At 44.1% G+C, this 57,671-nt stretch carries 52 protein-coding genes, 2 pseudogenes and 1 riboswitch (1 of these 55 running past the window's edge); of the genes and pseudogenes, 31 read left to right on the top strand and 23 right to left on the bottom strand.

What is annotated here, in order from left to right:
• Positions 1-839, bottom strand: the 5' portion of a protein-coding gene (locus tag GTW09_RS13015) for an ExeM/NucH family extracellular endonuclease (protein ID WP_163112237.1). Its footprint begins 1,765 nt before the window's first position; the window shows 839 of its 2,604 coding nt (coding positions 1-839); the start codon lies at positions 837-839; the stop codon falls past the left edge of the window.
• Between the two features lie 216 nt (positions 840-1,055).
• Complete coding sequence (yaaA, locus tag GTW09_RS13010; RefSeq protein ID WP_163112236.1) at positions 1,056-1,832, bottom strand: peroxide stress protein YaaA; 777 nt, start codon at positions 1,830-1,832, stop codon at positions 1,056-1,058.
• A gap of 317 nt (positions 1,833-2,149) precedes the next feature.
• On the opposite strand from yaaA, the gene tal reads away from it, so the two are divergent.
• The 3 genes from tal (at position 2,150) to GTW09_RS12995 (ending at position 5,263) form a co-directional block, all read left to right on the top strand.
• On the top strand, positions 2,150-3,109 hold the full coding sequence (tal, locus tag GTW09_RS13005; protein ID WP_163112235.1) for a transaldolase: 960 nt from the start codon (positions 2,150-2,152) through the stop codon (positions 3,107-3,109).
• Between the two features lie 13 nt (positions 3,110-3,122).
• Complete coding sequence (gene pgi, locus GTW09_RS13000) at positions 3,123-4,772, top strand: glucose-6-phosphate isomerase (protein ID WP_163112234.1); 1,650 nt, start codon at positions 3,123-3,125, stop codon at positions 4,770-4,772.
• Between the two features lie 314 nt (positions 4,773-5,086).
• Positions 5,087-5,263: a DUF3545 family protein gene (locus tag GTW09_RS12995; RefSeq protein ID WP_012519516.1), complete on the top strand. Its 177-nt coding sequence runs from the start codon at positions 5,087-5,089 to the stop codon at positions 5,261-5,263.
• Between the two features lie 55 nt (positions 5,264-5,318).
• Here the strand turns inward: GTW09_RS12995 and ung are convergent, their stop codons facing one another.
• The 5 genes from ung to GTW09_RS12970 all read right to left on the bottom strand — a co-directional run bounded on the left by ung (position 5,319) and on the right by GTW09_RS12970 (position 11,970).
• Positions 5,319-5,978 (bottom strand): uracil-DNA glycosylase, encoded by a 660-nt coding sequence (ung, locus tag GTW09_RS12990; protein WP_163112233.1) that lies wholly within the window; start codon positions 5,976-5,978, stop codon positions 5,319-5,321.
• Positions 5,975-7,261 carry a threonine synthase gene (gene thrC, locus GTW09_RS12985; RefSeq protein WP_163112232.1) on the bottom strand — a complete coding sequence of 429 codons (1,287 nt, stop codon included), beginning with the start codon at positions 7,259-7,261 and terminating at the stop codon, positions 5,975-5,977. The genes ung and thrC overlap by 4 nt, the downstream gene beginning before the upstream one ends.
• A 61-nt stretch (positions 7,262-7,322) precedes the next feature.
• The gene (gene thrB, locus GTW09_RS12980) at positions 7,323-8,273 is read right to left on the bottom strand and encodes a homoserine kinase (RefSeq protein WP_163112231.1); all 951 of its coding nucleotides are present in this window, start codon (positions 8,271-8,273) and stop codon (positions 7,323-7,325) included.
• A 62-nt stretch (positions 8,274-8,335) separates the two neighbouring features.
• A complete protein-coding gene (gene thrA, locus GTW09_RS12975) occupies positions 8,336-10,801 on the bottom strand; it encodes a bifunctional aspartate kinase/homoserine dehydrogenase I (RefSeq protein WP_163112230.1) in 2,466 nt (821 codons plus the stop codon).
• 290 nt (positions 10,802-11,091) lie between these two features.
• Complete coding sequence (locus tag GTW09_RS12970) at positions 11,092-11,970, bottom strand: LysR family transcriptional regulator (protein WP_163112229.1); 879 nt, start codon at positions 11,968-11,970, stop codon at positions 11,092-11,094.
• Positions 11,971-12,156: 186 nt separating this feature from the next.
• Between GTW09_RS12970 and GTW09_RS12965 the strand changes: the two genes are divergently transcribed.
• The 6 genes from GTW09_RS12965 (at position 12,157) to arsB (ending at position 17,112) form a co-directional block, all read left to right on the top strand.
• On the top strand, positions 12,157-13,314 hold the full coding sequence (locus tag GTW09_RS12965) for an S-(hydroxymethyl)glutathione dehydrogenase/class III alcohol dehydrogenase (RefSeq protein ID WP_071980426.1): 1,158 nt from the start codon (positions 12,157-12,159) through the stop codon (positions 13,312-13,314).
• Between the two features lie 187 nt (positions 13,315-13,501).
• Positions 13,502-14,164: a protein-tyrosine phosphatase family protein gene (locus GTW09_RS12960; RefSeq protein ID WP_239059389.1), complete on the top strand. Its 663-nt coding sequence runs from the start codon at positions 13,502-13,504 to the stop codon at positions 14,162-14,164.
• A 277-nt stretch (positions 14,165-14,441) separates the two neighbouring features.
• Positions 14,442-14,765 carry a metalloregulator ArsR/SmtB family transcription factor gene (locus GTW09_RS12955; protein WP_163112228.1) on the top strand — a complete coding sequence of 108 codons (324 nt, stop codon included), beginning with the start codon at positions 14,442-14,444 and terminating at the stop codon, positions 14,763-14,765.
• Positions 14,766-14,840: 75 nt separating this feature from the next.
• A complete protein-coding gene (locus GTW09_RS12950) occupies positions 14,841-15,308 on the top strand; it encodes an arsenate reductase ArsC (RefSeq protein WP_163112227.1) in 468 nt (155 codons plus the stop codon).
• Positions 15,308-16,036 (top strand): arsenical resistance protein ArsH, encoded by a 729-nt coding sequence (gene arsH / locus GTW09_RS12945; RefSeq protein WP_163112226.1) that lies wholly within the window; start codon positions 15,308-15,310, stop codon positions 16,034-16,036. The genes GTW09_RS12950 and arsH overlap by 1 nt, the downstream gene beginning before the upstream one ends.
• Positions 16,037-16,086: 50 nt before the next feature.
• Positions 16,087-17,112 carry an ACR3 family arsenite efflux transporter gene (gene arsB, locus GTW09_RS12940; RefSeq protein ID WP_163112225.1) on the top strand — a complete coding sequence of 342 codons (1,026 nt, stop codon included), beginning with the start codon at positions 16,087-16,089 and terminating at the stop codon, positions 17,110-17,112.
• A 45-nt stretch (positions 17,113-17,157) separates the two neighbouring features.
• Here the strand turns inward: arsB and GTW09_RS12935 are convergent, their stop codons facing one another.
• Positions 17,158-17,556 carry a response regulator gene (locus tag GTW09_RS12935; RefSeq protein ID WP_071980432.1) on the bottom strand — a complete coding sequence of 133 codons (399 nt, stop codon included), beginning with the start codon at positions 17,554-17,556 and terminating at the stop codon, positions 17,158-17,160.
• Positions 17,557-17,756: 200 nt separating this feature from the next.
• Between GTW09_RS12935 and aceK the strand changes: the two genes are divergently transcribed.
• The 3 genes from aceK to GTW09_RS12920 all read left to right on the top strand — a co-directional run bounded on the left by aceK (position 17,757) and on the right by GTW09_RS12920 (position 21,725).
• Positions 17,757-19,487, top strand: a complete 1,731-nt coding sequence (gene aceK / locus GTW09_RS12930; RefSeq protein ID WP_163112224.1) for a bifunctional isocitrate dehydrogenase kinase/phosphatase — start codon at positions 17,757-17,759, stop codon at positions 19,485-19,487.
• Between the two features lie 136 nt (positions 19,488-19,623).
• A complete protein-coding gene (locus tag GTW09_RS12925; protein WP_071980434.1) occupies positions 19,624-20,304 on the top strand; it encodes a response regulator transcription factor in 681 nt (226 codons plus the stop codon).
• Positions 20,301-21,725 carry a sensor histidine kinase gene (locus GTW09_RS12920; RefSeq protein WP_163112223.1) on the top strand — a complete coding sequence of 475 codons (1,425 nt, stop codon included), beginning with the start codon at positions 20,301-20,303 and terminating at the stop codon, positions 21,723-21,725. Before GTW09_RS12925 ends, GTW09_RS12920 begins: the two co-directional genes overlap by 4 nt.
• A gap of 230 nt (positions 21,726-21,955) precedes the next feature.
• Here the strand turns inward: GTW09_RS12920 and GTW09_RS12915 are convergent, their stop codons facing one another.
• The 3 genes from GTW09_RS12915 to GTW09_RS12905 all read right to left on the bottom strand — a co-directional run bounded on the left by GTW09_RS12915 (position 21,956) and on the right by GTW09_RS12905 (position 23,941).
• A complete protein-coding gene (locus tag GTW09_RS12915; RefSeq protein WP_163112222.1) occupies positions 21,956-22,516 on the bottom strand; it encodes a manganese efflux pump MntP in 561 nt (186 codons plus the stop codon).
• A 41-nt stretch (positions 22,517-22,557) separates the two neighbouring features.
• Positions 22,558-22,704, bottom strand: a riboswitch (yybP-ykoY riboswitch).
• A 38-nt stretch (positions 22,705-22,742) separates the two neighbouring features.
• The gene (locus tag GTW09_RS12910; RefSeq protein ID WP_163112221.1) at positions 22,743-23,294 is read right to left on the bottom strand and encodes a DUF3833 domain-containing protein; all 552 of its coding nucleotides are present in this window, start codon (positions 23,292-23,294) and stop codon (positions 22,743-22,745) included.
• A gap of 86 nt (positions 23,295-23,380) precedes the next feature.
• Positions 23,381-23,941 (bottom strand): chalcone isomerase family protein, encoded by a 561-nt coding sequence (locus GTW09_RS12905; RefSeq protein ID WP_239059388.1) that lies wholly within the window; start codon positions 23,939-23,941, stop codon positions 23,381-23,383.
• A 180-nt stretch (positions 23,942-24,121) separates the two neighbouring features.
• Here GTW09_RS12905 and GTW09_RS12900 point away from each other — a divergent pair, with 180 nt between their 5' ends.
• From GTW09_RS12900 to nspC, 4 genes are all read left to right on the top strand, one after another.
• On the top strand, positions 24,122-25,069 hold the full coding sequence (locus GTW09_RS12900; protein ID WP_163112220.1) for a pyridoxal-phosphate dependent enzyme: 948 nt from the start codon (positions 24,122-24,124) through the stop codon (positions 25,067-25,069).
• Between the two features lie 246 nt (positions 25,070-25,315).
• Positions 25,316-25,726 carry a hypothetical protein gene (locus tag GTW09_RS12895; protein ID WP_071980438.1) on the top strand — a complete coding sequence of 137 codons (411 nt, stop codon included), beginning with the start codon at positions 25,316-25,318 and terminating at the stop codon, positions 25,724-25,726.
• A 233-nt stretch (positions 25,727-25,959) separates the two neighbouring features.
• Positions 25,960-27,162, top strand: coding sequence for a saccharopine dehydrogenase family protein (locus tag GTW09_RS12890; RefSeq protein ID WP_071980439.1), 1,203 nt, complete (start codon positions 25,960-25,962; stop codon positions 27,160-27,162).
• 64 nt (positions 27,163-27,226) lie between these two features.
• Positions 27,227-28,378 (top strand): carboxynorspermidine decarboxylase, encoded by a 1,152-nt coding sequence (gene nspC, locus GTW09_RS12885; protein WP_163112326.1) that lies wholly within the window; start codon positions 27,227-27,229, stop codon positions 28,376-28,378.
• Between the two features lie 166 nt (positions 28,379-28,544).
• Here the strand turns inward: nspC and GTW09_RS12880 are convergent, their stop codons facing one another.
• Both GTW09_RS12880 and rsmI read right to left on the bottom strand, forming a co-directional pair.
• Positions 28,545-28,808, bottom strand: coding sequence for a hypothetical protein (locus GTW09_RS12880; protein ID WP_163112219.1), 264 nt, complete (start codon positions 28,806-28,808; stop codon positions 28,545-28,547).
• Between the two features lie 143 nt (positions 28,809-28,951).
• Complete coding sequence (rsmI, locus tag GTW09_RS12875; protein WP_163112218.1) at positions 28,952-29,788, bottom strand: 16S rRNA (cytidine(1402)-2'-O)-methyltransferase; 837 nt, start codon at positions 29,786-29,788, stop codon at positions 28,952-28,954.
• Positions 29,789-29,929: 141 nt separating this feature from the next.
• Between rsmI and GTW09_RS12870 the strand changes: the two genes are divergently transcribed.
• The 8 genes from GTW09_RS12870 (at position 29,930) to GTW09_RS12835 (ending at position 38,197) form a co-directional block, all read left to right on the top strand.
• Complete coding sequence (locus GTW09_RS12870) at positions 29,930-31,984, top strand: penicillin-binding protein activator (RefSeq protein WP_163112217.1); 2,055 nt, start codon at positions 29,930-29,932, stop codon at positions 31,982-31,984.
• Between the two features lie 9 nt (positions 31,985-31,993).
• The gene (locus tag GTW09_RS12865) at positions 31,994-32,335 is read left to right on the top strand and encodes a YraN family protein (protein WP_071980442.1); all 342 of its coding nucleotides are present in this window, start codon (positions 31,994-31,996) and stop codon (positions 32,333-32,335) included.
• Positions 32,336-32,440: 105 nt separating this feature from the next.
• Positions 32,441-33,037 (top strand): phosphoheptose isomerase, encoded by a 597-nt coding sequence (locus tag GTW09_RS12860; RefSeq protein WP_071980443.1) that lies wholly within the window; start codon positions 32,441-32,443, stop codon positions 33,035-33,037.
• 10 nt (positions 33,038-33,047) lie between these two features.
• A complete protein-coding gene (locus tag GTW09_RS12855) occupies positions 33,048-33,629 on the top strand; it encodes a BON domain-containing protein (protein ID WP_163112216.1) in 582 nt (193 codons plus the stop codon).
• 40 nt (positions 33,630-33,669) lie between these two features.
• Positions 33,670-35,025, top strand: coding sequence for an MFS transporter (locus GTW09_RS12850; protein ID WP_163112325.1), 1,356 nt, complete (start codon positions 33,670-33,672; stop codon positions 35,023-35,025).
• A 212-nt stretch (positions 35,026-35,237) separates the two neighbouring features.
• Positions 35,238-36,974 (top strand): serine hydrolase, encoded by a 1,737-nt coding sequence (locus GTW09_RS12845; RefSeq protein ID WP_163112215.1) that lies wholly within the window; start codon positions 35,238-35,240, stop codon positions 36,972-36,974.
• A gap of 106 nt (positions 36,975-37,080) precedes the next feature.
• Positions 37,081-37,239: a hypothetical protein gene (locus GTW09_RS12840; RefSeq protein ID WP_163112214.1), complete on the top strand. Its 159-nt coding sequence runs from the start codon at positions 37,081-37,083 to the stop codon at positions 37,237-37,239.
• Positions 37,240-37,537: 298 nt separating this feature from the next.
• Positions 37,538-38,197 (top strand): PEP-CTERM sorting domain-containing protein, encoded by a 660-nt coding sequence (locus GTW09_RS12835; RefSeq protein WP_163112213.1) that lies wholly within the window; start codon positions 37,538-37,540, stop codon positions 38,195-38,197.
• Positions 38,198-38,487: 290 nt separating this feature from the next.
• On the opposite strand, the gene GTW09_RS12830 is transcribed toward GTW09_RS12835, so the two are convergent.
• The 6 genes from GTW09_RS12830 to GTW09_RS12805 all read right to left on the bottom strand — a co-directional run bounded on the left by GTW09_RS12830 (position 38,488) and on the right by GTW09_RS12805 (position 44,415).
• A complete protein-coding gene (locus GTW09_RS12830) occupies positions 38,488-38,877 on the bottom strand; it encodes a Na+/H+ antiporter subunit G (RefSeq protein ID WP_163112212.1) in 390 nt (129 codons plus the stop codon).
• 91 nt (positions 38,878-38,968) lie between these two features.
• Positions 38,969-39,238, bottom strand: a complete 270-nt coding sequence (locus GTW09_RS12825; protein WP_163112211.1) for a K+/H+ antiporter subunit F — start codon at positions 39,236-39,238, stop codon at positions 38,969-38,971.
• The gene (locus GTW09_RS12820) at positions 39,232-39,732 is read right to left on the bottom strand and encodes a Na+/H+ antiporter subunit E (protein WP_163112210.1); all 501 of its coding nucleotides are present in this window, start codon (positions 39,730-39,732) and stop codon (positions 39,232-39,234) included. The genes GTW09_RS12825 and GTW09_RS12820 overlap by 7 nt, the downstream gene beginning before the upstream one ends.
• Positions 39,729-41,255: a monovalent cation/H+ antiporter subunit D gene (locus tag GTW09_RS12815; protein ID WP_163112209.1), complete on the bottom strand. Its 1,527-nt coding sequence runs from the start codon at positions 41,253-41,255 to the stop codon at positions 39,729-39,731. Before GTW09_RS12815 ends, GTW09_RS12820 begins: the two co-directional genes overlap by 4 nt.
• Entirely contained in the window at positions 41,252-41,620 is a 369-nt protein-coding gene (locus GTW09_RS12810) for a Na+/H+ antiporter subunit C (protein WP_032097389.1), read from the bottom strand. Before GTW09_RS12810 ends, GTW09_RS12815 begins: the two co-directional genes overlap by 4 nt.
• On the bottom strand, positions 41,620-44,415 hold the full coding sequence (locus tag GTW09_RS12805) for a monovalent cation/H+ antiporter subunit A (RefSeq protein WP_163112208.1): 2,796 nt from the start codon (positions 44,413-44,415) through the stop codon (positions 41,620-41,622). The genes GTW09_RS12810 and GTW09_RS12805 overlap by 1 nt, the downstream gene beginning before the upstream one ends.
• A gap of 241 nt (positions 44,416-44,656) precedes the next feature.
• Between GTW09_RS12805 and GTW09_RS12800 the strand changes: the two genes are divergently transcribed.
• On the top strand, positions 44,657-44,821 hold the full coding sequence (locus GTW09_RS12800; RefSeq protein ID WP_163112207.1) for a hypothetical protein: 165 nt from the start codon (positions 44,657-44,659) through the stop codon (positions 44,819-44,821).
• Between the two features lie 131 nt (positions 44,822-44,952).
• Here GTW09_RS12800 and GTW09_RS12795 read toward each other — a convergent pair whose 3' ends face one another.
• Both GTW09_RS12795 and GTW09_RS12790 read right to left on the bottom strand, forming a co-directional pair.
• A complete protein-coding gene (locus GTW09_RS12795) occupies positions 44,953-45,309 on the bottom strand; it encodes a hypothetical protein (RefSeq protein WP_338024958.1) in 357 nt (118 codons plus the stop codon).
• A gap of 266 nt (positions 45,310-45,575) precedes the next feature.
• Entirely contained in the window at positions 45,576-47,849 is a 2,274-nt protein-coding gene (locus GTW09_RS12790) for a TonB-dependent receptor (RefSeq protein WP_163112206.1), read from the bottom strand.
• 684 nt (positions 47,850-48,533) lie between these two features.
• Between GTW09_RS12790 and GTW09_RS12785 the strand changes: the two genes are divergently transcribed.
• From GTW09_RS12785 to GTW09_RS12760, 6 genes are all read left to right on the top strand, one after another.
• Positions 48,534-49,229, top strand: a complete 696-nt coding sequence (locus GTW09_RS12785; RefSeq protein WP_203565756.1) for a GntR family transcriptional regulator — start codon at positions 48,534-48,536, stop codon at positions 49,227-49,229.
• 65 nt (positions 49,230-49,294) lie between these two features.
• The gene (gene prpB / locus GTW09_RS12780; protein ID WP_071980456.1) at positions 49,295-50,170 is read left to right on the top strand and encodes a methylisocitrate lyase; all 876 of its coding nucleotides are present in this window, start codon (positions 49,295-49,297) and stop codon (positions 50,168-50,170) included.
• 273 nt (positions 50,171-50,443) lie between these two features.
• Positions 50,444-51,568: a bifunctional 2-methylcitrate synthase/citrate synthase gene (gene prpC / locus GTW09_RS12775; RefSeq protein ID WP_163112205.1), complete on the top strand. Its 1,125-nt coding sequence runs from the start codon at positions 50,444-50,446 to the stop codon at positions 51,566-51,568.
• Between the two features lie 11 nt (positions 51,569-51,579).
• Positions 51,580-54,171, top strand: a complete 2,592-nt coding sequence (gene acnD / locus GTW09_RS12770) for a Fe/S-dependent 2-methylisocitrate dehydratase AcnD (RefSeq protein ID WP_163112204.1) — start codon at positions 51,580-51,582, stop codon at positions 54,169-54,171.
• Between the two features lie 577 nt (positions 54,172-54,748).
• On the top strand, positions 54,749-55,930 hold the full coding sequence (gene prpF / locus GTW09_RS12765) for a 2-methylaconitate cis-trans isomerase PrpF (RefSeq protein ID WP_163112203.1): 1,182 nt from the start codon (positions 54,749-54,751) through the stop codon (positions 55,928-55,930).
• A 116-nt stretch (positions 55,931-56,046) separates the two neighbouring features.
• Positions 56,047-57,297: a diguanylate cyclase domain-containing protein gene (locus GTW09_RS12760; protein ID WP_163112202.1), complete on the top strand. Its 1,251-nt coding sequence runs from the start codon at positions 56,047-56,049 to the stop codon at positions 57,295-57,297.
• 15 nt (positions 57,298-57,312) lie between these two features.
• Here GTW09_RS12760 and GTW09_RS17775 read toward each other — a convergent pair.
• Both GTW09_RS17775 and GTW09_RS17820 read right to left on the bottom strand, forming a co-directional pair.
• Positions 57,313-57,543: pseudogene (locus GTW09_RS17775) on the bottom strand (MarR family transcriptional regulator); the annotation flags it as partial.
• A gap of 6 nt (positions 57,544-57,549) precedes the next feature.
• Positions 57,550-57,671, bottom strand: a pseudogene (locus GTW09_RS17820) (IS3 family transposase); the annotation flags it as partial.

The raw sequence follows: 57,671 nt of genomic DNA, 5'->3' as shown, positions 1-57,671 counted from the left end.
TGGTAATCCCCGACAACGATACCTTCAACAACGACTTCCTCACCGCTCAACTCTGTTGAAAAGCCAGTGCCTTGAATATCCGCTATGGAAACAAGCTCTGGACCGGTAGGCTCGCTTTCTTCGAACCCACTAATAATTGATAAGTTTTGAAACGCAAACGCTTCACTGCCGCCATTAGATGATGCAGTAAGCGTCACCTGCAAAGTTCCTCCCGTGCCCTCAATTGCTGCTCGAATAGTCTTTAATTTGTTAGAAAGCTGTGTATCGTTGGCAAATAAAGGGTCGTCTAATTCAAATGAGCTACCACCTGCCAAGGTGTAAGACGCGCTTCCAGATTCATCAACAGAACTAGCAATTAAAACCTGCTCGACGCCTCCATCAATTGAGGCTGTAATAGTGAAAAAATCTGAATTTTCAAAATCCCCCATCGCACCAATATCTATCGATAACCCTAACTGGGGAGCTCCACTAATATCAAATACCCATTGCGCGCTTACAGGCTCGCTGTTATCTGGGTTTACTGTGTCGGTTACGCCGAAAAATTCATCACTGTTGTTATCATCAATGATGCCCAAGCTGTCGCCGGTAAAAGTAGAAAGGCTGTCGTCTAACACGGCAAAAGGTATACTTTCAGATACTCCTCGTTGATACTTTTGGAATCCATCAGCAGTTGATGAAAAAGCGTCTCGCTGAGTATTTTGATAACTAATTAGATTAGTCGAAGAACTTTGATTCATATCGCCGGCTATGGCGATTTCCGCTGCCGACGCCTCTATTACTGGGTTGGAAGTGAGTATCGCGCCTACTGAAATTGCTAATGTCGTCTTTATTATTTTCATTAAACTTTCCTGTTTATTTATAGAAACTGTCTTTTAGGACAGGGGGAAAAACAAACAATAAAGGTATAAACAACATACTACAAGAAAATGACAGCGCTAAAAAAAGCCCTTTTACTGGGAAAGCAAAAGGGCTATTCAATTCTCGTGTTTGATAAAGAGAAGTCTATCAGCAGCAAAACTTCGCACTTGTTAAGATCTGAGCAGACCCAGTTATTACTATGCCTCTTGATTACGCAAAAATACTAACTCGGTAGAGGAGCTTTGCTCTTCACTGAAGCTATATCCATCAGTATCGAAGGCTTTTAATCCGTCCACGTCAGCTACTTTGTTCTCAATAATATAGCGCGCCATAAGGCCTCGCGCTTTTTTGGCGAAAAAGCTAATGATCTTATATTGACCATTTTTGCAGTCTTTGAACGTAGGCGTAATCACCATGCCGTCTAATTCTTTTTTCTTTACTGCTTTGAAATATTCATTAGACGCCAAATTAATAAGCACATTGTCACCTTGAGCACTAAGGGCTTCATTGAGTACTTTCGTAATGCGGTCGCCCCAAAATGCGTACAGGTCTTTTCCCTCTGGGTTAGACAGTTTCGTCCCCATTTCCAAGCGGTAGGCTTGCATTAGATCAAGCGGACGTAAAAGACCATACAGCCCAGATAAGATTCTTAAGTGATCTTGTGCAAACGCTACAGACTCGTCATCTAACGAATATGCATCAAGCCCTGTGTAAACGTCGCCATTAAACGCATACATAGCTTGCCGTGCATTGTTTGTATTGAAGGGAGTGGAAAATTCAGCAAACCGATTTGCATTTAATGTTGCTAGCTTATCGCTGATTTTCATCAGTGACGATAAATCTGCAGGCGACAATGTGCGGCACACTTCCATTAAGCGCGTGGTATCGTCCATCATACTTGGCTGAGTATATGTGCTGACCGGCACTTCTGTATCAAAATCAAGATTTTTTGCTGGGGAAACTACAACTAACATGAAAACTCCTTCGGTTTTTGCAGTCAATGCTTATCGGCATTTGCTGAACAACATGGCGCAAGTATATCACCACCGTCATGGGAAAAAATAATGGCAGAGAACAAAGACACCAATTGGGCTAACAGAGAAATCCGATTAGCCGTAAATTAGCGCTGATACGCTATAAATATTCATGCGATTTTGATATAACTGTGCATAATTATAAATTAATTGACGTTATCAAACGTCAGCGCCCTACATACGCAAAAACGAACCGTTTTAGTCAACTTGCTCTTCTGGCAAGTTGTGCAAATTTTGAATGACTATTAGAGAGAATTATGAGCAATCAGCTAGCATCGTTACGTGATATCACTACCGTTGTTGCCGACACCGGTGACATTGACGCTATTAAAAAGTACCAGCCCGTAGACGCTACAACAAATCCGTCTTTGTTATTAAAAGCAGCTGGCCTACCGCAATATGCAAGCTTGATTGACGACGCAGTGGCATGGGCAAAATTACAGTCTAGTGACGCAGAGCAACAGCTCGTTGATGCGTCGGACAAACTTGCCGTAGCCATCGGTAAAGAAATTTCAGGAACGATTCCAGGGCGAATTTCTACCGAAGTTGATGCTCGCTTATCGTTTGATACCGCTGCCACTATCGAAAAAGCAGAGCGTTTGGTTCAGCTATACAAAGACGCTGGTATTGATAAGTCTCGTATTCTCATCAAAATTGCATCTACATGGGAAGGCATTCAAGCTGCAGAAGCGTTAGAGAAAAAAGGCATTCAGTGTAACCTTACCTTGTTATTCAGCTTCGCTCAGGCACGAGCATGTGCTGAAGCGGGCGCATACCTAATTTCCCCTTTTGTTGGCCGTATTTTAGATTGGTATAAAAAGTCTACCGGTAAAGAGTCATACTCTGCCAGTGAAGACCCAGGGGTAGTATCAGTAACAAGCATTTATAACTACTACAAAGAACACGGCTACAAAACAGTTGTTATGGGCGCAAGCTTCCGCAATATCGGTGAAATTCAAGCCCTTGCTGGCTGCGATCGCCTAACCATTAGCCCAGCGTTACTTGAAGAGTTAGCAAACGAGCCTGGTGAGTTAGAAGTTATGCTCAAAGATGGTGGTGCGACAAAAACACCAGGGCCTCGCCTAACTGAGAGCGAGTTCCGTTGGGACATGAACCAAGACGCAATGGCGACAGAAAAATTATCTGAAGGTATCCGTAACTTTGCTGCAGACCAAGATAAGCTTGAGACTCTGCTTCGCGAAAAACTGAATGCGTAAGGACCAGACTACGATGAGTGTATTAACATCACTTCCTGAATGGAAAGAGCTAAGTAAAATTGCAGAGTCCGTTAAAAGCGCTCACATGCGCGACTGGTTTGCATCTGATGGTGAACGCGCTGAAAAAATGAGTCTTAGCGCATGCGGAATATATCTCGATTACTCTAAAAACCGAGTTAACGAAGCCGCGCTTTCCTCTCTTTTCGACCTTGCTCGTGCATGTAATATTGAAACCATTCGAACTAACATGTTCGAGGGCGAGCAAATTAACTCTACCGAGGGTCGTGCCGTATTGCACACCGCGCTGCGTAATTTCTCTGACCGCCCTGTTATGGTAGACGGCAAGGATGTGATGCCTGAAGTTCATGCAACGCTTGAAAAAATGAAAGGCTTTACCGAGTCTATTCACAGCGGCGAGCACAAAGGTTACACAGGAAAACCAATCAAGCATATTGTTGCTATTGGTATTGGCGGCTCTTTTCTAGGCCCTAAAATCATGACTGAGGCGCTAAAACCTCACACTGTTGATGCCGTAAAAGTGCATTTTGTTGCTAACGTAGATGGCTGCCATATTCACGATGTGCTTTCAGGTCTGAATTTTGAAGAAACCTTAGTTGTGATGTCTTCAAAGTCATTTACTACGCAAGAAACGCTGCAGAATACGCTAACGGCCAAAGATTGGTTCTTAAAGTCCGGTGGCACGCAACAAGACATTGCTAAACACTTTGTGGCGGTATCATCTAACGTTAAAGCAGCCACCGACTTCGGTATCAGTGAAGATAACATCTTTCCAATGTGGGACTGGGTTGGTGGACGTTACTCGTTATGGTCGGCTATTGGCCTACCTATTTCACTGGCATTGGGTTTTGACAACTTTAAGGCATTGCTTGAAGGTGCTTTTGAAATGGATACCCATTTCACAACAGCACCACTTGAAGAAAACATGCCGGTACTTCTCGCTTTGTTAGGCGTATGGTATCGCAACTTCTTCGACGCACAGTCTCACGTATTACTGCCCTACTACCACTATCTTCGCGGCTTACCGGCTTACGTTCAGCAGCTTGATATGGAAAGTAATGGTAAAGAGGTCACTCAGGCTGGAGATAGTGTTGATTACCCTACAGGCCCTATAATTTGGGGCAGTGAAGGAACCAATGGCCAACACAGCTTTCATCAGCTAATTCACCAAGGCTCGGGCATTATTCCTGCCGACTTTATGTTGCCATTAAACGTGCCGAACCAAGATGATACCCACCACGCTATGCTTGCTTCTAACTGCTTTGGTCAAACTCAAGCTCTTATGCAGGGTAAATCCTTCGACGCCTGTTATGCAGACCTAGATGGTAAAGGTTTGGATGATGCTGAACGCAAACGCTTGGCGGCACATAAAACAATGCCAGGGAACAAACCCAGCAATACTTTTCTGTTCGACAGCCTAACGCCCAAAACTCTTGGCGCGTTGGTTGCAATGTATGAACATAAGGTATTCGTTCAGGGCGTTATCTGGAACCTTAACTCGTTCGACCAATGGGGCGTAGAGTTAGGTAAAGTACTAGGAAACCAAGTACTTGCAGGCATTCAAGGTGAAGCGAGCAAAGACGATTTCGACGCTTCTACACAACAGTTGATTGCTAAATTCAGAGCAGCGAATGCACCAAAATAAGGAAAATAGGGGATAGAAAATCATCCCCATTTGGTGCAATAAACAAACTGAACGGCCGGCTTACCCCCGGCCGTTTTTTGTTGGTCGTATCAATTAGTGTCCGAGTTGTTAAAGCCAATCCGGGCATTATTAATACAGTTTATAAAGCTGCCTTATGTCTGACGTTCCTTAGCCGTTTCATAAAACTGCCACACATTGTTAATAAAAGGTAAACAAAACTATTTTATTTTGGTGTCGGCTGTGATAAAAAATGTACAGAGGGAAATTACTAAATTGCTCTGTATTAGTTGTAGTGGTGTAAAAAGGAGATCCCAATGGATAAATCAGATCTATTTGCCATGTTAGACATCGAAGCAAGTCCAGCAAAAACAAAAAGCAAAAAAAGAAAGTGGAGAGAAATCGAAGCGCTACAGGATCGATACAAATTAGAAAAAGAACTCGCTGAGTTAGACTGTGGTTTTGAGTACGAACTTGAAACACTAGAAAGATAACAAAAAGCCGCCTGAGAAATCAGGCGGCTTTTTTCTTTTTAGGCGCGATTAAACGCTATACTTGCCATTGAATAGGCGGTTTGCCCGCCTGTGCAAGAAACTGATTGGTTTGGCTGAACGGCCGGCTGCCGAAAAAACCTCTGTGCGCAGAAAGCGGAGAAGGATGTGGTGCGTGCAAAACACAGTGCTTTTCTTTGTTTATGCTGCCGCCTTTTCTTTGTGCGTGACTTCCCCACAGTAAAAACACAACACCCTCGCGGTGTTCATTTACTGCATCTATCACTTTATCGGTGAAGGTTTCCCACCCCCACTTTGCATGACTGTGTGCTTTACCTTGTTCAACAGTAAGCACAGTATTTAATAACAATACGCCCTGCTGTGCCCACGACAACAAATTTCCGTGGTTGGGAATTACAAAGCCTTCTATGTCGCTAGCCAGTTCTTTGTATATATTCTTTAAAGAAGGAGGAATTTTTACCCCGGGTAAAACCGAGAAACACAACCCATGTGCCTGATTAGGACCGTGATAGGGATCTTGACCTAATATTACAACTCGAACGTCTTCCAATGCGGTTATTGAAAATGCAGTAAACACGTCTTCTTTAGGCGGGTATATAATTTTACCCGCCTCTCTTTCTGCCTGAACCTGTAGCATCAACTCTCGAAAATAAGGTTTTGCCTTCTCGTCTGCTAATTCCTCAGTCCATGTCATCATGGTTTTAAAAGGCTCATCATGTGCTGTTTCAACGCCTCGTAAGACGCCGGCAAATCCACTGCTAAGCTATCTTCGCCCGCAACATCAGCAAGAGGCTTTGGCAAGCTTATTGGGTTGCCCAACACATTTTCTACAGTTTCACGGAATTTTGCAGGGTGTGCCGTACCTAAGAACAGGCCAATTTCACCCTCTTCTAAATCGTGACTTACTGCACGATAAGCAATAGCAGCGTGAGGCTCACTAGTGTAACCCTGCTGTGCTAACTGACGCATAGCCAACTGAGTATACTCTTCATCAACCATTTCGCCTTTTAAACAGGCTTTGTCGATATATCCACGCTCAATAAGCGCTTCGATACGGGGCCAGTTATTGGGCTGACTTACGTCCATTGCATTTGAGATAGTCGCAACGGTAGATTTAGGATCCCACTCACCAGTTTTTAAGTAGCGCGGAACCGTATCATTCAAATTGGTGGCAGCAATGAAGCGTTTTATCGGTAAGCCCATCGCTTTAGCAATCATGCCAGCAGTTAAGTTACCAAAATTACCGCTTGGTACAGAAATTACCACCTGATCGCGTTTTTCTTTTGGAAGTTGACTCATCGCTTCAAAGTAGTAACAAACCTGAGCAAGTAACCGGCTTATATTGATAGAGTTTGCAGAGTTAAGATGCAAACCTTCACGCACGTCCGGGTCGTCAAAAGCAGTTTTAACCAGTGATTGACAGGCGTCAAAGTCGGCTTCTACCGCAACTGTATGAATATTGTCGCCCAACGTAGTAAATAGCTTTTCTTGTAGTTTGCTTATCTTATCTTTGGGGAACAAAATTACCACGTTGATATTATCAATGCCGTGGAACGCATGAGCAACGGCAGCACCAGTATCCCCTGAGGTAGCGGTTAAAATGGTGATTGGCTTACCCTCACTAATGCGAGATAAGGTTTGCGCCATAAAGCGCCCGCCAAAATCTTTAAACGCCAGTGTGGGACCATGGAAAAGTTCGAGTGAATACACATTGTCATTCACTTTTTCTACCGGTGCGCCAAATGAGAATGCGGTCTCAACAATAGCATTAAGCTCGCCTTCTTCTAGTTCATCGCCAATAAGCGTGCGTAATACTTCTATACTACGCTCAACGAAGGGCTTCTCCAGTAGACCACCTATGTCGTCTAGCGCTGGAATTGTTTCAGGGAAATACAGGCCTTGGTTTTTACCTAAGCCTCGTTTTACTGCTTCTGCAAAACTTGCCGTGTCTGATGCGTCTTTTAAATTTACCAATTCCACTTTCTTTACCTTTATTAATTCTTAGTGCGCCTAAATAGGCGCTGCGTCCAGCCTACTGCAATTACTCACTAGTGATAAGTGTACCGAGCTTAGGAACCTGACACACATGGCTAAAACCATCTTCATTTTGTATGTAATTTGAACTCAAATAGTCCGCTATTTTTTCAGCTTGCGCCTTACTATTGCATACTGCGAATACGGTTGGCCCAGAGCCAGAAATACCAAACGCCAATGCTCCCTCACTGTCGCTATATGCTCTAGCTTCGTCAAACCCTGGAAGCAAAGATTTTCTATACGGCTCTGCAATCACATCTTTCATTACCGATGCGGCAAGTGAAAACTCACCTGCATGAAGTGCATGTACAAATACGCCAAGCTGTCTTCCAAATGTGAGTGCAGTTGACATATCCACCTGCTTGGGAAGAATATCTCTTGCCGCCGCGGTCGACACACTAATTCCTGAATAGCATATTGCATAATACCATTCATCATTAAGGGGTAATGACAGGGTTACCGGAGAGGTAGCTCCCGTCATCAGCGTCATGCCGCCAAGAAAACATGGCGCCACATTGTCATAATGAATGCTGCCGCTTATCTGCCCCTCTAACTCCCCCATCATAGTAAGTAGAGTGTTGTCGTCAAATGGACTATCAAAGTAAGCATTAAGCCCCGCAAAAGCAGCGACGATGGAGCTTGCACTCGAGCCAAGCCCGCTGCCAATAGGAAGATTTTTATGCAAAGTAATGGCAACAGGTGATAACTGACGGCCCTCACTCTTCATTTTTTCGCAGAAGTAATAATAGCACTTGGTGACAATATTACTGTCTGCGTCGCCGGGCAATTTGTGCGCAAACGCACCAACAGTTTCAAGAGAAAACTGCTCTGCAGATGCTATTTCTACTTCATCACCCAGTCTAGTGCCGTCGACGGGTGCAAGGGCAGCGCCAAGAACATCAAAACCGAGACTGACGTTACCTATTGAAGCTGGCGCATAAGCGCGAATTACTTTCATATTAAAAAACTCTTTTTAAAAGCTTTGTTTAAATGCTCTGTTTAAATGCTTCGTTTAAACACTCAGTAAGCCATTTGTTTCCATGGCATAGTGCGCAGAATATCTGCAAACACACCCGCGGCAGTTACTGTACCGCCTGCGCCATAGCCGCGAATTACATAAGGAATAGGATTATAGTAATCACTGTTAATAGCGAGCGCGTTCTCACCGTCTTTTACTTGTGAAAGCGGGTTGCTTGCGGGTACAGCTTGAATACTTACCTTACATTTCCCATCTTCGATACTGCCAATGTAGCGCAATACCTTTCCTTCAGACTTAGCACTTTCAACGCGCTTGGCAAATTCGCTGTCTAGTTCTGGCAGTTGAGCCATGAATTCATCTACTGAGCAGGTTTCTGCAAACCCAGATGGCAGTACCGACTCTATTTCTATATCACTTAGTTCAAGTGCCAAGTCGGCCTCACGCGCCATTATGAGTAACTTACGCGCCACATCCATTCCGCTAAGGTCATCTCTTGGGTCTGGTTCAGTGAAGCCGTTTTTCTTTGCTGTTTCTGTCGCTTGAGACAGCGTCATCCCTTCTTCTAGCTTACCGAAAACATAAGAAAGGCTACCTGACAATATGCCCTCGAATCTGTGTAATACGTCGCCCGCACTAAATAATTTTTGCAGGTTATCAATAACTGGCAAGCCTGCGCCTACCGTTGTTTCATAAAGATATTGACGGTTTGTTGCTTGTGCTGTTTTACGAAGTTTGCGGTAGTATTCCATTGCTGATGTGTTGGCCTTTTTATTCGGCGTAACAACGTGGAATCCGCTTTCCATCATATCTACGTATTGGTTAGCTATGGCTTCATGACTAGTGCAGTCAACAATAACTGGGTTTACCAGACTATTGTCATTCACAAATTGATAGAGACGCTCAACACTTAAACCTTCGCCAGCAGCTTCTAATGCCGCTTTCCAGTCGCTGCTCAAATCAATACCCTGACTGTTAAGCAGCAGTTTGCGGCTGTTTGCCATGCCGTAAACACGAAGCTGCACGTTTCGCGCTAATAAAGCTGGCTGCTGCTTGGCAATTTGCGCCAACAACTCACTGCCTACATTTCCGCATCCTACAAGAAAGACATCAATGGTATGTCTGTCTGAGAAGAAATTTTGATGAATAACTTTCACCGCTTTTTTCGCTCGTTTGCTTTCTATAACGGTAGAAATAGAGCGCTCTGAAGACCCCTGTGCTATTGCTACGTTATTCACTCTCGCCTGAGCTAAAGAGTTAAAGAAACGCGCTGCAAGCCCTTTGGTTTGGCGCATACCATCACCCACTAGCGTAACTATGGCTAAGTCGTGACGTACTTCAATAGGGTCAAGCAACTGATTTTGTAACTCTAGTGCAAACGCGTCTTCTAATAAATTTAGCGCTTTGTTGGCGTCTTTGCTTTGAATACAAAAACTAATTGAGTACTCAGACGACGACTGCGTGATTAAACTAATAGATATGTTGGCATTCGACATCACTTCGAATACGCGACTTGCCATACCCACCATGCCTTTTAAACCGGGGCCTGCAACGTTGAACATGGTGACGTTATCAAGCTGAGATATCCCTTTAACCGATGTCCATTTTTCACTTTTCTCATTGCTGATCAAGGTGCCAGGAGCAGCAGGATTTAGCGTATTGCGAATAAGGCATGGTATATGGTGCTGAGCAATAGGGCCTATTGTTTTAGGGTGCAGCACTTTTGCGCCGAAGTAGGAAAGCTCCATGGCTTCCTGATACGTAAGCTTGTCGAGTAAAACTGCGCCCTCAACTTGGTTAGGATCAGCATTGTAGACGCCATCTACGTCAGTCCAAATTTCACAGCAGCTTGCATCGATGCACGCAGCCAAAATAGCGGCTGAATAGTCTGAGCCGTTGCGACCCAAGGTTACTTTCTGGCCTTCTTCATTCGCCGCAACAAACCCAGGCATGATTAAAAATTCACTGCCATCAACTGGAACATCGGTAAATCTTGCTTTACTCAATGCTACGTCGGCAATACTGTCTAGATACTCACCGTCAGCAAGAATGTAGGTTACCGGGTCGATAATGCGATTTTTTACACCTTTGGCAGAAAGTATGGCACTGAATAGCGTCACAGAGATGTACTCGCCAATACTCAATATGCCCGCTGCTACATTGTCAGGTGCAACACCTAGTAGATTGATGCCCTGCAAATGTTTTTTCAATACTGCTAAATGGCTGTCAATAAACGCAATAACGCTGTTGTATTCAAAGCCATCTAATTCTTCATTTAAACTATTCGCGATACCGGTTACTGTCGCGTTTAACTTATCGAGTAATGGCTGAAAGTCTTCACCCGCTGCTGCTTGTTCGCACAATAGAGAAAGTGCGTTGGTTACGCCTTTGGGGGCCGAGAGAACTACGGCAGCACCGTCGGTTTGGTGAGTGTCCATGCTAATCTCTGTAACCCGCAAATAACGCGGTGCATCGGCAAGAGAAGACCCTCCAAACTTTAAGACTTTCATATGCTACTCCTTAAGGTTGCGCATGCTAAAACGTGTAAAAAAAAGCCCGCTCTGTTTGAGGCGGGCTTTCGTTGTCTTTTGCGTATTTGCACTAGTCACCGGCCGCCCTATTTAAGGTGGTAATAAACATCATGGTGGTGCGAATCGCTAGAATCTTTTTCATGGCTTCAATTTGCCGTATAGACGTCTATCTGTCAACCGCAGTTTTCACCACACTGTATTTCAGTTTGTGCAACACTTAAGTAAAATCATTTCCTTTTTAGGTATAAAACATGAATTTTTGCCATGCCTTATCTGTCGTCTGTCAGGTTTTCCGACAAAAAATCAACAAGTAATCGAATTTTGGGTGCCACATTACGATTAGAAGGAAATACCGCCCATATGGCCTCTTGCTTGTCTTTGTAATCTGGTAAGACCTCCACAAGCTGTCCTTGTGCAATGGAATCTCTGACATAAAAACCAGGTAATTGCGTAAGTCCTAGTCCGTTAATTGCCGCAGCCTTTAGGGCGTTTCCACTGTTATATCGTACTCTGCCGCTAACACTAACGGTTTGAACATCATTGTTGATTAAAAAGCGCCAGTAAGGCTGAGAGCCAACAAGTAAACTGTGCTGTTTTAAATCTTCGAGTGACGTGGGTATTGAATTATTTTGAAGGTATTCACGGCTGCCACACACATAAAGTTGACGGGTAGCCAGTTTTTTTGCGATGAGCGAAGAATCCTCCAGTTTCCCAATACGTATTGCCAAATCTAAGCCTTGCTCGACAATATCTAATGTATCGTTTGAAAATGCGCACTGTATGCTTATGCCAGAATACGTTTCAAGAAAGCGATTGAGCAAAGGCGCGATAAACGCTTCACCGAAGGCGACAGGAGCGGTTAGCTTTATTAGTCCTTGTGGCGATTGCTGTAATGCGCTTACAGACAGTTGCGCGTTTTCTAACACAGATAGCGCAGGGTTTGTTTGTTCAAAGTACAGCTTTCCCGCCTCTGTCAGAGAGACATTACGCGTGGTGCGATGAAGCAACTTCACCCCTAAACGCTTTTCTAAGGTCGCTACTTTTCTACTCACCTGTGCCACCGAGGTGTCCAATCTATTGGCGGCACCAGTAAAGTTGCCTACGCTAGCCACGCTACAAAACTCAACAATACCGTCTAAATTTTTCATTTCTCTCCTACGTTCGCCACCTGCACCCTATGCGCAAAAATACGCCCTAAAGTAGTAATGATAGGTTTATTATTACAAATAGGAAATAGTGATTTACTAAATCTGTATATATCTGTGTGGCTTCCTCTCCTATACTTGCTCTACTAGCACGAACATCAACTCACCCGTAATGATAGGAGTAACAGTATGAGCTCGTTCAAAGATTCATTAAGCGAAGGTCAAACCCATATTAAATCGAAAGCCGCGGTAGCATGGGGGCCCGGCGAACCGCTTAAGATGGAAGAAATAGATGTTGAGTTGCCGAAGAAAGGCGAAGTTTTAGTTCGCATCAAGGCAACCGGCGTTTGTCATACCGATGCATTTACGCTTTCTGGCGAAGATCCTGAAGGTGTATTTCCTTCAGTACTCGGTCACGAAGGCGGTGGTGTAGTAGAAATGGTTGGCGAGGGCGTAACTAGCGTCGAGGTTGGCGATCATGTTATCCCACTATACACAGCGGAATGCGGAGAGTGTAAGTTTTGTACTTCGGGCAAAACAAACCTATGCCAAGCAGTGCGAGCTACTCAAGGAAAAGGGCTAATGCCAGACGGCACAAGTCGCTTTTCTAAAGACGGCGAGCCTATCTATCATTACATGGGTTGCTCTACTTTTTCTGAGTTTACTGTTTTACCCGAAATTTCACTGGCTAAAGTAAACAAAACTGCACCTCTTGAAGAAGTTTGCTTGTTAGGTTGCGGCGTTACCACCGGCATGGGTGCAGTATTGAATACGGCGAAGGTGCAAGAAGGCGATACCGTCGCTATTTTCGGTTTAGGCGGCATTGGCTTATCTGCAATAATTGGTGCACGAATGGCTGGCGCAAAGCGCATTATTGGTATCGATATAAACGAAAGCAAGTTTGAACTAGCGAAACAGCTAGGCGCAACAGACTTAATCAATCCCAAAGATTATGACAAGCCCATTCAAGACGTTATTGTGGAACTCACCGATGGTGGTGTTGATTACTCATTTGAGTGTATAGGTAATGTAGATGTCATGCGCTCTGCTCTTGAGTGCTGTCATAAAGGTTGGGGAGAGTCGGTTATTATTGGTGTAGCAGGTGCTGGCCAAGAAATCTCTACTCGCCCATTCCAGTTAGTCACAGGACGGGTATGGCGCGGTTCTGCTTTTGGTGGCGTGAAGGGTCGCTCTCAGCTGCCAGGTATTGTAGAGCAGTATTTAAACGGTGAATTTGGCCTGCAAGAGTTTATTACCCACACCATGGGTCTTGATGAAATCAATGACGCGTTCGACCTCATGCATAAAGGCGAAAGCATTCGCTCTGTTGTACACATGGATAAATAGCGGCGCTCTCCAATAGGAGCCGCAACTAGTTTCAAGTAGACAATCTAGCAAAAAATATAGTAAGACAGCCCGCCAAGTAAACGTGACGGGCTGTTTTGCTTTAGCACTCAGAAAAACTTGTTAGTTCTTTATAATACGATAGTGTTAATGGGGTACCAGCGTATGTATTAACCCTTAAGGTCGCTCTATGAATTCATTTGCATTAAGAAAAACTCCGTCACGACGTTTATTAAAATCTTCTCTTTTGGCAACCACATTATTTGTCGTTACCTTTTCTGCTATCGCAGTCTCTCAAGAGCAAGGGAAAGAAGCCTCAAACGAGCAAAAGCTAAGCGCTCAAAAGATAGATAGCCTAGCCTCTCTTACCAACCTCCAAACCAATAACGACTTTATGTACTCATCGGGTTTGCCTGCAAAAACACATTTGTCTCTGTTGAAAAATCAGGGGGTCTCTCACGTAGTAGACCTTATCCCTGGCGATCGCTCTCAAGAAATTGTAAGTGCTTCAGAAATAGGACTAACATATTTCAATGTGCCGGTTGATTGGGAAAAGCCTGAGCTTGCAGACTTTTTAAACTATGCAGCTTTTATGCAGGGCGTTGACCAAAAATCAGATAAAGTTCTCACTCATTGCAAGCTTAACTGGCGCGGCGCATCTTTTACCTACTTATATCGAGTGAATGTGCTTGGCGAAGATGAAGCTATCGCGAAAAAAGATTTATTATCAATTTGGCAGCCAAACCCAACCTGGTATCAGTTTATGGATAATGTAATTGCCCACTATAACGCCATAAACGACACACAAGTGGCTATGTCTTTCGATGCATACATTCCTGAGCCTTCAAGCTAGAGCCATTTAGCATTTGAAAAAAGAGGCTTGAGTGCGTTGCTCAAGCTTCTTTTATTTATTTGGCGTTAGCTAATACCTCTTTTATCACACCTATTTCTCTTCTCTTACTTTTTAATATATACCCAGGCTGTGTTGCTTTTTTCAGATTAGTAGCTGTTTCAAAATAAAACATATGAAATTTCAGATATGATTTGACACATATGGTTTTCCGTATACCATTAACACATACGATATTTCATATATGTAATATAACGGTGACTGCTAAATGAATTGTGCTATGTCTCCTCTGAGTTTTTTTAAGTGCCTGTCTGAAGATACTCGGCTAAAAACACTTCTTTTACTAAGTTTTGCAGACGAGCTTTGCGTATGCGACTTAACCGAAGCTTTGCAGTTAAGTCAGCCAAAGATATCTAGACACCTTGCGGATTTGCGCAGGTGTGAACTCGTCGTCGATGAGCGCAGAGGAAAGTGGGTCTATTACAAAATTAACCCAGCATTACCAGCATGGGCACTTGAAGTGATTGCCTCGACGGCAAAAGAAAACCCTAATTATATAAGCGAAGCAAAATCAAAGCTGAGCTGCTGCCAGTCTATTTGTTGAAGCAGTGTTTTTAATACCATTGCGGCCCATTGCGTGCTGCATGAGCTCTCTACTCACTAGGTAAAAAGGATTACAATGAAAGTTCTTTATATTTGCACACATAACCGTTGCCGAAGCATTCTTTGCGAAGCTATCTCAAATACTTCTTCAGGTAAATTGCAGGCGAGAAGTGCGGGAAGTCAGCCCGTTGGCGAGGTACACCCCCTTTCACTGAAATACTTAGCGCAAAAAGGGTATAACGTAGAGGGGCTAAAGAGTCAGTCTTGGGATGAATTTGAAGATTTCGAGCCCGATCTAGTTATTACCGTGTGCGACTCTGCAGCGGGAGAAAGCTGCCCACTCTATTTTAGCAAATCATTAAAAGTACACTGGGGATTAGAAGATCCATCTAAGTTAGAGGGCAGCGAGCAAGATAAAGCCGAAGCGTTTTATCACACCATTGAGCTTATTGAACAGCGAGTTTCGGCTTTAACTGCGATCTCTGAGAAAAACCTATCCCAAGAGCAACTTAAAAACGAACTGCTTTCATTGGGGGCAAGCTAATGACAAAAGCAGCTTTACAAGATGAAACCTTGCCCTCTGCAAATATTCAAAAAGATAAAATGCACAAGCCAGTAGCGGAAGACTTTTCGCCCTCATTTTCCTCACACAAACCGCGCATTCTTTTGCTTTATGGTTCGCTGCGTGAACGCTCTTACAGCCGTTTAGTGATAGAAGAGGCGGCCAGACTTTTAGAATATTTTGGCGCCGAAGCGAAAGTGTACGACCCCAAAGGGCTTCCGCAGCCTGATACTGAAGATGCCGACCACCCGAAAGTGAAAGAATTGCGCGACCTTATGATTTGGTCTGAAGGTCAAATCTGGTGTTCTCCAGAACGTCATGGAAGCATAACGGGCATTATGAAAAGCATCATTGACTGGGTTCCTCTCAACATGGGTGGCATTCGACCGACCCAAGGTAAAACCTTAGCAGTTATGCAAGTCAGTGGCGGCTCACAGTCTTTTAATGCGGTAAACCAAATGCGAATCTTGGGCCGTTGGATGCGCATGGTGACTATTCCCAATCAGTCTTCCGTTGCCAAGGCTTTCCTTGAATTTGAGGAAGACGGTCGTATGAAACCCTCCGCATATTACAACCGCATTGTAGATGTTGTGGAAGAGTTGGTGAAATTTACGCTACTCACAAGAGACAACAGCGCATTTTTAGTCGACCGTTATTCAGAGCGAGTTGAAAGTGCTGAAGAGGTAAGCAAACGTGTTAATCAAAAATAGACAGTATTTATCATTTATCTCTAGCAAAACAACGATAACAGGTACAAAAAATGGGCTTCTTTGAACGATATCTTTCCGTATGGGTAGGGCTGTGTATAGCTATTGGCGTAGGTATTGGCTATGCCGCACCGCAACTTTTTGAGTCTATTGCAGCACTAGAATATGCCCACGTTAATTTAGTAGTTGCAGTATTAATTTGGTTAATGATTTATCCAATGATGGTACAGATTGACTTCAGCTCAATTAAGGATGTAGGTAAAAAGCCCAAAGGTTTGGTGCTTACCTTAGTGATCAACTGGTTAATAAAACCGTTTACCATGGCTCTGTTGGGCTGGCTATTTTTTAAAGTTATTTTTGCTGACATGGTAGACCCCCAAACCGCCACTGAATACATTGCGGGCATGATTTTACTCGGTGTTGCACCCTGCACTGCAATGGTGTTTGTATGGAGCCATCTTACCAAAGGCGACGCTAACTACACCCTTGTACAAGTGTCGATTAACGACCTCATTATGGTTGTGGCATTCGCACCACTAACGGCACTTCTTCTTGGTGTTACAGATATTACTGTACCGTGGGACACGCTGCTTCTGTCTGTGGCGCTATATGTGGTGTTCCCGCTAATTGCAGGTTTCGTTACTCGTAAACGTATTGAGAAAAAGGGCTCTGATGCGGTCAAAAAATTAGTAGAGAGCTTTAAGCCTTTTTCAATTGGTGGGCTTTTGCTCACCATTGTTATTTTATTTGGATTACAAGCCAACACTATACTCGCGCAACCTCAAGATATAGTGCTAATAGCGGTGCCGCTGCTCATACAAACCTATGGTATTTTTGCTATTGCTTACGTTGCCGCGAAGAAAATAAAGCTGCCCCATAATATTGCGGCTCCAGCCTGTATGATTGGCACATCTAACTTTTTTGAGTTGGCCGTGGCCGTGGCGATATCGCTATTTGGTTTGCACAGTGGCGCAGCATTAGCAACGGTAGTGGGCGTTCTAGTGGAGGTGCCTGTCATGCTTTCCCTGGTTTGGTTTGCTAACAAAACTCGCCACTGGTTTGATCATGCGCCCACTTAGATGGTGAGGTGAAAGACTACAGTAAAATTTTGATGCCCTCGGCCACTACATCGCCAGGGCATCAGCTTCTTTTTGAGGTTCCAAAAAGCCAAACTTTTTCAACACCTCGTGTAACCGTTTACTTTCAAGGGGCTTGGGAACAAAGTCTAGTGCTCCCAATGAAGCAACTTTTCTGTGACTAATTGGCTGAATATTTCCTGAAACAACAATGACAAAGGTTTCTAATCCCCTTCGTTTTATCTCACTTAATACGCTCAATCCGCCCAGTACCGGCATAGTAAGGTCTAACAACATCAGGTCTATAGGGTGATGTGCAAGAACTTCTAAGGCGTCAACCCCGTTAGTAACCTCAAAGGTATTATTTGTAAAACCAGCAGGAAGGCTTTGTGTCATCATTTTCCGCGCCAGCGCGGAATCGTCACAAATTAATACATTAAAACTCATCGGGGCCCATTACTGCTGATTTCCATAACCACAAGCTACCTTAAACTAAAGTATAATAAAACAAAATAAGTCGCTAATTATTGGTAACTTAGCGCAAAAAATCTGCGTCTAGCCATGCCTACGTATTGTTTTTGTGATAAACATAGGATGTTAACTAAAATGTAGAATTATGCTTAGAACCTGCACAAAGGAACCTTCCAATGCAAAGCACCATGTCTGTACAGGAAACGTCACTAGCCAAAAAAGCGGCCTATTTGGTGTTATCTCATTTTGACAAAAGTTACAGGTGGTTCACACGAATAACTCGTGGTGCACAACAGCGTTTTGAAAAAGGTGATTGGAAGGAAACCCAACAAGCATCAAGAGAACGCATCACAATTTACGAACAGAGCTTATCTGACGCAGTGGCGGAAATTTATCATTTAACCTCTGTGCACAAAAAAGACGATGGATTCTGGCGCGAACTCAAAAAAGTCTTTGCAATGCAGTTAGAAGGCCACCCACAGTTTGAACTTGCCGAAACATTCTTCAACTCAGTTATCGGGCGAATATTTAAGCACCGAAAAATAGACAACGACATGATGTTTGTACAGCCAAGCCGTTGCTATCTGCCCGGCCAAGACAGACATAAAGTGATTAATAGTTTTGATACCACCACTACGGTAAGAGAGATGTACGAGTCCATTTTCTCTCTTTATCGATACAACATACCCTTTGAAGATTACGAACGAGACTTAAAAAATTTGGAAGACGCTCTAAGGGCAAGACTGACAGCAGCTCAGCTTGCTAGCGTGCAAGCGGTAGAAATATTAAAGCCTACTTTCTTCAGAGGAAAAGCGGCCTACCTGATTGGCCGTATTTGTATGCCAGATGAAACCCTTCCTTTTGTTATTGCTATGCGTCGATACAATGAACCCAACATGTTTGTCGATGCGCTGCTTACCGATAGAAAAGATTTAAGCGTTATTTTTGGCTTTGCGAGAAGCTACTTTATGGCCGACACGCAAAACCCGGCTGAAGTCGCGGCATTTTTACAGGAGCTGTTGCCTAACAAAAAACACTTCGAACTTTACATGGCCATGGGTCATTACAAGCATGGCAAAACGGTTTTCTATCGTAACTTTCTTGCACATCTTGATACTTCTGACGATCAGTTTGAAGCAGCGCCTGGCATTCGCGGCCTGGTAATGATGGTATTTCACCTTCCCTCTTACGGGGTAGTTTTTAAAATCATAAAAGACGAGTTTCCAGAGAGTAAAAAAATAACCCGAGACCACGTTAAAGAATGCTACAAGCTAGTGAAAATGTCAGATCGTATCGGCAGAATGGCAGACACGCATGAATACGTTAATTTCCGGTTTCCTTTAGACCGCCTCTCGCCCGAGCTTATTGAAGAGCTGCAGGCAACTTGCGCGTCAAGTCTCGAGTTTACTGAAACAGAGTTAGTCATTAAACACATGTATATTGAGCGCAAAATGACGCCGCTGAATTTATATCTACAACAGGAAACGGATGAAGAAAAAATAACAAACGCGCTAGATGAGCTCGGCATGTGCATTAAACAGATAGCCATGGCGAATATATTCCCAGGCGATATGCTGCACAAAAACTTCGGAATCACACGACATGGGCGGGTTATTTTTTACGACTACGACGAAATTTGCCTTATGAACGAACGACATTTTCGCGCGCTTCCAAAATCTGACGATCCCTACGCAATCGACACACTCTCCGTTGGTCCCACCGATGTATTTCCAGAGCAGTTCGAACACTTCATTGTTGGCAAACGAAAACTTAAAGATATTCTAAAGTCGCTGCATGGTGACTTAATGACGCCGGAGTACTGGCATAACGTTCAGCTTAAGTGCCAGCGTGGCGATGTTCAGCACTTTACGCCTTACGGAGAAAGCAAGCGTTTCAAGCGCAGTTAACACTGACAAAACTTGTAGCAGAAATAATGCCTCAGTTGTGTAAAAGTGATCGCTTTTTATCTCCTGACACGTAAAAGAAACCGTAAGCCAATAGCGGTCTTACTCCACGTTTCAACATAAAAGTAGAAGTGTAATCATGAAAGTGTTACTTGTAGAAGATGATCCAAAGGTTGCCTCGCACATTGCAAATGGACTGTTAGGCGAAGGTCATGAATGTATTACTGCGGGTGACGGAGCATCTGGCTATAAAGAAGCAACTTCAAACGAATTAGACGTTGTTATTCTTGATGTGATGCTTCCAGAGTATGACGGGTTTACTGTTTTGGAAAAATTAAGAGAAGCAGATAACCATACCCCAGTTCTATTGCTAAGCGCTAAAAGCCAGGTAGAGGATAAGGTACGCGGTCTTCGTACTGGTGCTAACGACTACCTAACCAAACCATTTGCGTTTGAAGAATTACTGGCGCGAATTGAAGGCTTGGCAGGCCGTGCAAAAGAAGGTGACGATAAAACGCTCATTAAGCTTGGCGACTTAACGCTAGACTTGGTGAATCGCAAAGTGCTGTGTGGCGACCAAGAAATAGAGTTGCAGTCTAAGGAATTTCAACTGCTAGAGTGCTTACTTCGTCACAAAGGCAAAGTAGTTACACGTAGTATGCTTCTTGAGCAGGTGTGGAATTATCATTTCGACCCTCAAACCAACGTGATTGATGTACATATAAGCCGTCTGCGTCAAAAAGTGGATAAGGCATTTAATGTTCCATTAATTGAAACAGTGCGAGGCACAGGCTACCGCATCGCCGATAACGCTACATGATAGCGATACGGGACTTCACGAGAAGTTCAAGCTTTCGTGTTGGCGCGCTGCTCACTACGCTGGCCAGTGTTGCAATTGTTCTTATTGTTTACTTTTGGCGATTAACAAGTAGCGATCTTTTTATCACCGAATCTACCGCGGCAATTAACGCAAAAATTGCCGCTCTTTCTCAGGTCCATCAAACTTTGGGGATCGATGCTGTAAAGCAAGCAATTGACAGCGGACAGTTTTCACAAAACCCTATCCTTAACGACGGTTCTCAAGCAAACAATGCAGATGCTATTGAGGCAGAGCGCTCCCTTCGTTCCTTTATCGTGCTGAGCAAAGATGAGCAGTTTATTGCTGGAAATCTCGCAGGCATTCCTCTTGTACTAGAAAGGCACGAACGCGCTAATTTTAATACCGCGGAAATAGTTATTACGTTGCCAAACAGTGGAGATCGTAAAACGCTAAGACAAGCGTTGGTTCGTGAAGTAAGACTTGGCGAACACACACTGACCGTGGGACGAGGTATCGACGATTTATACAGCGCTCAGTGGTTTGGAAAAGCCTTTAGCTGGATCATTGTTGTTCTTCTGTCTATGTTAAGCGTTTTAAGCTTTGCCATTGCAGTTTACGTGGTCAATCGTATTAACCGAATGTCTCAAACTGCCGATAAAATTATCAAGACAGGAAGCTTGGAGGAGCGCTTAGAGATAGACAGCAACTGGGATGATTTAAGCAGCCTATCTACCGTATTCAATCGCATGCTTGATACCATTGAAAGCTCTGTAAATAACATTAAAACGGTTACCGACAGTATTGCTCACGATTTGCGGACGCCACTCGCGCGCTTGCGTAACACATTAGAGCAAATCGACGACGAAAAGTTACGGGAAGAAACTACACATGAAGCAGATAATCTGCTTAATATGTTTAATAGTTTATTGAGAATAAGTGGCCTTGAAACTACCAACAAAAAAGAAGGGTTTTGCGAAACTGATGTTCGCGCCATTGTTGAAGATGTTGTCGACCTCTATCACCCTCTAGCTGAAGACAGAAAGATCACCCTCACCAGCGCACTAAATCCAGTTTCTATGACAGCCGATCCGAATTTGCTATTTCAAGCCGTGGCTAACGTGCTTGATAACGCATTAAAATACTCACCCGATGGCAGTCGTGTGGTGGTACAACTCACGTCTACCAAAACCCACCATGTCATTTCAATTAACGATGCTGGTATGGGTGTGGGAGAGCATGAGCTTGAAAGCTTGGAAAGACGCTTTTATCGCGCCGATGGCAGCAGAACCAGTAAGGGAAATGGATTAGGCCTGTCTCTTGTTTCCGCTATTGTGAAGCTACATGACGGCAAAGTGTGGTTTGTTCACGACCCTCTGATGCAGGGTTCGGGTTTGGGCGTTGTTTTAAGCTTTAAGCTTTAAGCTGTAAGATTTAGACGTTGATACTTCTTAGTCGAGCCCCACATTTCGCTGCAATAATTAGCGGTACTGTAGCGATTTGAGCTTTAATCAGTGTTGGCATAACCCGTTATTGTTTGCTATTGAAGCACTAACTACGCGAACAATGCATAGTTAGCGCCTTATATAGACAACTGGACAACTGAATAACATAACAGCGTAGGTGAACACTGCACTGAGTGAATTAAAGAATGTCAAAGCGTGTGACTGGCGAAAATCCAAATGCCCACGGCAATAAGAATTATCCCGCCGAATGTTTCTGCCCGTTTACCTATCAAAGAGCCCATTGCGCTGCCTAGCATAATACCCACCGTTACCATCAAAAACGTTGCAGAACCAATCAGTGCCGAAGCAAGGGCAATATTGATATCAACTAAAGCAAGGCCAACCCCCACTGCCATCGCATCAATACTTGTACCTAAAGCAGTAAAACATAATAAAAGTAATGACTGCTTTTGCCCACGATCGTCCTCATCATCAGCAGGTTGAAGGCTTTCAAGTATCATGTAAACGCCTAATCCAGACAAAATGATTAATGCAACCCAATGATCCCAAGCTTCTACAAAAGACGCGGCAGCACGCCCTATAAACCATCCAATGACGGGCGTGGACGCTTCTATTACGCCAAATATAAAACCAATCTTAATAGCATAGCTTAAACGAGGGCGCTTTATTTTCACACCTTTGCCTATTGCAGCAGCAAAAGCATCAGTAGACATGGCAAAGGCAAGGAGAATGAGGGCGAAGATAGTCATATTTTTTAACTCCGGTCAGGCATTATTGAGTCCACGATAAAAACCACACGCCTGACCTTAGGGCATGGAATTATCGATGGTCTCGCCAACCGAGAGGTGTCTGTACCATGGTAATGTGACCAATTATGTTGATACAAACTTTTCCATATAAGATGGAAACAGGCTACTCCCCAACGAAGGGCTCTATGTTAATACAAAAAGCCCTTTCAAGACAATGTGATTATGCTTACTGCTTCTGCATGAATATGGTGACTTCAGCCATGACTATGCCAAACTTTCGAATATACGAGCGGTTCATCATAGTAGTTTCGTCGAACGCCCAAAACCAATCATCAAAAGTTACTGAATAGGTAGTATCATCTACTGGCAAATCCATTTCATAGTGGAAATTAAAGGCGTTGCCATAAGACGTGCCAGTTGCCGGGCCTTTCACATCACCAGCTCTGCCGATAAATGTACCGTCACCTTGCTTAACAATCTTCCAAGTGCGTTGAGTGGGCCCCTCGCCTACGCCGTAAACAAAGCTTTCATCCAGCGTTAACGTGTCACCGTCAATAGAACCGTCGATATCCACTTTGAAGCGCTGTACTACTTCACCAGAGCGGTTTTGTACAATGCCCCATGCCTTTACGTCGCCGTCAAAAAACTGCTCGATATTAAATGCAGGCTCGACAGACGCATAATCTTTGCCATCAACCGAGACTGAACAACCGCTTAATGTAAAGGCAGTAACCCCAACTCCAACCAATGCGTAAGCTGCTCGTTTAAATGTATTCATAATTAACCTGTTATCTTAAAAATATTGTGTGAAAAATAGTGATGTGAAAATACATTTCTGCACTAAGGCTTTTGAAAGCCCTTATCTCAATTTTTTCCTAAAAGTGCCTTTCTAAACTTTGGTTCTGAAGTATCTTCACTCAGCCAAATATCAAAAAACTTCTGGGTAAATTCTGGGTCTTTTACTTCCCCTACCTCTTCCCCGTTATAGAAAAAAAGTGCATTCCCTTCTTCTGTGGCCACACCCGTAATGACGTCACCCTCACTTACATCGGGGAAAATATTTATCATGTCTTGTAACCAGCGCTTTGATTTTTCTGAATCTAAGCTGGCTTGTTTTTGCATTTCATCTATCGAGCGCTCGGCAATTTTCTTACCGTCTAAACTTCTTTGATATTTCAGTGTAAGGGCTAGTGGTTTGTCTTTGTCGTATTTACCTTGCGGAGCGAATAACGTTGCTTCATAAACATCAAAGAAATAGTAGGTAAACATGTCCTGCCCCACTACCGCGGCGTTTGGGACATTTTTGGCAACTTCTTTGGGTAAAGATGCACTGGCTGCGAATGATGCGCTCATAAACATTAAACTCATTAGTATAAGACTGAAACGATTGGCTCTTTTGTAACCAGACACTAATTTTGAATTCATAATTTCTACCTTAAAAACGTCCGTATTAATCAAAACAGCGTTTTACAATGCTCTCATGCTGTGTAAATTGCATCAGCTGTCTCATTTTACCTCTGCTTGGGTTTGGCATTATTTTGAATTGCCAATGTAATAGTTATACTGCGTGCCTGTAGCGAATGATCAATCACGGTAGCGGACCTTGTGAATAAGTTAACCCTGCTGGAACAAACACTTGTTCAGCCATCCCCTCTAGAGTTATTTACACCTAATTGGCCTGGTGCGTCAGATGTCACTATTTATATAAAGCGTGATGACGAAATACATCCCGTCATCTCCGGCAATAAATGGCGTAAACTCAAACATTTTATTCGAGAGTTTGTTGATCTAAGTGGCTTGTCGCGGGCTGAGGGCTCTTTACCTACTGAAGATTCTATCAGGCTCATCAGTTTTGGTGGTGGTTTTTCAAACCACCTGCATGCATTGGGTTATGTGTGTTATCAACTAGCGATACCGCTTACCGTTATTATTCGCGGTAACTATTCATCGTCGCCAACGCCCATGATAAATGACCTTATCGCGTGGAATGCAAACATAGAATACGTAGACAAAGCCACGTACAAACTGAGAGATACATCAGAGTATCTTGATACGTTAAAGCGTCGCTACCCCAACGCGAAAATAGTTCCTGAGGGTGGAAGTCAGCTTCAGGCATTAGCGGGTGTTTCAGATTTAGTAACAGAAATTGATAACGAAATCGGTACCAATTACCACACTATTATTACGCCAGTTGCGAGCGGGGCAACCATGGCAGGCATTGTAAGCGCAGTAGAAAAGCATCAACACGTTGTCGGCATTGGCGTACTAAAAGGGCAAGATTATTTAGAATCTCTGGTTGCCAAATTTTTGAGTAAAAACAATCATAACTGGCACATAGAGCACGAATACCATTGCGGTGGTTACGCTAAAGCTCCAGCTTATTTAACTGAATTTTGTCACCAATTTAAAAGCGAAACGGGTATAGCCATAGAGCCTGTTTACTCGGGCAAGGTATTCTTTGCGCTTAAGAAAATGCTGGGCCAAGGGGCATTTGTAAAAGGAAGTACACTAGTGGTAGTGCATACAGGAGGACTGCAAGGCTCAAGGCCTTAGGCTATGTGAATAAGTACAAATAAGTTCAAATGAAAGCAACGCAGCCTAGCGCAGCTAATATTCAAAACCAGTTTTACTTGCATTAGTTTTTCTGTTACTAAACTAAAGACGTTCGAGAAACGTAAAGACAAATGTAAACGTGTACAAAAGAAAAATACGGAAAAAGTTAAAGGTAAACATTATTCAAAATTATCAGTGAAGATACTTTAGGTATCGCAAGCAACGCTAACTCTGAGGAGATATACCATGATCGACCGACCAGTTACATTGCCAACCCCTTTGCAAGAACTCATTTCCAAGTCGCTTAAAATATGTGAAGTTATGCTTCCTATCAGCGACGTATTTTACCCCTTCGCAGCCATAAACAAAGATGGTCGCACAGGGTGTGTGTTTGCAGACGAGACAAAAGAAAGTAAACGTGAGTCGCAACTTATAGAACAGTTGCAATGGCGCATCATTGACGCGACCACAGGTAGCAATAGCTACAGCGTTCTTGTTTATGCCGCCACCGTCAATACACAAGATAGCAAGAATATGGACGCTATTGCCGTGGTCACCTCATCGCCAGACCAAGGTGAACATCTGCTTCTTTATCCTTACTACAGAGTAGACGGCTCTATCGTAATTTCACCACCAATTAGCACGGCAGCCCCATAAACACGAGGCCGCAAGTAGTGTTAAGTTTGGACTTAAGCTATAACGGAGAATGAGCGCGGCCGAAATGGTCGCGCTATTTACTGCCCATACAATAAAACATTCATAACGTTTTGAACCTTTCACGTAGAATTTTATACTATTTAATTTGGTAGACACTGACTTTACTTGCCAAATTGCCGGTGTCTGCTAGCATTCAGCAAAAATTTATTAGCAAAATTTAGGGATTACTTATTATGTCTCGCGTTCTTATTATTGGTGCTGGCGGCGTTGCGTCGGTAACAGTCAAAAAATGTGCTCGTTTACCGCAGCACTTTGACGAAATATACTTAGCTAGCCGAACTGTGTCTAAATGCGAAGCCCTGCAAAAAGAAGTGGGTGAAGACCGTGTAAAAGGTGTTTTTGCCCTCGATGCAGACAACGCAAAAGAAGTAGAAGCACTTATTAATGACGTTAAACCCGACCTCGTCATTAACTTGGCACTTCCCTACCAAGACTTGCCTATCATGGATGCGTGCCTAGCAACAAATACGCATTATTTAGATACGGCTAACTACGAGCCAAAAGATGAAGCGAAATTCGAGTATTCGTGGCAGTGGGCCTACCAAGACAAATTTAAAGAAGCGGGCATTATGGCTCTGCTTGGCAGTGGTTTTGATCCAGGCGTAACCAACGTTTTTACCGCCTATGCAGCAAAACATTACTTTGACGAAATCCATTACCTAGATATTGTTGATTGTAACGGCGGCGACCATGGTCAAGCGTTTGCTACCAACTTTAACCCTGAAATTAATATCCGCGAAATTACTCAGCGTGGTAAATTCTGGGAAAACGGTGAGTGGAAAGAAACCGATCCGCTTAGTGTGCGCGAAGACTTGGATTATCAAAATATTGGTGAACGCGCGTCTTACCTTATGTTCCACGAAGAGTTAGAGTCACTGGTTAAACATTTCCCAACACTAAAGCGTGCTCGCTTCTGGATGACATTCGGTGATGCCTACCTTAACCACCTACGCGTGCTAGAAGGTATCGGCATGACAAGTATTGAGCCAATAGAGTTCCAAGGCCAACAAGTTGTGCCTTTAGAGTTTCTAAAAGCCGTATTACCTAACCCAGGCTCCCTTGCAGAAGGTTATGTAGGGATGACTTGTATTGGTACTTACATTACAGGTATAAAAGATGGCAAAGAAAAAACCATCTTTATCTACAATAACTGCGAACACGCTAAGTGTAATGAGGAAGTAGGTGCTCAGGCGGTATCTTACACCACAGGCGTTCCTGCGATGATTGGTGCTGCACTTATGCTAAACGGCACGTGGAAAGAAGCCGGCGTGTGGAACATGGAACAGTTTGATCCAGACCCGTTTATGGATATGCTTAACGAACACGGACTGCCGTGGCATGTACTAGAGTGCGATAGCAGCCCATTTACTAAGTAGATTGCTTTAAACAAATATAAGATATTTACGAGGGGCACTATGTTAAGTGCCCCTTTTTTACGTTATTGACCGGAGCTTGATTACCTTGACCGATCTTACCCAACGCACTGATATTCCCTCTCCCTGCTATGTCCTTGAGGAAGAAAAATTAATTCGCAACCTAACGCTGATGAAGCGGGTTCAAGACGAATCAGGTGTGCGTATTATTTTAGCGCTTAAAGGCTTTTCCATGTGGTCTTGCTTCGATATCGTAAAGCAATATCTTCACGGAGCCACCGCGAGTTCAGTATGGGAGGCAAAATTAGCAGCCGAAATGGGCAAAGAGGTTCATGCCTATTCCCCTGCTTACAAAGCTGAGGATGCAAAAGAACTCGCCACATTAGTGCATCATTTATCGTTTAACAGCCTTAGCCAGTGGCATACCCATCGTGAAGCGCTAAAAGACGTATCACTTGGACTGAGAATTAACCCAGAGCATCAAGAAGCAGATACGCCCCTTTACGACCCAGCTGCACCCGGCTCGCGATTAGGGATAAGAGCGGATGAGTTAGAGGGTATAAGCCTTGATGGAATTGAAGGTTTTCACTGCCACAATTTATGCGAGTGCGATTCTTTTGCAACGGAGCGCACATTGCAAGCCATTGAAAAGCGATTTGGTAAGTGGCTACATCAGTTGAAATGGCTGAATTTAGGCGGCGGTCATTTAATGACAAGCGAAGGCTACGATGTTGAACACTTAATCAACACACTGTCGGCATTTAAAGAGCGCTACCCTCACCTTGATATAATTCTAGAGCCGGGCTCTGCAGTAGCGTGGCAAACTGGCCCTTTAATTTCAGAAGTAGTGGATGTAGTAAATAACGAAGGTGATATTGCCATATTGGATATTTCTGCCACTGCGCATATGCCAGATGTGCTTGAAATGCCCTACAGGCCTACCGTATTAAATGCGGCATTGCCTAATGAGAAAGCCCACAACTACAAACTTGGCGGCAACTCATGCCTTGCTGGCGATGTAATAGACACCTACTCATTCGATAAACCTCTCGTAGCGGGAAGCCGTGTTCAGTTTGAAGATATGATGCATTACACCATGGTAAAAACCACGTTTTTCAATGGGGTTGATCATCCGTCCATTGGCATATTACGCTCAAACGGCGAATTTGAATTGGTAAGAAGTTTCACTTATGAGGACTTTAAAGGGCGCTTGTCTTAAGCTGATAAATCTGGTCACGTTTTTCTGTGACACCTACCCTCTAGTTTATCAAGGGGCTTTGACAACGCACACTTATTGCTACATCTCACACCTATTGGTAACTGTAGAAGAGTAATAAAAAGTCGGCTCACGTCAGCCGACTTTTTGCAGTACCTGTTGATGCCGCTTAAATGACACCGCTGCCTTTCGCAGTCTCGCTTTTATCGATTTCACCTTCTACTAACACTATATCATCCAGTTCAATAGTAAATTTTGTACCTTGCTTTCCGCTTACGCTATAGCGAAAACCATACATCTCGCCTTCATTAAACGAAATTTCAGCACTGGTATTAGGGTGCACTAAATCGAACTCTCCAGAATCATTAGCCTTTGAGAAAACATCTACCATCCACTTACCTTCTGGCATGGTGATTTTCAGTGTTTTTTTCATTTACGCCTCCATTTGCTGTTGTCCAAATTATCTTAATGAAAACTATCTATTGGTAACTCCCAATAGACAGTTAAGATCAGTGAAAAACGTGAAACTAGGGACTATTGACCAATGCGCTAAAGGTTTACTAATGCGCTAAAGGCTTACTGTTTTGCGTCTAAACCTGCTTGATAAAGGGCGTTTTTCTTCAGCCCATAGTGACCGGCAACTACAGCCGCAGCCTTTTTAAGTGGAATATGCTCACAAAGCGTGTTTAGCAATGACATTGCCTCACTTGGAATTTCCTGTTCACTCACTGGAGCTGGGCTTATCATTACGACAAACTCACCCTTTTGATGAGCAGCATCAGACGTAAGATAATTGATAACATCTTGCGCGCTGCCGCTTACATAGGTTTCGAAGGTTTTGGTAAGCTCTTTTGCAATAACAATGTGCCTTTCGCCCAATACCCGCTGAATAAGCGTAACTGTGTCTAAAATTCTGCGTGGCGCTTCGTAAAATACACTTGTGTAGGGTCTATCTTGTAAAGCTGAAACCGCGCTTTCTCTTGCCTGCGCTTTTACCGGCAAAAAACCTTCGAATATAAATTTGTCCGTTGGTAACCCCGATGCGCTTAAAGCGGTAATAGCTGCACACGGTCCTGGTAGTGCGCAAACCGGAATGCCCTGCTCGCGGCAGCGTCGTACCAAAATAAAACCAGGGTCGCTTATTAGCGGTGTTCCTGCATCGCTAATTAACGCCACGGCCTCACCACCTTTTAACCGTTCACATAACATAGCTGCGCGCTTGTCTTCGTTATGATCGTGCAGCGACAGTGTTTTAGTAGAAATGCTTAAGTGCTGTAGCAACCTTGAACTATGGCGAGTATCTTCTGCTGCAATCCAACTCACTTCACCGAGTACGTCGATAGCGCGAGCACTGATATCATTTAAGTTCCCAATTGGCGTGGGGACAATGTACAACGTTGCTGGTTTAGTCATAAGAAATAGTAAAAGCACAAAAGTAAAATTAATGAATGCGATAAGTGTACCATGCCATTAGTCCAGTTTATGCTGCCAAGCATAGATTTTCACACAGGTTACGATAAACTTAGTGCTCATTGATGTTAAAGGAATGAAACTGTGCGCCATCTCGGATTTTCTCGGAAAAACATTACCCATACTGCGGTAGCTTCATTATTGCTATCACCATTACTACTAGCAGGCTGTGGCAGCACCCCACAAAAAACGGTCAGCGTGGCGAAGAATAGACCTGTCGCGGTGCAAGAGACTCCGTTGGTTAATGAAGTCACGCCCGAGCATAAGCTGGTTGAAGCTAAAAAAGTGTGGAGCGACACGCAAAATAAAGCGTTACGAGACAGTTTGCTTTTAGAAGCCGCACAGCTATATATGCTGCAACAAAAACCTATTATGGCGCAGCAAATTCTTTATGAAGTAAAGCAAGATGGAGTTTCTCCAGAAAATCAGTCTTTTTATGCCTTGTTAATGGCGAAAGTATACGCTGACCAGTCAGATGTATCGGCCGAGGAATTATTGTCATTACTGGAATCAGTGTCAGGTAACAAAGACCTTCTTATCGAAAAAGCGCATTTACAAGCACAGTTATTTGCTAAAGATGGAAATTACAGCGCCGCTGCAAATAGCCTACTGAATACGGACCTACCTGACGAGCAAAAAGTAGAACAGGTATGGAAGTGGATAACATCAATGCCTGTCTCGTCGCTAGACGATATTGCTCAGCAGTATTCTGCGCTTTCCCCTTTTGTATCGCTCAGAAAATTAACCGAAGAATATAGCAGTTCGCCTGAGAAGCTTGCGGAAAATCTTAACAACTTCCAAAAAGTGTATGCAGGGCATAGTTTAGGTGCCACTTTCCCTGATGACGTTCTTAACGCAACAAAACTTCAACGCGCTAATATTAACGCTATTACCGTACTGCTTCCTCTATCTGGTCGCCTTGCCACTACCGGAAGCACTGTAAAAAATGGAATTATGGCTGCTTACTACCAGAGTATTGAAGACAGGCAAGGTAATGAGGTTGGACAAGAGCAGCGCAATCTACCTACGCTTCACTTCATTGACACAGTAGACAAAGACGTTAACGACATTATTGCAGAAATTGGTGACGCCAAATTTATTATAGGCCCGCTGTTAAAAAGCAATGTTGAACGAATCATTCCTGCACTGCCTGTCGGGGTGAATGTGCTGGCCCTCAATCGCTCAGACGATATTACACAAATTGAAACGCCATTTAATACATCAGCAAGCAATAGCCAACAGCTTATTTTTAACGATGTCCAGTACAGTAACAACGCCCAGTACGGTGACAAAGGAAAGCGCGGCGATAATAATTCATTAGAATCAGCGCAGAGCTCGGCAAATGGTCCGATTGCTGCCAACTTTTTTGCATTAGCGCCAGAAGATGAAGCTAAACAACTGGCGGAACTCATATTCAACAAAGGGTTTAGGGCGCCTATTGTAATTGCAGAGCAAAGCTCGCTATATGAGCGTATGGACGACACGTTTAAATCGCATTGGGAATCGCTCAACAAAGCAGAAGGTAAATACAAAACCAATATCACCTCGGTTACCTTTAACGACAGTAACTCGTTACGTGAAGGTATTACGTCGGCATTAGACGTGGCGCAAAGTAATGAGCGTATTAACCAGATTGAGTATATGACCAACGACGAAGTTTATAATATGCCTAGAAGCCGACGGGATATCGACGCAATTATCGCCTTCGCCTCTCCGCAAGACACTGAATTGTTAAACCCAATCATTGAAGCTAGCCTTAACCCACTTGGTGGCAAACCTATTCCAGTTTATGCCACCTCTAGGTCTATGGACTACGATAGCGGAAAAAATCAGTGGCGAGACCTCAAAAATATTCACTTTATTGATATGCCATGGATGATGCCTCAACATCAATGGAAGCCACTCGCGCAAACAGTAGAACAAGCATTCGATGGGCAAAACACCATGCAGAAGCGTCTGTTTGCTTTTGGTTACGACGCTTATGAGTTGCTGCCTAAGCTAGGTATATTAAACACGCTACATTACCTGCATCACAATGGCTTAACGGGGGCTTTATCATTAAATGAAAACGGCGAAGTAGAAAGAAAGCAGCCTACAGCTATCATTCGCAATGAAAAAGTCGAATCAATCTCTGAGTAATAGCTAACTATGTCATTAGTGCAAGGGAATGCTGCAGAGCAAAAGGCCTGTGATTTTTTAACTCAACAAGGCCTTACGCTTCGCTGTAGAAACTATCGCACTCGTCGAGGCGAGCTCGATATTGTTATGCAAGATGGCGATACCATTGTGTGTGTTGAGGTTAAATATCGTAAAAGCGCACAATATGGCAGTGCGATAGAATTTGTAACCGCGAAAAAACTGCAGCGAATTCAGGCTGCGTTCGAGTTCTATTTGTTAGATAATAACCTCAATTCAACGTCTACCCCGTTGCGCATTGACGTTATTGCTATCGACGGCCATCGCCTTCAATGGCTAAAAAATATTGGCTGAATGGAATTATAATTTATTTTTCCAGTCTCAAACTCATAGCGCAGTACCCGCGCTAAACAGCTGTGAAGATGTCTCGTCAGCAGCTTGCCCTAAAAGAGAAGAAGTATGATTGAACAAATTAAAGCTAACTTTACTGAAAGTATTCAAACTAAAATTGCTGCGTCTGAGATTTTGCCGGAGTCGATTGAAAAAGCCGCTAACATGATGGTTGAAGCACTTATTCGCGGTAACAAAGTTCTTAGCTGCGGTAACGGTGGGTCTGCCGGCGACGCTCAGCACTTCTCTTCTGAAATGCTCAATCGCTACGAAAGAGACCGTCCAAGCCTTCCTGCCATAGCGCTAAGTACAGATACATCTACCATTACCTCTATCGCCAATGACTACAGCTATGATGAAATTTTCGCTAAACAAGTACGTGCCTTAGGCCAGCCCGGCGACATTCTTTTCGCAATTTCTACCAGCGGAAATTCGCGAAATGTTATTGCGGCAATGGAAGCGGCCCTGTCTCGAGATATGACAATTGTTGCGTTAACAGGTAAAGACGGTGGCGAAATGGCGGGTTTTCTAAGCGAGCATGATGTAGAAATTCGCGTTCCTTCAAACCGCACTGCACGTATTCAAGAAGTACATTTACTTGTTATTCATAATTTGTGCGAGTGCATTGACGATAGCCTTTTCCCAGCTGATCACGGTGACGAGTAAATATTCATTTATGAAACACTTAACTAAGTGCCTTACTATACTGTGCATTATTTTTACCATGGGCCTACAGGGGTGCGTTGTTGCCGTTGGAGCGGCTGGTGCTATGGCGGCAAAGGTGGCTAACGATCGTCGAACCGTAGGAACACAGCTAGACGATCAAAACGCGAGTAGTGCAGTCGCTTATCAATGGTCAAAAAGCGAAGCACTGAAAGAGCAAGCTAACTTACAAGTTGATGTTTATAACGGCGTTGCTCTGCTTACAGGCCAAGCGCCTTCTCAAGCGTTAGTCTCTGAAGCCGTTCAACGTGCTCAAAGCGTAGATTATTTGAAAAAGATTCACAACCAACTACGTGTTGGCTCTCCTGTGGGAGCAGGAACACAAGCCAATGACATTTGGTTGGCGTCAAAGGTACGAACAAAAATCGTCGCTGACGAGCGCGTTCCAGCGTTGCAAGTAAAAGTAGTGGTGCAAGACTCGGAAGTTTTCTTAATGGGCAAACTTACCAGCCTTGAAGCGAACGCAGCAGTTGATATTGCCCGCAACGTTACTGGCGTTGCAAGAGTTGTGCGCGCCTTTGAAATTACTCAGTAAAGAAGCCGCTACCGCCCTGCTTGTGGCGGGAGCGCTCTTTATGGAAATACTGGATGCGACCGTTATAACCACGGCGCTTCCAGTAATTGCAGCAGACTTTGGGATCCCCGCTGCGCATCTTTCAATTGGTGTATCGGCGTACCTTGTTGCGGTTACCCTATTCATCCCCCTCAGTGGCTATGTGGCCGATCGTTTTGGCGCTAGAACCATATTTATTGCTGCCATTGGGGTATTTACCCTTGCCTCTGTGTTATGTGGCTTAAGCACCACTTTGGTTGAATTTACCCTGTCGAGAATATTGCAAGGAATTGGCGGGGCAATGATGGTGCCCGTTGGCCGGTTAGTGGTACTTCGTGACCTGCCCAAAGAAAAGTTAGTGAAAACGGTGGCCATAATTACCTGGCCAGCGCTGAGTGCACCTTTGCTCGGCCCTGTATTAGGCGGCTATATTGCCACCCATTTCAGCTGGCAATGGATATTCTATATGAATATTCCTTTGGGCTTGATTGCGATTATTGCCTCGGCATACTTACTTCAAAATACAAAAGGCGAAGTAAGCACATTCGATGTAAAAGGCTTTCTGCTCACTGGCGTTGGGTTTGCGCTTTTTATGGCTGGCATTGAGTTTCTAGCCAGCAACGGTGAAAGAATATTAGAAAGTACTACCATTATTTCGATGGGTTTTGCCGGTATGCTACTCGCCATATGGCACATAAAAACAGCTAAAAATCCGCTTTTCTCATTTGATGCAATGCAACATCGCACTTTTCGACTGTCCGTATATGGCGGTTCCGTTGTCCGCATTGCGTTAGGCAGTGCGCCTTTTCTTATTCCTCTGATGCTGCAACTGGGCTTAGGCTATACACCTGTAGAAGCAGGCTCCATCTTGCTGTGGCTGTTTGCTGGTAACCTTGCTATTAAACCTGCCACAACATGGATTATGAATACCTTTGGCTTTAAACCGGTATTGATTGTTAACGGAGTACTTATTGCGCTAGGCTTTGTCGCCTTGGCAATGATTAATGAAAGCACCTCGTCCTTTACTATTGCCGCGCTGCTTTTCATTAACGGCATTACCCGTTCAATGCACCTCACGTTGCTAAATACCATCGCTTTTGCTGACGTTCCCCCAGATAAGATGCGCGATGCTAATACCCTTGGGGCAATATTGATGCAGATGAATCGCGGGCTGGGAATAACACTTTCAGCACTTGCCATAGCAGTGGCTTCGTTAATACTCGGTCAATCTGCCGATACACCAGATATAACAACATTCACTATCGCCATGGTATTTATGGCAATACTGGCATTGGTTAGTATTACAGACAGCATCTTGCTTTCAAAAGAAGACGGCGATGCAGTGTTAAATAAACGCAAGCGCAAAAAATTACTTTGAAAAATGGCCCGTATTGAGCTTTGCTTAACACCTTTCTGTAGAACGCAGAAGTTTTGGTAAAGTGAGTACAACAGGTGAGACGTCCATAAAAAATAAAATTGCCGATAGCGCAAAAGAGTTTTACTCTACTATTTGCTTTTGAACGGCTTTCACTTTTCTAGGCTCGTCGTCAAAGAGCATCGCAAAACAAGTGTTAACAAGGAATCGTTATTGTGTCTCATCTTGCTATTAATATCGTTATTGGCTTATCACTGCTCATCTGTATATCCGCCTGCCAACCATCTTCAAAGTCTACAGCTCCTGATAACGCCGTCGAAGAACAAACCATAGAGCTAGACAAACTGTTCGCCCAATTTGATGATATTAACAAGCCGGGGGCCTCGGTTGCGGTATTACAAGATGGAGAGGTTGTCTTCTCAAAAGGTTATGGCAGTGCAAATCTTGAATACGATATACCGGTCACGCCAGACACCATGTTTCACGTTGCATCTATATCGAAGCAATTTACCATTTTCGCCATTTTATTGCTCGCCGAAGAAGGTAAGTTAAATTTTGACGATGACATTCGCCAATACATTCCCGAAGTACCAGATTTTGGCGAAACCATAACTTTACGACACTTAGCATCGCACACCAGCGGCATGCGTGATCAGTGGAATTTGTTGCGTATGGCTGGGTGGCGTTTAGATGATGTGATCACTACCGAACATGTATTAAAAATGGTAGCGAAACAAAAAGAACTAAATTTCAAACCGGGAGAAGAATTCCTTTATTCGAATACTGGGTTCACACTATTAGCAGAAGTTGTTGCTCGAGTTAGCGGTAAGTCCTTTGCGAAATTCACAGATGAAAGACTGTTTACGCCATTAAATATGAGCAACAGCTTATTTTATGACGATCATCAAAAAATCGTTAGCAATAGAGCTTATTCCTACGAGCCAATTGACAATGGCTATGAGAAAAGTGTGTTGAACTATGCAAATGTCGGCGCAACCAGTTTGTTTACTACCGCAGAAGACCTTCTTAAATGGTCGGAAAACTTTACCAAAACTACTGTAGGCAGCCCTGCCATTATCGAGCAAATGAATACGCTTGCGACTCTAAATAATGGAGACACATTTGGAGGGGCATACGGACAATTTATTAGTCATTACAACGGTATAAAATATATTCAGCACAGCGGCGGAGATGCCGGTTTTCGTTCATATTTAGCCCGATTTCCTGAACAGAATTTGGCAATTGCTATATTGAACAACGGCGCGGATGCAAGACCTTGGGAATTGGCTCTGCAAATTGCTGAACGCTTTCTAGAAATAGATACCCCTCCCCCTCAGAACGCTATTGCTGATGCGTTTATGGAATCAATGTCACCGAAACAAACACCAAGCGCCTTTGATCTCAGCAAAAATGAGTTAAGTGAAGACATACTGAATGCTTATGTAGGTCACTACTGGAATGAGCCAGACGCTTACTCAAGAGAGATATATTTAGACAAGGGTAGACTCATGTATTCACGAGGCAAAAACGATGTAAGCCCCCTCGCTGCAGTGAATGAAAACACATTCAAAATGCTAAATGTAGAGGGGGAAATCTTCGTTGAGTTTACTGAAGATGGCGAGCAAAGCATAATGACGGTGAAAGTAGACAATATGGACACATATGTGTCGGTTGCCTATACACCAGTTGAAGTAACTGAAACCTGGTTATCTCAATTTGCAGGCAGTTATTACAGCCCTGAACTCTCTTCTACTTATCACTTTTCGCCGGACAACGATCAGCTCAAAATTTCTCACTACCGACTTAGCGATCATCATATTGCGCCAGTCAAAGGTGACTTCTTCAGATCACAGGTTGGCGATATCTTGTTTGAACGCGATGATAGAGGCGCAGTGAATGGCTTTAGAATATCTAACGGTCGGGTACGGAATCTTTATTTTAAGAAGCTATAGAAGATAAACAGTGGAAAGAATTTCTAATGTTCACTCTACCAATATTGGCCGCTTGCTCGCATTAACACTAATTTAAAAGTGTTAAAAAAGTACTAATCCTGCGATTATGATTTTTACGACGTATGGCAGCTTAGTACGTGTTGCAGACAGTCAGTTATTGATGGCGTTCGGTGACTCGAAGGGGCCAAATGCGGACATTGAAAACTCAATACCTAAGGTCACCATGTCGAATTTACTTGCGATAAAATATACTCCCTATAGCTAATATCCAAGAGCCGCACACGCGCTTAACTACATACAAAAACAAAAGATTATGACGCACTAGAGTAAGTACGGCCGATAAAGAGTGAGTTAACGCATCACTTCCAATCCACTTATGTATATCAATCAATAAGTTGCTGTCAGGTTTCTTTGCACTCTGGTCATATCACGATGATAAAGAAAATTAAAAAAATATAAATAACAATCACTTAAAAGGATTGGCATGTTTTTAGCTTGCGGGTGCGTAGTCTCTATGATGGATGCAGTAGCATAGAATAGTACTCAATATTTTGGAGCTAGATATGAAACGAATTTTTGGTTGTTTGGTTATTGCTTTGTGTTGGGCCGTGAAAACAGAAGCAGCTCTAATTACTATCGATTCTTCTTTATCAGCAAATATTACTAGTAATGGTGTGTACAACTCGAATTCCTCGAGCAGGCTAGTGCATTACGTTTCGCCGTCAATCAACACTCTCGACGGCTACATGAAATTCGACCTATCACTGATACCTGATGATTCAGTTATAAACAGCATAGTGCTGAGGACGTTTGCTGAAGGATCATTCAACGCGCCCTTTAACAGTCCGCTGGGTCAGATATTCTACGTCTCTAATGACGATTGGGGTAGGGCCAACAATGCCGCTCTTCCGTCGTCAATTGGCGGCGCTGTGAGTCCTGAGTATTCTTCATTCCCTACGGTAGCTGGCACTTCATTTGATTGGGCTATCGACCCAAGTCAGTTTTCTTACGAGAATGAGCTTGCGGATAATGTTCTCAGCCTAGTAATGCGTAATCTTAATAATCAATATAGCTTCATGTACTGGTTATCATCTGACATTCAGGCTCCTCAACTTATTGTTGATTACTCAGACAGTGCGACTGGGTACTCCGTCCCTGAGCCATCTACTCTTGTCCTATTCGGCTTTTTTCTTCTGACACTTCGAAAACTTAGAAGGACCTAAACAGAGAGTTTTTTAAAAGGTAGCAAAAGCTGCCTTTTCCATCGTTTTTGAGAAATGAAAACAGCGCCCAAAGATTTTAAAGCCTTATTGGTGACTTTACGGTAAATAACTTTAGTGTCCGCTCTTTGTCTCAAGCAGACCTTCATTCCTCTACTAACCAATCTCTGCTGCCTAAGCAACATAAATAAAGCGCCTTAAGCGCTTCTAAAATCTAACTAGCAATATTTATCTAACTCAAAATGAAACCGGGTGTGCTTTTCCCAGCGTGTGGCTATCCTCAGAAATATATTTCACTTACCTTTGTTTTTAGAACTAGCCTCTTCATCCACAGCCTTCTGCTCTCTCGCCTTATCAACTAACCCTTCGTTTTGTGTAGACTTCATAGTTTTTACTTTATGATGCATGGCAACTTTGGCCAGTATATGCGCGGTTACTGGTGCAGTAATAACTAAAAACAGCGTGATCAACAGTGCGTGAACATTTACATAGCCTTGAAGGTAAGACATATAAATAACCGAGCTCAGTAAAATACCTCCTAAGCCCACTGTGGTCGCTTTAGTTGGTGCGTGAAGGCGTGTGTAAGCATCTTTCAAGCGAAACAACCCTATTGAGCCCACAAGCACAAAAATACCGCCAATCATGAGTAAGGCGGACACCGTTAATTCAAGCCAAAAATTCATTACCTATCCCTATCCGCAGTCTATTCATTTTATTACTCATTCGATTACTTAGTTTTAGCTATCAGTCTTTTATTCAGTTTTTACTCATTTTTTATTCAATAATATCGCCGCGAAGAATATATTTTCCGAATGCAACGCTACTCACAAAACCTAGCATGGCAATAAGTAGTGCCGCCTCAAAATACAGTGACGTGCCTTTGTGTATGCCGTACACCATGATTAGCGCGATGCTATTAATAAACATAGTATCGAGTGCCAATATGCGGTCTACCACATCTGGCCCGACTAATAATCGCCATAGATTAAGGATTAGCCCAACAGAGATCATTATCCCTACACACAGCAGCGTGAATGCTAACATTGAAACATCTCCTTAATGGCCGACTCGTATCGGTCTTTGATGAGCCGTATCACTTCCTGCTCGTCATCCGGCATTTGCAGCACATGCACATACAAATAGCGCTTATCTTTTGAGAGCTCGGCGGTTACAGTGCCTGGGGTCATAGTTACTGTACTCGCAAGCATGGTAATAGGTTTTATCTCTGTTAAGTCTAGTGGCACGGCAACAAAACCAGGTTTAATTCTGCTTATAGGGCCAAGTACTAAAATAGCCACCTGCACATTTGCCACTACCACATCGCCTAGCACCATAAAGAAATATTTAAGTGCTTTAAGCGGCTTTTTAATTCTCGGCTGCGAAATTTGTAAAGGCGCACACAATAAGGGGATCGCAATGGCAAACACCGAGCCCAAAATAATGTGGCCCAGGCTCACGGTCACATTCAACATTAACCATATAACAAGTAACATAACGCTTCGACCAGGCGTGGGAAGCATGCGTGACAACAAACTCATTGCGAACCTCCCTGTAACTGCAACACACTTACGGGAAGCCGCACGTCGTGAAGCTGCGTAGCCGCCGTTGCAGTGTATTCGGTAATAGGCCCAGCAAAAATTGCCATTACTGGCGATGCCACCAACAGTAATGTAACGCCCACAACTTGCCATACAGATGCCGACTCATTTTCTGAGTTGCTGCTATCGCCAGCATGCCTCCAAAAAAGTGTTGTACCCGCTCGTGCAAGGGCGATAATAGTGAGTAGCGTAGAGATAAGTATCGTAGACCACACTAAAGCCTTATCGAGCCCAGACGCGGCAGATTGTAAAATCACCACCTTGCCGATGAAGCCAGAAAAAGGCGGCAAGCCGACAACCACCATAGCAGCCACAAAAAATAGCGCGCCAAGCAGTGCTGGTTGAGTCACCTTTTTAGCGATAACAAAACGGTCAAAGGCTTTGCCTCGCTGCTGCCCTATCATATCGGCAAGCATAAAGAGCACTGCGGAAATCAATGTGCTATGCAGAGCATAGTAAAATGCCGCCGCACTTGCTTCAGGGCCTCTTATTGCGAAAGCCATTAACAAAGTGCCTACCGATATTAGCACCGTATTAGCCGCAATATTGCGTAAGTTAGGGCTAGCTAGTACACCAATCGTTCCGACAATCACCGTTAAAATAGCGAGCGGCCATATCCAAGGCAAAACCATATTGCTGAGCGCCCCAGCTTCATCGCCAAAGATGACGGTGAACACCCGAAATATGCTGTAAATACCCACTTTTGTCATAATGGCGAATAGCGCAGCCACAGGCGCACTGGCAGCGCTGTAGGTGTTGGGCAACCAAAAGTGTAATGGCAGCATAGCGGCTTTAAGTCCAAACACCACCAATAGCATCATGCCGCCCACTTTGGCCAGCACTTGCTCTCCCCCTGATAAAGTACTTATTTTAAGGGACATATCTGCAATATTGAGTGTTCCGGTAGTGCCATACAAAGTCCCTAAGGCAATCAAGAATATGGCGGAGCCCACGAGGTTTAATATCACATAATGCACGTTGGCTTGGGTTCTTTGCTTTCCACCACCGTGAACCAGCAGCACATAAGATGCGATTAATAGCACTTCAAAAAATACAAACAGGTTGAACAAGTCGTGTGTTAAAAACGCTCCGGTTATCCCCATTAACTGAAACTGCATTACAGGGTGAAAATAACGTCCTTCACGGTCGGTACCAGCAAAGGAATAAAGCGTAGATGCTAGCCCCAGGAAGCCAGTGAGAAAAACCAAAAGTGCGGCTAGAGAATCTGCATACAATATGATGCCAAAAGGTGCCTGCCAGTTACCTACAGCATACATAATAGGCCCAGCATCTATAACTTTTGCCATTAGCGCTATTGAAATAGCAATTTGCAGTAAGCACAAAAATGCCGCTGCAACTCTTCTATTTACGTAGCGTTCAATGCCAGCAAAAGGCGGTAGTAAAAGAAGCAACCCACCTATCAGAGGAACGAGAATGGGTAGTATGGGTAAATGGTCCATCATTGCTTACTACTCCAGCGAGACACCGACTGCTTTGGTCTGCCAGGTGGCTCTTTACCGTCTACAAAATCGTTACCAAGGTCGGCCCTTGCCCGCATAGACAAAATTACTGCAAAGGCAGTCATAGCGAAGCCAATTACAATTGCCGTTAATACTAAGGCCTGAGGAAGTGGGTCTGCGTAGGTTTCTGATTTACCTAAAATAGCGGCGCCGTCTAAACTTAGTCGTCCAGTTGAAAACAGGAATAAATTAACTGCATAACCAAGCATCATTAACCCCATTACCACTGGAAATGTGCGGCCTCGCAAACATAGGAATACGCCGCTAAATGTCATCACGCCTACACAAAGTGAATACAGTAATTCCATTATTTTTCCTCCATCGTAGGGCGATGCTCAGTGGTAAGCTTACCTAGGTTTGCCAGTATTAATAACGTTGCCCCAACTACCGTGAGATAAACACCTAAATCGAATACCAGTGCGCTAGCCAACTCTGTCTTTCCGATGAAAGGAATATCGAAATAATCAAACCACGATGTTAAAAATGGCTTTCCGAAAGCCCAGCTACCCACTCCTGTAAGTACCGCCAGCAAAACGCCCCATGCAATCACACTTTGATAATTAACAGGTATACGTGGTGTTACCCACTTAACGCCATGGGCAATATATTGTTGAATAAGCGCTACGGAGGTAACTAAACCTGCAATAAATCCACCGCCGGGCATATTATGACCTCGTACAAAAATGTAGGCCGACACTAGTAGCGCAAGAGGAAGCAACGACTGAGAAATCATCACTAAAATAGGCGGGTGAATATCCTTCGTCCACGGAATGCCCCTCTCATTGGCCGACGGCATGGCAAGGGGAATTCTGGTCAACAACTTAAAGATCCCCAGTGCAGCAATGCCCAAAACGGTAATTTCGCCCATAGTATCGAAGCCACGAAAATCTACCAAAATAACATTAACAACGTTGGTGCCTCCGCCGCCTGTTTTGCTGTTTTCCACGAAAAAGTCAGAGATAGTCTCGAAGGGACGAGTGATTATTGCATAGTTAATGGTTGCCACAATGCCACCTATAACGGCGGCAATGCTTAAGTCGCGAACCACCCGCTTTGGCGCTGAATCGGCAGAGGTTTTTTGTGGTAAAAAGAACAGTGCTAGCATCAACAAAATAACCGTAACAATTTCTACCGCTAACTGGGTTAACGCAAGATCCGGCGCCGAAAAACGAGCAAAGGTAATTGATACCACAAGCCCCACTACCGAAATTGCAATGAGTGCAGTCATACGCTGTTTATGCAAAATAGCAGTCGCGATAGCGCCAATACACAGTATTGCCGCCAGTATAATTTCAATGCCGTTTACAGATTGAAGTGGTGAACTTCCCGCGGCGTTGTTCAGCATTATCAAGGGCGGTGCGGTCATCACTATCACTAACAGGAACAGCAACCCTACATAGCGCTGCAGTGATTCATTGTCTAGCGTGTTATGCATTTTCTGAGCATACAATACGAGTTTCTGCATGGCCTGCTCAAATATCAGCTTTGCATCTGGGTCGTTGAACTGAAACTGAAAGCGGTAAAGAGGATGACGGTTAATATACAACACTACCCCACCCACAATAGCGATTACGCTCATCAGCAGCGGAATATTGAGCCCGTGCCATATCGACAAGCTGTAGTAAGGTAAAGATGACGCAGGGAATAGCGTAGATGCTGAAATAGCGAGTAAATCACCAGCCATAAACCCAGGAAAAACGCCGACTAAAATACACAGTACAGCCAATAGCGCGATTGGCAGCATCATTAATATGGGAGGCTCTTTAGGCGTTTTAGGCAGCGCCTCTGGTTCACCTTTAAAGAATACGTCTTGGATAAAGCGCAGTGAGTAAGCAACCGACAGCACGCCGCCTACCGTCGCGAATATAGGCACCATCCACGATAGCGAACCAAAAACAGCCTGCTCTAAGGTTTCGGCAAAAAACATTTCTTTCGACAGGAAGCCGTTGAACAAAGGAATGCCCGCCATCGATAATGCAGACACCATTGTTAATGTGGCCGTGTAGGGCATAAAGCGCCAAAGTCCGCTGAGTTCTCGCATATCTCGCGTACCGGTTTCATGGTCGATGATACCCGCAGCCATAAATAGCGAAGCTTTGAATACCGCGTGATTCATAATATGAAAAAGCGCTACCACCGCAGCTAACTCGGTATTTAAACCTAGCAATAATGTAATAAGCCCCAAGTGACTAATAGTTGAATAGGCAAGTACGCCTTTTAAATCGTGTTTGAACATAGCCACGTAAGCGCCTAGCAAAAACGTGGCAAGACCCGCTAAACTGACTAATAAAAACCATAGTTCGGTACCCGCTAATACGGGGTAAAGCAGCGCTAAAAGGAATATCCCCGCTTTCACCATGGTGGCAGAATGCAAGTAGGCGCTTACTGGTGTAGGTGCTGCCATGGCATGAGGTAGCCAAAAATGAAAAGGAAATTGTGCCGACTTGGTAAATGCACCAATTAGCACTAATACCAACACCACTGGATAGAGGCTGTGTTCTCTTATGGTGTTGGCGCTATCTACTATTACACCTATATCGTAAGTTCCTACAATATCACCTATTAAAAGAAACCCTGCGAGTAAAGCTAATCCACCGGCACCCGTTACGGTAAGCGCCATACGGGCCCCTTTCCGGGATTCCGACTTAGCAGACCAAAACCCTATTAATAAAAACGAGCTTATACTGGTTATTTCCCACGCCATCCAAAGCTGCAGCAAATTATTTGCAAGCACAATAGAGAGCATTGCGGTCATAAATAAAATCAAAAAACCATAAAACCGCCCCACGGGCTCTTTTGAAGACAGGTAGTAGCGCGCGTAAAAGATAACTAAAAGGCCAATACCTAGGATAAGAAACGCAAAAAGCAGTGCAAGGCCATTAAGCCTCATTGACAGTGTAAGGCCTATCGCTGGGATCCATTCGATGTAGTCGGTAATAACGTCGCCAGCAAATATAGCGGGGGCAAAACTCGCGATAATAGACAATGATACCGCGGGCGCGAGCATCGTTATGGCAGTGCATACGTTTCTACCGAGGCCTTCGGTAGCTTTCGGTACAAGGGTGCCGATGAGTAATAAAATCGGGATCCAAAATAGGCTCATTAGATGAAACTTTCCTTTCTAGTTTTCATTACCTTAACAAAGGCCTTGGTGATTTTTCTCTGGTGCATCCAACACGCTCAGGCAAAGTAACACGATACTAAAAAGCGTATTACTAAGACAGTAGAATACTGAAACTAGGCCCATTTGGTTTACAAAGCCGTCTTCGGCAATGCTTGCCTGTTCCCTTTATAGATTGAAGATGTTTGTGACTTACCTCAGCGCTGGGGCATCCCCGTCCTTTATGACTTACAATAAAGTATTCGAGGTGAATCTAGGAAAAGTCGTTATATCTACCGAATGTGCGCTAATGGCGTTAGACGATAACAACCCACTTTCTGAAAAAGAAATGTCAGCGTTTAAACTTACATCACAGGGGATGAAAACCCACGATATCGCTACCGCGTAGTTTTTAGCTTAAGGTACGGTAAGAAATTATCTCTCAGAGTCTATTGCAAAGCTAAACTCAACAAACCGCATTGATGCGGCTCGAGCAGCACAGCAAAAAGGCTGGCTGAAGCACATAACAGAATAAAATTGTTATTGGGGAGAATTGAAAGCCGGCAAATTGAGCGAAGACGCCAGGCCTGTTACCACCCTTTCAGGGCCCACAATTTGACCTTGGTGCTCACTAGACCATGTGCACACCAAAATACTGGTGCCTTTCTTTAGCTCACATTTCCACTTTTTTGTAGAGACTTTAAGTGGCAAATAGTCTTCTTCTATTTCCCAACCATCATCAACATGAGAGGCTATAGTTTCTTCGAAAGTGTTAAAAGGAATGCTCTGAATGATTCGCCAGTCGTGCTTTTTAAATTTTCGCTCTGTCCACGAGCGCTTTAGCTTAGATAGTAGCCCCACCCTGCGAATCCTTTTATTCAAAAATAATAAATCCACACGGCGCGCCTGCTAATTTGCACGTTTAGAATAGATTTACTTACGCATTAGTAATACTTTAAAACTATTCTAATACGAACATGAAAACAAGTTCATAAACGTAATTAATCATAAGAAGCGGTTAATATATCAAGTGCCATGAGATGTTTAACGGTGTAAACACCTAATAAAAAGCGAAAAAACAAAAAGCCGATCAAACGATCGGCTTTAAATGTCATTATAGCGCTAGCGCATTTGGCCAGCACACGGATAGATATTAGCGGTTATTAAAACTCAGTGCTAAATCTAACGCCAAACTCACTCGCATCGTTGCTAAGTATTTGCAGAATATAATCGCCAGTATTTAAACGAGCATTATCATAACGCTCATCAAAAATGTTACGACCGTACAATGCTACTGTGTAAGCTTCGTTTGCTGGCGTATAAGCAATATCAAAGTTAACCAGCTCTCGGCTATCTAATTCAGTCATACGCTCTGGTGCTGATGTTGGCTCGCCGTACATCTCTGAACGGTATGAGTAGTCAGCGCGCACGCGAATTGAGTCGCCGCCATCAAGTTCGAAGGTATACTGCGGACCAATAGCAAGCGTCAGGTCAGGAGTAAGTGGTGCAACAGGTCTGAATCCAGCCTGCTCTTCCACATCAACATCCATATAACCAATACTGGTCATCATGCTGAAATTGCCTAAGTTAAGCGTTGTATCTAGTTCAATACCGCGAGAAGTTTGTTCAACAACTAAATTAGCTGTATCGAAACCACCTTCACTTACACGACTTACTTGATAAGGCAGATCTTCAAATTCAGTGTTAAACACCGCAACGCTCATATCAACATATTCATTGATACGACCTTTAACACCCACTTCGTAGTTTGTTGCCGTAATATTGTCAGAAGCAGTAAAGCAGTTGTTAGCGCGAACCGCAGCTTGTGCACCGTCAATATCGTCGAAGCCACCAGCGCCAAAGAACTGACCAATTAGGCAGTATGGACGCGCTGGATATTGACCAGATTGATAGCCTGACTGAATAGTCGCGTAACCCGTCATACCATTTTCGAACGTGTAGTTAGTGGCTAATTCCCACGTTAATTCATTCCAGTCGTTGGAATCGAAAATAGTGCCCAGTGCTGAGAATACGTTTGCAGAAGCGTCTTTCTCATCTTTGGTGTAACGCAAACCACCCGATACAGATAGTTCATCATTGATGTCGTGGCGAACGTTAATGTAAGCCGCTTTTGATGTTGTTTCTTGGTCTAGCTCAAGTAAGTTACCACCACCGTCGAAGCTAGAGTCTTCACCTTGGCGGTTGCTACCTTCTTCGTTGAAGTAATAAAGACCCGCAACAAAATCTGTGTATTCGTTCAAGTACCCGTTTAGTTGGAATTCAACCGATGTTTGATCTGCTTCACCACGCTCAGGGAATTGGTCTAGTGAGAAAACTGTACCGTCATCGTCTAGGCCAGCTTTGTATTTTGAAGTACGCTGACTAGCAACAACTTTAGCAGTGTAGTCTTCATTAATGTCCCACTCGGTGGTAAGTGCAATACCGCGCGCTTCGTTCGATACACCTGTAACCGCTTCTGTGCCAGTGGCGTTGTCGTAACGGTCAGTGCCTTCAGGAATAACGTCTGAGTTACGTAGCTCCACGCCTAATCCATTACCACCACCGAAGTAACGAGCAGAGCCCACTTCGTCAATTAATACAGTGTAAGGGCGTAAGCCGCCGTCGCCATTGTTTGCGTCAGCTGTAAGTACCATACGAAAATCGTTTGATGGTTCCCACTTAACTGATACACGTCCAGATACGTCTTCTGTCTCGCCTACATCGTATTCTGCATTTGGAACGTTAATAAATTCGCCTAAGCCATCACGCTTGTTAAACGATAGGTTTGCATTGAATGCTACTGTGTCTGAAAGCGCGTGGTTAACAAACAAGTCTGCTTTCACACGGCCGCGGGTACCAAACTCTGTATTGACCTTGGTCACATCGCCTTGATCTGGCTCTTTAGTAATGATGTTGATAGCACCACCAATAGAGTTACGACCGTAAAGTGTACCCTGTGGACCACGCAAAACTTCAATACGCTGTATGTTGTTCAGACTCCAGTTTTGACCTACCTGACGCCCCAAGTAGACACCGTCAACGTAAACACTTACGCCAGGATCAGTGGTAATAAGGTGGTCTTGTAAACCGATACCACGAATAAACGGGTTAACTGATGAAGTGTGACCTGCTGAGAAACCAGTAACGTTCAAGTTAGGTACAAATTTACCCACATCAGTTAAGTCGGTAATACCTTGAGCAGCGAGCTTATCGCCATCAAAAGCGCTAAGGGCAATTGGTACTTCGTAGATTACTTGTGGACGTTTTGTTGCGGTAACTGTGATCGCTTCAAACTTTTGCTCTTCTGTTGCTTCTACATCTTGTGTTTCTTGTGCAACGGCAAAATTTGATAATGCTGGAACGGTCATCGCTACTGCTAAAGCGACAGGAGAAAGCTTACTGGCGAGTGTCTTTGACACGTCAGTACGATTCGTCATGTGGTGTAACCCCTTTGCGTGAGTGTTTGGTATTAACTGCGTATAATCAGGTGCTTAACGTTCTTCTAAGGAACGATTGAACTTAAATTTGGAGCTGAAATAACAAGGGGCAAAGACGTGCATGTTTATGCATGCAGTAGCTGAACGTAAATAGAAATATTTACACCAGTCTTCGCCAAATTTCAGGATAAATTCAGGCTCAAAACTGGATGGATATGATACCGACTTATGCGCTTCATGCAAAGATAAATATCATTTTTTCACCAAATTTAAAATTCGCTAACTAGACCAATAGGTTAACTGGTTAGACCTAACCAACTCGACTTGAAAAACATTTTTTTAACTTAAAATTCAAAAAATTACTACACTCTCAAGACGCATCAAAACATAAAAACACCTCATCCACATTAATTTAGCCACCTGACCAAGTGGACAGGAAATAGCGATTTTTACGACCATTTCTATCTCATCATCTCTATCGCTAAATCATTACAATCTTCCAATAGAAGAAATATTTTTTCCAAAACATGCTTCTTCGTAATTTCCCTATGCCCTCCATAGTCATTAAACCAAAACAAATAGTTGAATGCACAGCCCGCTAAATGACTTCCTCATAAGACTTTAATCTTATTTTGTCGACAATTAAGCCTTTAAAATTTGATATTGCTTTTTAAAACGCCTATATTGTCGACATTATCAGTAAATAAGTTTTTCATAGTGACTCTCAATAACGAACAACCTATTACCAGTGCAGATAAGACCTTTTATCAGCTAAGAAACGACATTGTCGAAGGCGTGATCGTTTCCGGCTGTAAATTGAGTGAAACCGAGTTGTCGACAAAATATGAAGTGTCGCGCGCAGTAATAAGAGAAGCGATAAATCGTCTTGCCACTTGTCACCTTGTTGAGCGAAAAGCCAACGTAGGCGCTCGTGTAGTTGCACTATCTCCTGAAGGCTTAGTTCAACTGTATCAAGTTCGTGAAGCCTTAGAAGGCATGGCAGCTAGACTTGCAGCTCGCTACATGAGCGATGAAGAAATTGCTGCTATGCAAGGTTTACTAGACAGTCACTTTAATAAAGTAAAAGGTGGCGAAAGCTACTATCAAGAAGCGGGCGATGTAGATTTTCATTACCGTATTGTCACTGGCAGTAAAAACAGCCATCTCATCAGCGTATTGATAGACGGCTTATATCACTTAGTACGAATGTATCGCGTACAGCTTGGCATGGCAGGCCCGCGGGTAACCACGGCATTTGATGAGCACAGACACATAGTAAACGCCATTGCTAACCGAGATGAAGAGTTAGCAGAAATACTCATGCGCAGACACATTCTTTATTCAAAAAATAATATAGAAAAGAAGCTTCATAATGCATAAATGCAATAAAGCTTTTTTAACTTTTATTCACCTATACCCTACTTCACGTTAAGCGAGTAAATAAAATGAGTGCAGGAAAAAAATTTAGAGACGCCCTTTCTAAAAACAAACCGCTTCAAATCGTGGGCACCATAAATGCCTATTCGGCCATGATGGCAAAATCCATTGGTCACCAAGCTATTTATCTTTCTGGCGGTGGTGTAGCGAACGCATCTTACGGCCTTCCCGATTTAGGTATGACCTCGCTTAACGACGTTATCGTAGATGTGCAGCGTATTACATCGGCATGCGATCTTCCTTTATTAGTAGATATCGACACTGGTTGGGGCGGAGCTTTCAATATAGCCAAAACCATTCGCGATATGGAAAAAGCGGGAGCAGCCGCTGTGCACATGGAAGACCAGGTTGCACAGAAACGCTGTGGACACCGTCCTAACAAAGAAATTGTTAGCACAGAAGAAATGGTAGACCGCATAAAAGCGGCGGTAGATGCTCGAACCGATCCTGACTTTTTCATCATGGCTCGCACCGACGCCTTCGCTCAAGAAGGATTGGAAAAGGCGATTGAACGCGCTAAAGCTTATGTAGCAGCCGGTGCAGACGGCATTTTTGCTGAAGCAGTAAAAACCGAAGAACACTACCGCGCCTTTGCCGACGCACTAGATGTGCCTATTCTTGCCAATATTACCGAATTTGGCCAAACCGAACTATGGAACAAAGAACAGCTTGGTGAATGGGGCGCCAGTATGGTGCTTTACCCATTAAGCGCCTTTAGAGCCATGAATAAAGCTGCAGAAATGGTTTACACGTCTATTCTTGAGAATGGCGATCAAAAAGCTGTTGTCGACAGCATGCAAACCCGCATGGAACTATACGATTACCTTGGTTACCACGATTACGAGCAAAAGCTAGATGAGCTTTTCGCTAAAGGTAAAAACTAAATTAAACACATTAAACAGTAACTGGGACGCAATGTACTATTGAAGCGGGAGCGGTACTTAGGTCGTTACCACGCCGTGAACCCATCCATGGGGGCTCCGGCTCGGCATCCATGCCTCGCAGGGGTAACGACCTAAGTACCGCTCCCACTTTTCAATGCATTGAGCCCGCTTATAAAAGTTTACATTTAACAGCGACTAAGGAATCCGTTCCTTTTTCATAATAGATTTTTTTACTAACGTACCCTACAAATTTAAAAGACCGGAGATTACAAGATGGCTAAACAATTAAATGGCGCGGGATTACGCGGCCAAGTTGCAGGTAAAACAGCATTATCAACCGTAGGCAAATCAGGCTCAGGTTTAACATATCGCGGCTATGACGTAAAAGATCTGGCCAATAAATGCCAGTTCGAAGAAGTGGCTTACCTTATCTTAAAAGGTAAATTGCCAACGCAGACTGAGCTAGATAGCTATAAAGAAAAACTTCGCGGCATGCGTGGTTTACCAGACGCGCTTAAAGAAGTGCTTGAGCGTATTCCAAAAGATGCTCACCCAATGGACGTGCTTCGCACTGGTTGTTCCATGTTAGGTAATCTTGAAATGGAAAAGAGCTTTGACGAGCAGCAAGAAGTGACTGATCGCATGCTCGCGTGTTTCCCTAGTATCATTTGCTACTGGTATCGCTTTTCTCACGACGGCGTACGTGTTGAAGTTGAAACCGATGATGATTCTATTGGCGGCCACTTCCTTCACATGCTTCACGGCGAAAAGCCACGCGAACTTCACGAGCAAGTTATGCACGTATCGCTCATCCTTTATGCAGAGCATGAGTTTAACGCCTCAACTTTCACAGCTCGCGTATGCGCATCAACATTATCTGATATGCACTCGTGCGTAACTGGTGCCATTGGTTCACTTCGTGGTCCACTACATGGTGGCGCAAATGAAGCCGCTATGGAAATGATTGAAGGCTTTACCTCTGCCGACGATGCCGAAGAAAAAATGATGGGCATGTTAGAACGCAAAGAAAAAATTATGGGCTTTGGTCACGCGGTTTATGCCGATTCAGACCCTCGTAACGGCATTATAAAAGAGTGGTCTGAAAAGCTAGCCGCCGATGTGGGTGATACAGTGCTTTACCCAGTTTCAGTACGCTGCGAAGAAGTCATGTGGCGCGAGAAGAAACTGTTCTGTAACGCAGACTTTTTCCATGCCTCTGCTTATAACTTCATGGGAATTCCTACAAAACTCTTCACACCAATTTTTGTAATGTCTCGCTTAACAGGCTGGGCAGCACATGTGATGGAACAGCGTTCTGATAACCGTATTATTCGCCCATCGGCTGATTATACCGGTGAAGAGCTTCGTCCAGTGCCATCAATCGCTGACCGAGCATAAGGTAATACGCTATGAATATTGATTACCGAAAACCCCTACCAAACGCGGGTATCGATTACTTCGATACCCGCGAGGCGGTAAATACCATAGAGTCTGGGGCTTACGAAAAGCTGCCCTACTCTTCTCGCGTATTTGCTGAAAACTTAGTGCGCCGTTGCCCACCTGAGCAACTGACTAAAGCGCTAGAACAGCTAATTTATCGCAAACGCGACCTCGACTTTCCTTGGTTTCCAGCTCGTGTTGTATGCCATGATATTCTTGGCCAAACTGCTCTGGTTGATTTAGCAGGCTTGCGCGATGCGATAGCGGCAAAAGGCGGTGACCCTGCTAAAGTGAACCCAGTGGTTCCTACCCAGCTAATTGTCGACCACTCTTTAGCAGTTGAGCACGCAGGTTTTGAAAAAGACGCCTTTGAAAAAAATCGCGCCATTGAAGACAGACGTAACGACGATCGTTTTCACTTTATCAATTGGACAAAGACGGCGTTTAAAAACGTAGATGTTATTCCCCCAGGAAACGGCATCATGCACCAAATCAATTTGGAGCGCATGTCACCAGTTATTGAGTCTCGCGATGGCGTGGCGTTTCCTGACACCTTAGTAGGAACAGACAGCCATACGCCTCATGTAGATGCACTTGGTGTTATCGCTATTGGTGTAGGTGGCCTTGAAGCCGAAAGCGTCATGCTTGGTCGCGCATCCTACATGCGTTTGCCAGACATTGTGGGTGTAGAATTAACCGGTAAACCACAGCCGGGTATTACTGCTACCGATGTAGTTTTGGCACTGACTGAATTCTTGCGTAAGCAGCGTGTGGTGTCTGCCTTCTTAGAGTTTTATGGGGAGGGTGCTTCACACCTTACCCTTGGCGATCGTGCAACCATTTCGAATATGACGCCAGAATACGGCGCTACTGCGGCCATGTTCTATATCGACCAGCAAACCATCGATTATTTGCGCCTTACCGGTCGTGAAGAAAAACAAATAGCCCTAGTAGAGAACTACGCCAAGCACACGGGCTTATGGGCTGATGATTTAAAAACTGCTGAATACGAGCGTGTGCTTACCTTCGACTTATCATCAGTAGGTCGTAATATGGCAGGCCCGTCTAATCCACACGCACGTTTGGCAACTAGCGATCTTGCCAGTCGCGGTATTGCGGCTAAGTGGGAACAAGAAGACGATAAAATGCCTGACGGCGCAGTAATCATCGCTGCCATTACAAGCTGTACCAATACCTCTAACCCGCGAAACGTTATTGCTGCAGGTCTTATCGCTCGTAACGCGAATCAGCGCGGCCTTATTCGTAAACCGTGGGTGAAAAGCTCATTAGCGCCTGGCTCAAAAGCGGTAAAGCTTTATCTTGAAGAGGCTAATTTGCTGAGTGAGCTTGAAACTTTAGGCTTTGGTATCGTGGCGTTTGCCTGTACTACTTGTAACGGAATGAGCGGCGCACTTGACCCTAAGATTCAACAGGAAATCATAGACCGCGATCTATATGCCACTGCTGTTCTATCGGGTAACCGAAACTTTGATGGCCGTATCCACCCCTATGCCAAACAAGCTTTCTTAGCGTCACCTCCTCTTGTAGTGGCATACGCCATTGCAGGTACGGTCCGCTTTGATATCGAAAAAGATATTTTGGGTATTGATAACGACGGCAACCCCGTAACGCTAAAAGACATTTGGCCAAGTGACGAAGAAATTGATGCCATTGTGGCAGAGAGCGTTAAGCCCGAGCACTTTAGAAAAGTGTACGAGCCAATGTTCGACTTAAGCGTAGATTATGGCAGCCATATCGACCCACTTTACGAATGGCGAGAGCAAAGCACCTACATTCGCCGCCCGCCTTATTGGGAAGGCGCTATGGACGCAGAGCGCACCATGACAGGCATGCGCCCCCTTGCCATTTTAGGCGATAACATCACGACTGATCATTTATCACCTTCAAATGCGATTATGGCAAATAGTGCAGCCGGTAAGTATTTAGCCAAGATGGGATTGCCTGAAGAAGACTTTAACTCTTATGCAACCCACCGAGGCGACCATTTAACTGCTCAGCGTGCCACGCTTGCCAACCCAAAAGTGTATAACGAAATGGTGCAAGAAAATGGCGAAGTGAAACAAGGCTCGCTGGCGCGTATTGAACCCGAAGGCAAAGTTGTGCGCATGTGGGAAGCAATTGAAACCTACATGACCCGCAGACAGCCTTTGATTATTGTTGCCGGTGCTGATTATGGCCAAGGCTCGTCTCGAGACTGGGCGGCAAAAGGCGTTCGTTTAGCAGGTGTTGAAGTGATTGCGGCGGAAGGTTTTGAGCGTATTCACCGCACTAACTTAATTGGAATGGGCGTGCTACCGCTTGAGTTTAAACCGGGCACTACCCGCAAAACACTCGAGCTAGATGGCACTGAAACCTACGATGTTAAAGGTGAGCCTTCACCAGGCGCTACTCTTACCCTCGTGGTAAATCGTGCTAACGGTGAGCAACTTGAAGTACCGGTTACCTGTCGATTAGACACCATGGAAGAAGTCTCTATTTACAGCGCCGGCGGTGTTTTACAACGCTTTGCAAAAGACTTCTTAGAAGCCGAGGTTGGATAATTAGTCCTGATTGGTGAGAAAGCACTAAACCGAGCTTGGGGCACGCCGTAAATACGTCCATGTAGGCTCCCAATTCGCCCCCATGTGGATTGGGTCAAATCAGCCCTCGCGATAGGAAGGCAAATGAGTTAGGTGCAGGACACGCCGTAAATACGTCCCTGAAGGCTCCCAATTCGCATCCATGCGAATTGGGAGCCCTGAACCTAACTCACCAGCCTTCTTTAATGGAGGCCGTAGTTTTTGCGTAGGATCTGGTCGCGATTTGCAACCCTACTTCTCTCCTCTAACGAAGTTTAGTTATTTTAGAGGGAGTTTGATTACGATTTGAAACCCGCCCTCTTTTAAGAACATTTAGATTCGAATTTAAAGAGAAGAGCGAGTGCTCAAGTGAAACCTTCGGGGCGCATGGACTAAACACTCTCCTCTAACAAAGTTTAATTATTTTTAGAGGGAGTTTGATTACGATTTGAAACCCTCCAGCCGCATGGATGCGGCTGGGGAGCGTACATGGATGTATTCACCGCGTGTTTCAAACCGTAATCAAACTTCCCCTTACTCAAAAGAAAAAGGAACAAACATGACACAGTATGCGCCACAGCTTCGAGTACCCGCTACCTATATGCGTGGCGGTACAAGTAAAGGTGTATTTTTTAATTTAACGGATTTGCCAGAGGCTGCTCAAAAGCCTGGCGCCGAGAGAGACGCCCTGTTGCTGCGCGTGATTGGAAGCCCAGATCCTTACGGTAAACATACCGACGGTATGGGTGGAGCCACATCAAGTACCAGTAAAACCGTGATTATTAGCAAAAGTGAACGAGAAGGTTACGACGTTGACTACCTTTTCGGTCAAGTTGCCATCGATAAACCCTTCGTCGATTGGAGTGGCAACTGCGGTAACTTAACCGCTGCAGTAGGCGCGTTTGCCATAAACAATGGCTTGGTCGATAAAAGTAAAATTCCAGACAACGGCATCGCTGTAGTGCATATTTGGCAGGTCAACATCAACAAAGCCATTATTGCTAACGTTCCAATTACCAATGGTGAGGTTCAGGAAACCGGTGACTTTGAACTCGATGGCGTAACCTTTCCTGCCGCAGAGGTAGAAGTTGCTTTTGTGGATCCTGCCGATGGTGAGGGCGCTATTTTTCCTACGGGAAGACTGGTGGATACTCTTGAAGTGCCAGGTGTTGGTTCGTTACATGCCACTATGATCAATGCCGGTATTCCCACTATTTTTATAAATGCTGAAGACATTGGGTATACGGGCACAGAACTGCAAGACGATATCAATAGCGACCCGCAGGCTCTAAACAAGTTTGAGGCTATAAGAGCCTATGGTGCCGTTCAAATGGGTTTGATCAACGATGTTGGTGAAGCCGCAAATCGTCAGCACACTCCAAAAGTCGCCATGGTTGCGCCTCCATCTGGTTATAAAGCATCAAGCGGAAAGGATATTTTAGGCTCTGATGTTGACGTTCTAGTGAGAGCTATGTCGATGGGTAAATTACACCACGCCATGATGGGTACAGCTGCGGTTGCCATTGCTGCTGCAGCAGCTATTCCCGGAACACTTGTTAATTTGAGTGCTGGTGGCGTAGACAGAGAAGCAGTGGTATTCGGTCACCCATCTGGCACATTACGAGTTGGTGCCAAAGCGCAATTTGTAGATGGCGGCTGGCACATAGAGCAAGCCACCATGAGCAGAAGTGCACGTGTACTTATGGAAGGCACTGTAAGAGTTCCACCATCGCAGGTATAACGCTTCCTTATACCTAACGCTCTTTCTCATACATTAGTTTAAAAAGCCCTTTTCATGAGGGCTTTTTTTACATTCTCTGCATATATTTATTAGTATCTAATAAAGAAGCTGCATCGATGTACAAAATACTGGTAATTGAAGATAGCGTAACGGTTCGCATGATCGTCAAAAAACTGATTGAAGATAACCCGCATTTTACCTGCGAGTTATGTAAAAACTATGCGGAGGCACAGCGGGCACTGAGTAAAAGCACAGAGTACTTAGTGGCTGTTGTTGATTTGAATCTACCCGATGCACCTAACGGAGAAAGCGTAGATCTGGTACTTTCCCACAATGTTCCCGCCATTGTGTTGTCTGGGAATTTCGATGAATCTACCCGCAACCAACTTTTAGAAAAAGGCATTCTCGATTACATCACAAAAGAATCGCCCTACTCCTATGTTCAAGTAGCTAATCTCATAGACAGAATTAGAAAGAACATTTCTGTTTCTGTACTGGTGGTTGATGACTCGCAGGATAGCCGAGACCACATTTGTAGTCTGCTAAGAAAATTTCAATTTAAGGTAAACGAAGCGTACAGCAGTGAAGATGCTCTCAATCAGTTAGATATTCATAACGATATAAAACTGATAATTTCAGCTCATAATTTGCCATCTATGGACGGTTACAAGCTGGTCAAGACAATACGCCATGAACGCGGTATGCAGGATGTTATTTTTATAGGGCTGTCAGCAACAAAAGACAGCGTTCTTACATCTAAATTTATTAAAAGTGGCGCTAATGACTTTCTGGGCAAGCCACTTCATCACGAGGAGTTTTTCTCCCGAATAATGCATAACCTCGATTCACAAGACATGATCCAAACCATCAAAGATTCAGCCAATCTTGATGCACTTACAAAGGTCTATAACCGACGTTATCTACACAAACGCGCAGACGAGCTTTACGCCGACAAAAAACGCAGCAGCAATATCATTGTGTCTATGATTGATGCCGACAATTTTAAGCAGGTTAATGATACATACGGTCACAAGGCAGGCGATGATTTCCTTCAGGAATTCGCATCTCTTCTTAAAAAATATTTTTCAAACGATCTCGTTGTACGTTACGGCGGGGAAGAGTTTACGATAGTTTCAACGCAACCCTCTGAAAAATATTACTCGGCTCTATCTGAGTTTATGAATACGGTGCGTCAAACAGTTTTCACGCCGCATAAGCTAAATATTACCTGCAGTATAGGTGTTAGCTCTGAAACTCACCCTAGTCTAGAGGCTCAGTTGGAAACAGCAGACGCCCGACTTTATACCGCAAAAAATACAGGGAAGAACCGAATCATCACTCAAGATATTTCACAAAAAGTTTCTTAAAATATGAGAGCCGGACTACAAAAGCCAATCTCGCATAGGCAAGGTTGCTGCCCCTACCGCAACCGGACAATCTGTTACTTCAGCGCAGACTATTTCTGGCATAGGCCTTTTTGCACCTCGCCTAAATTGCGCATAAACGTCTATTCTCGGAATTACCTTTTCAGCTAGCTTAGTGGGAATATGGCCGCCAATAATGATTGCTTGGCTATCTAAGAGCGCAGAACTCGCAGTTGCAACAAGGTCAAAGGGGTTCTACCCCGTTTTTACGGACGGTTTGATAAAGACGTAAACTTGCTGTCTTGATTTGCTAGTCTACGTCGCATTCTTGGATTATGGAACCGCTCGACGTAATCGAATACGTCAGCTCTCGCTTC

The sequence above is a fragment of the Alteromonas hispanica genome (assembly GCF_010500915.1).
Classification (GTDB): Bacteria; Pseudomonadota; Gammaproteobacteria; order Enterobacterales; family Alteromonadaceae; genus Alteromonas; species Alteromonas hispanica.
Note: the sequence above shows the minus strand (reverse complement) of the source record. Positions and strands in the feature narration are given on the sequence as shown.

Bases quoted from the DNA above. Each gene is read 5' to 3' on its own strand.
- yaaA (WP_163112236.1), bottom strand. From the start codon at position 1,832: ATGTTAGTTGTAGTTTCCCCAGCAAAAAATCTTGATTTTGATACAGAA.
- tal (WP_163112235.1), top strand. From the start codon at position 2,150: ATGAGCAATCAGCTAGCATCGTTACGTGATATCACTACCGTTGTTGCC.
- pgi (WP_163112234.1), top strand. From the start codon at position 3,123: ATGAGTGTATTAACATCACTTCCTGAATGGAAAGAGCTAAGTAAAATT.
- GTW09_RS12995 (WP_012519516.1), top strand. From the start codon at position 5,087: ATGGATAAATCAGATCTATTTGCCATGTTAGACATCGAAGCAAGTCCA.
- ung (WP_163112233.1), bottom strand. From the start codon at position 5,978: ATGATGACATGGACTGAGGAATTAGCAGACGAGAAGGCAAAACCTTAT.
- thrB (WP_163112231.1), bottom strand. From the start codon at position 8,273: ATGAAAGTAATTCGCGCTTATGCGCCAGCTTCAATAGGTAACGTCAGT.
- thrA (WP_163112230.1), bottom strand. From the start codon at position 10,801: ATGAAAGTCTTAAAGTTTGGAGGGTCTTCTCTTGCCGATGCACCGCGT.
- GTW09_RS12970 (WP_163112229.1), bottom strand. From the start codon at position 11,970: ATGAAAAATTTAGACGGTATTGTTGAGTTTTGTAGCGTGGCTAGCGTA.
- GTW09_RS12965 (WP_071980426.1), top strand. From the start codon at position 12,157: ATGAGCTCGTTCAAAGATTCATTAAGCGAAGGTCAAACCCATATTAAA.
- GTW09_RS12960 (WP_239059389.1), top strand. From the start codon at position 13,502: ATGAATTCATTTGCATTAAGAAAAACTCCGTCACGACGTTTATTAAAA.
- GTW09_RS12955 (WP_163112228.1), top strand. From the start codon at position 14,442: ATGTCTCCTCTGAGTTTTTTTAAGTGCCTGTCTGAAGATACTCGGCTA.
- GTW09_RS12950 (WP_163112227.1), top strand. From the start codon at position 14,841: ATGAAAGTTCTTTATATTTGCACACATAACCGTTGCCGAAGCATTCTT.
- arsH (WP_163112226.1), top strand. From the start codon at position 15,308: ATGACAAAAGCAGCTTTACAAGATGAAACCTTGCCCTCTGCAAATATT.
- arsB (WP_163112225.1), top strand. From the start codon at position 16,087: ATGGGCTTCTTTGAACGATATCTTTCCGTATGGGTAGGGCTGTGTATA.
- GTW09_RS12935 (WP_071980432.1), bottom strand. From the start codon at position 17,556: ATGAGTTTTAATGTATTAATTTGTGACGATTCCGCGCTGGCGCGGAAA.
- aceK (WP_163112224.1), top strand. From the start codon at position 17,757: ATGCAAAGCACCATGTCTGTACAGGAAACGTCACTAGCCAAAAAAGCG.
- GTW09_RS12925 (WP_071980434.1), top strand. From the start codon at position 19,624: ATGAAAGTGTTACTTGTAGAAGATGATCCAAAGGTTGCCTCGCACATT.
- GTW09_RS12920 (WP_163112223.1), top strand. From the start codon at position 20,301: ATGATAGCGATACGGGACTTCACGAGAAGTTCAAGCTTTCGTGTTGGC.
- GTW09_RS12915 (WP_163112222.1), bottom strand. From the start codon at position 22,516: ATGACTATCTTCGCCCTCATTCTCCTTGCCTTTGCCATGTCTACTGAT.
- GTW09_RS12910 (WP_163112221.1), bottom strand. From the start codon at position 23,294: ATGAATACATTTAAACGAGCAGCTTACGCATTGGTTGGAGTTGGGGTT.
- GTW09_RS12905 (WP_239059388.1), bottom strand. From the start codon at position 23,941: ATGAATTCAAAATTAGTGTCTGGTTACAAAAGAGCCAATCGTTTCAGT.
- GTW09_RS12895 (WP_071980438.1), top strand. From the start codon at position 25,316: ATGATCGACCGACCAGTTACATTGCCAACCCCTTTGCAAGAACTCATT.
- GTW09_RS12890 (WP_071980439.1), top strand. From the start codon at position 25,960: ATGTCTCGCGTTCTTATTATTGGTGCTGGCGGCGTTGCGTCGGTAACA.
- GTW09_RS12880 (WP_163112219.1), bottom strand. From the start codon at position 28,808: ATGAAAAAAACACTGAAAATCACCATGCCAGAAGGTAAGTGGATGGTA.
- rsmI (WP_163112218.1), bottom strand. From the start codon at position 29,788: ATGACTAAACCAGCAACGTTGTACATTGTCCCCACGCCAATTGGGAAC.
- GTW09_RS12865 (WP_071980442.1), top strand. From the start codon at position 31,994: ATGTCATTAGTGCAAGGGAATGCTGCAGAGCAAAAGGCCTGTGATTTT.
- GTW09_RS12860 (WP_071980443.1), top strand. From the start codon at position 32,441: ATGATTGAACAAATTAAAGCTAACTTTACTGAAAGTATTCAAACTAAA.
- GTW09_RS12855 (WP_163112216.1), top strand. From the start codon at position 33,048: ATGAAACACTTAACTAAGTGCCTTACTATACTGTGCATTATTTTTACC.
- GTW09_RS12850 (WP_163112325.1), top strand. From the start codon at position 33,670: ATGGAAATACTGGATGCGACCGTTATAACCACGGCGCTTCCAGTAATT.
- GTW09_RS12840 (WP_163112214.1), top strand. From the start codon at position 37,081: ATGATTTTTACGACGTATGGCAGCTTAGTACGTGTTGCAGACAGTCAG.
- GTW09_RS12835 (WP_163112213.1), top strand. From the start codon at position 37,538: ATGAAACGAATTTTTGGTTGTTTGGTTATTGCTTTGTGTTGGGCCGTG.
- GTW09_RS12830 (WP_163112212.1), bottom strand. From the start codon at position 38,877: ATGAATTTTTGGCTTGAATTAACGGTGTCCGCCTTACTCATGATTGGC.
- GTW09_RS12825 (WP_163112211.1), bottom strand. From the start codon at position 39,238: ATGTTAGCATTCACGCTGCTGTGTGTAGGGATAATGATCTCTGTTGGG.
- GTW09_RS12820 (WP_163112210.1), bottom strand. From the start codon at position 39,732: ATGAGTTTGTTGTCACGCATGCTTCCCACGCCTGGTCGAAGCGTTATG.
- GTW09_RS12815 (WP_163112209.1), bottom strand. From the start codon at position 41,255: ATGATGGACCATTTACCCATACTACCCATTCTCGTTCCTCTGATAGGT.
- GTW09_RS12810 (WP_032097389.1), bottom strand. From the start codon at position 41,620: ATGGAATTACTGTATTCACTTTGTGTAGGCGTGATGACATTTAGCGGC.
- GTW09_RS12805 (WP_163112208.1), bottom strand. From the start codon at position 44,415: ATGAGCCTATTTTGGATCCCGATTTTATTACTCATCGGCACCCTTGTA.
- GTW09_RS12800 (WP_163112207.1), top strand. From the start codon at position 44,657: ATGACTTACAATAAAGTATTCGAGGTGAATCTAGGAAAAGTCGTTATA.
- GTW09_RS12790 (WP_163112206.1), bottom strand. From the start codon at position 47,849: ATGACGAATCGTACTGACGTGTCAAAGACACTCGCCAGTAAGCTTTCT.
- prpB (WP_071980456.1), top strand. From the start codon at position 49,295: ATGAGTGCAGGAAAAAAATTTAGAGACGCCCTTTCTAAAAACAAACCG.
- prpC (WP_163112205.1), top strand. From the start codon at position 50,444: ATGGCTAAACAATTAAATGGCGCGGGATTACGCGGCCAAGTTGCAGGT.
- acnD (WP_163112204.1), top strand. From the start codon at position 51,580: ATGAATATTGATTACCGAAAACCCCTACCAAACGCGGGTATCGATTAC.
- prpF (WP_163112203.1), top strand. From the start codon at position 54,749: ATGACACAGTATGCGCCACAGCTTCGAGTACCCGCTACCTATATGCGT.
- GTW09_RS12760 (WP_163112202.1), top strand. From the start codon at position 56,047: ATGTACAAAATACTGGTAATTGAAGATAGCGTAACGGTTCGCATGATC.